We start from the raw sequence: 45,988 nt of genomic DNA, 5'->3' as shown, positions 1-45,988 counted from the left end.
GCCACCTCGGACAGCAGCGTCACCTGCGCCACCCCCAGCCGCTCGGCGACCAGCGCCGGCACGATCCCGGCCGTGCCGTCGGTGGAGGCCATACCGGAGACNACCAGGTCGAAACCGGCCTTCTCGATCGCCTTCGCCAGCACCAGCGAGGTCCCGATCGCGTCCGTGCCGTGCAGATCGTCGTCCTCGACATGGATCGCCTTGTCCGCACCCATCGACAACGCCTTGCGCAGCGCGTCCTTCGCGTCCTCGGGACCCACCGTCAACACGGTGATCTCCACGTCGTCATCGGAGTTCTCCGAGATCTGCAGCGCCTGCTCCACCGCATACTCATCCAGCTCCGACAGCAGCCCGTCCACATCATCACGATCGACGGTCAGGTCATCGGCGAAGCGCCGGTCGCCGGTCGCATCCGGCACATACTTCACGGTGACAACGATCCTCAAGCTCACGCCGGCTCTCCTACTGCAATCGTCTTTTACTGGGCAGCCTTGCTTCTGCGGCTGAAAACGCCTTGTTGCAGGCAGCATAGGCGCCTGAAGCGGACTCTTCCGGTCGGGGCGGCCCGCGCTCCGAACGAAATATTACTCGTCAGTACACCCAGATCCTGCCCACTAAGCAAGCGCTTTGAACTGTGACCTTGCCAACGCTCCGTAATCGCCCGGAGCTGGGAACTCTCAGTCGCGCAACGCGTTGAAGCGCCCCTGGTGGTAGAGGAGCGGACGCCCGGCTCCGGCCGGGTCCCCGCACACCGCCTCGGCGAGCACGATCCGGTGGTCCCCCGCGGGTACGCGTGCGATCACCTTGCAGACCATCCAGGCCAGTACGCCGTCCAGGATCGGGACCCCTTCGGGCCCTTCGGACCAGCGGGTGGGCGCGCCGAAGCGGTCGGCTCCGCTGCGGGCGAACGTGGCGGCGAGGTCGGCCTGGTGGTCGCCGAGTATGTGCACGCCGACGTGCGCGGCCTCGGCGATGGTCGGCCAGCTGGACGCGCCGACGCCGACACCGAAGGAGACGACCGGAGGCTCGGCGGAGACCGAGGTGAGGGAGGTGGCGGTGAAACCGACCGGGGCGGCACCCGCCGCCGTGATCACCGCGACGCCCGCGGCATGCTGCCGGAACACCGAGCGCAGGAGGTCGGGGCCGGCGGGCAGGGCGGAGCGCAATTCGGGCGTGACCGTCATGGAGTTGTCCTTCTGCGGGAGGGGCCGAGCGGGGTCCGTGGGTGCGTCAGACGACACGACAACGGGCGCTCGAACAGCGCGCGAGGTCGACATGGACCCGCTGGTAGAGAAGGATTTCCTGCGGCATAGGGTCAGACTGACGATACGTGGCGCGTGCAGTCAAGTGCGTTCCGTCATCTGGGAGATGCGTCACCCCGACCCCTGGCGGTGACGGCATCACACGGCTTCGCCGAGGGCCGCGATGACGTCCGCCTTGCGCGGCTGGCCCGCCGCCCGGCGGACCTCGCGTCCGCGCGCGTCCAGAACGAGCACGGTCGGCGTCCTGGCGATGCCCACGGCGCGTACGAGGTCGAGTCGGGCCTCCGCGTCGATCTCGATGTGCGAGACGCCGGGGACCATCGCGGCGACCTCGTCGAGCACCCGGCGGGTGGCCCGGCAGGGTGCGCAGAACGCACTCGAGAACTGGACGAGCGTGGCCCGCTCCCCCAGGTCGTCGCCCAACTCCTCGGCCCCGAGCGTCACTTCGCCCACGGTCACCCCTGTCCTCCTTTGTCCCTCGCCCGTTCGTCGTCTCCGGTACAGCGCTCAAACGTCTCTGCACATTCCGGCCAACGTGACCAGGATCTCGCGCGCCACCGGAACCAGGACTGGCCACCCGGCCGTTCTTGGGGCACGATCTGCGCAAGCCGCAATACCTACGGCTCCGTAACTTACCGCCGGGAAAGCTCCCACCCACAGCATTCCCCAGGCACTTCAGAAGGGTCCTCCCTCTCCATGGCAGAGCTCGTCTACCGTCCGGTCATCGGCGCCGCCCTCACGTTGTTCAAGGCGCTCGACCTGAAGATCGACTGCAAGGGCTCGGAGAACATTCCGCGCTCGGGCGGTGCCGTCCTGGTCAGCAACCACATCAGCTACCTGGACTTCATCTTCGACGGCCTCGCCGCGCTGCCGCAGAAGCGCCTGGTCCGCTTCATGGCCAAGGAGTCGGTGTTCCGTCACAAGGTCTCCGGGCCGCTCATGCGCAGCATGAAGCACATCCCGGTGGACCGCGCCCAGGGTGAGCACGCGTACCAGCACGCCCTGCAGTCGCTGCGCGCGGGCGAGATCGTCGGGGTCTTCCCGGAGGCGACGATCTCGGAGTCGTTCACGCTGAAGAGCTTCAAGACGGGTGCCGTGCGTCTCGCGCAGGAGGCGGGGGTGCCGATCGTCCCGATGGCGCTCTGGGGCACGCAGCGGCTGTGGACGAAGGGGCGTCCGCGCAACTTCAAGCGGGACCACATCCCGGTCACGATCCGGGTGGGCGAGGCGATGGAGGCCGCGTCCGACCAGTACGCCGGTGCGATCACGCGCCGACTGCGCGGGCGCGTCCAGGAGTTGCTCGAGGCGGCCCAGCGCGCCTACCCCGTGCGCCCCAAGGGTGCGAACGACACCTGGTGGATGCCGGCCCACCTCGGCGGCACGGCCCCGACCCCCGAAGAGGTCAAGGCCTCCGAGGCCCGCTGAGACCGCGGGCCGCGCGACAGCGGCGCGAGCCGGTCAGACCGCCGCGTGCAGGGTGATCCGGGCGCCGGGGCTGAACTTCTCCAGGAGTTCGGCCAGTTCGGCGCCCGCCGCCTCCAGTCCGGCGTGCTCGCCCATGCCCTCCAGGAGGAACAGGGCGTTGGTCGAGGTGTCGGTGAGGCGGGTGCGGGTGCCCTGGCGCCAGTTCCAGCGGCGGCAGGTGACGCCTTCGTCGTCGCACCAGACGACCTCCCCCGCGTCCGGGTGCTCGACCGTCGGCTCGCCCGCCGCGACGGTCACGAAGTCCTCCGCGCCCGTGGCCCTGATGAGCCGCATCCCGCCCTTGATGTGATCGAGGTCCTCGCCGCCGACCGGGATCAGATGGGCGACGCTGATCGCGTTGTAGACGTCGACGAGGGTGTTGATCCGCGGCAGCCCGCCGTCCGCGAGAGCCCTCTTGGCGAGCGCCTCCGCGGAGTTGCGGGTGCGGTTGGGCTTCGCCCCGAAGGCGGTGTAGGCCGCGCGCCAGTCCGTCATGTGCGGGTCCTCGTGCGGCGCGCGCCCGTCGAGGCGTGCGGCCAGTCGGCGCGCGGCGTCGTCGAGCAGGGCCGACGTCCCGTCCGTGCTGGGCGTGTTGACGAGGTCGTACGCCTCGACGGCGATGTGGTGGAACGCGGGCGCGAGCGCGCGGACGTCGTCGGCGACGGTGAGCTGGAGGGCCATGACCTGCCTTAAACAGTGAGCGAGTCGGGGAGGTTCTCCCAGAGGTACGGGCGGTCCGGCGCGCTGCGCAGCACATCGAGCACCGCCGGATCCGGTACATCAAAGAGTACCGGATAGTCCAGCTCACTGGACTGAGGGTCGGGCACCCAGGCCAGCCGCTCCCCTTCCAGGGAGAACTGCGCGTCGACCCCCGGCTTGTTCCCCCGCACATCTTGCCGATGCCATGCGCCGTGGAACCGTACGGCGATCAGGCCGTGCAGGCACCAGCCCGTCCCGGCGTCGTGCGTCAGCCGCTGATAACAGATGGCCGCGGGGATGTCCTCGGCGCGCAACAACGCCACCAGGGCGTGCGCCTTCGCGTGACAGATGCCGGTTCCCTGCTCCAGAACGTCCGAGGCGCGCCAGGTGACCCGCATGTCGCCGCTGTCCGCGGAGTGCGGAATGGTGTCCCGCACGTACTCGTAGGCGGCCCTGGCGTATGCACATGAGTCGGCGGAGTCCTCGGCGAGCCGCCCCGCCACCTCCCGGACGAGCGGATGGCGATGATCGATGACGTCATCGGCCGCCAAGTAGGCGGACAGATCAGGGTTTTGCTGGATCAGCTGCATGGCACGCGAGCATAGGGATGCGGCCGACCGCCAGTCAATGACTTTACGGTCGACCGCATATCTATGCACACGCTAGCGTGCCATCTCCTCCTTGAGGGCCGCGACGAATCCGTCGACGTCCTCCTCACGCGTGTCGAAGGCGCACATCCAGCGGACGTCACCGGCCGCCTCGTCCCAGAAGTAGAAGCGGTAGTGCTTCATCAGGCGTTCGGAGACGTCGTGCGGGAGGCGGGCGAAGACGCCGTTGGCCTGGACGGGGTGGAGGATCTCGACGCCGTCGACGGCCCGCACGCCTTCGGCCAGGCGCTGCGCCATCTCGTTGGCGTGCCGGGCGTTGCGCAACCACAGGTCCTTGGCGAACAGCGCCTCCAGCTGCACCGACACGAACCGCATCTTGGACGCGAGCTGCATGGACAGCTTGCGCAGGTGCTTCATGTGGCGCACGGCGTCCTGGTTGATGACGACGACGGCCTCACCGAACAGCGCGCCGTTCTTGGTGCCGCCGAGCGAGAGGATGTCGACGCCGGCCGCGTTCGTGAACGTACGCATCGGCACGTCGAGGGAGGCCGCCGCGTTGGATATCCGGGAGCCGTCGAGGTGCACGACCATGTTCCGCTCGTGGGCGTGGTCGCAGATCGCGCGGATCTCGTCGGGCGTGTAGAGCGTGCCCAGCTCGGTGGACTGGGTGATCGAGACGACCTGCGGCATCGCGCGGTGCTCGTCGTCCCAGCCGAACGCCTGCCGGTCGATCAGCTCGGGGGTGAGCTTGCCGTCGGGCGTGGGCACGGTGAGCAGCTTGAGGCCGCCCATCCGCTCCGGTGCGCCGCCCTCGTCCACGTTGATGTGCGCGGACTCGGCGCAGATCACCGCGCCCCAGCGGTCGGTGACCGCCTGGAGCGCGACGACGTTGGCGCCCGTGCCGTTGAAGACCGGGAACGCCTCGGCGGTCGGGCCGAAGTGGCTGCGGATGATCTGCTGGAGATGGGCCGTGTAGTCGTCCTCGCCGTACGCGACCTGGTGCCCGCCGTTGGCGAGGGCGAGGGCCGCCATCACCTCGGAATGGGCGCCCGCGTAGTTGTCGCTCGCGAAGCCCCGGGTGGCGGGGTCGTGACGCCTACGGGCATCGGTTTTCGGAGGATTCACGGCTTCTCGGTCAGCCACAGGCGGGTCCCGTTCACTTCGGCGGCGGGCTTGTCCCAGACACCGACGATGGCCTCGGCCAGCTCCTTGACGTCCGTGAAGCCCGCGAACTTCGCGTTGGGGCGCTCCGCGCGCATCGCGTCGTGCACCAGCGCCTTCACCACCAGGATCGCAGCCGCCTGCCGCGGCCCCGCCTCGCCCCCCGCCTTGCGGAAGGCGTCGCCGAGCGCGAGCGTCCACGCCTCGGCGGCGGCCTTGGAGGCGGCGTACGCGGCGTTGCCCGCGGTGGGCTTGGAGGCTCCCGCCGCGCTGATCAACAGGTAGCGGCCCCGGTCGGAGCGGCCGAGCCCCTCCTGGAAGGCGAGCGAGGTGTGCTGAACGGTACGGATCAGGAGCTTTTCCAGCAGGTCCCAGTCGGCGAGGTCGGTCTCGGCGAAGGAGGCGCTGCCGCGCCAGCCGCCGACGAGGTGGACGACGCCGTCGACGCGGCCGAAGTCCTTCTCGACGCGGCCGGCCCAGTCACGGGTCGCGTGCAGATCGAGGAGGTCGACGGTGTCGCCGATGACGGTGGAGCCGCCGTGCGCGTAGCGCGCCTCGTCGACGGCCTCCGCGAGCCGCTCCGGGTCCGCGTCGGCCCCGACGACGGTGGCACCGGCCTCCGCGAGCCGCTTGAGCGTGGCACGCCCGGCGGGGCCCGCCGCTCCGGCGACCGCGATCACGGCACCGCTCAGCGTGTCCCTGGCTTCGTTGGTGTCGGTCATGGCAGTCGCCTCCTGCTCGCTGTGGCTCACGCGGCGACCTGCTCGGTGCCCGCCGCGGTGATGCCCTTCGTCGAGGCGATCACGTTCTTCAGCTTCTTCGAGAGGGCCTCATAAAACATGCTCAGCGGAAACTCGTCCGGAAGCACCTCGTCGACGAGCTTGCGGGGCGGCAGGCTCGTGTCGAGGGCGTCCGGACCCTTGGCCCAGCGCGAGCCCGGGTGCGGCGCGAGATACGTCGAGACCAGGTCGTAGGCGGCGAACCAGTGCACGAGCTTCGGGCGGTCGATGCCGTCGCGGTACAGCTGCTCGATGTCGCCGCACAGCTGGTTCGTGACCTCGGGGGCGCGCTGCCAGTCGATGTGCAGCTTGTTGTCGGTCCAGCGGACGACGTCGTGCTTGTGCAGGTACGCGAAGAGGAGCTGACCGCCGAGACCGTCGTAGTTGCGCACCCGCTCGCCGGTGACCGGGAAACGGAACATGCGGTCGAAGAGCACGGCGTACTGGACGTCGCGGCCCTGCGGGACGCCGTCCGCCTCCAGTTTCACGGCCTCCTTGAAGGCGGTGAGGTCGCAGCGCAGTTCCTCCAGGCCGTACATCCAGAACGGCTGGCGCTGCTTGATCATGAACGGGTCGAAGGGCAGGTCGCCGTGGCTGTGGGTGCGGTCGTGGACCATGTCCCAGAGCACGAACGCCTGCTGGCAGCGGTCCTGGTCGCCGACCATGTCCTGGATGTCGTCGGGCAGCGCGAGGCCGAGGACGTCGACGGCGGCCTCGGTGACGCGGCGGAAGCGGGCCGCCTCGCGGTCACAGAAGATGCCACCCCAGGAGAATCGTTCCGGCGCCTCGCGCACGGCGATGGTCTCGGGGAAGAGGACGGCCGAGTTCGTGTCGTAGCCGGAGGTGAAGTCCTCGAAGGTGATGCCGCAGAAGAGGGGGTTGTCGTAACGGGTGGCCTCCAGCTCGGCGAGCCAGTCGGGCCACACCATCTTGAGCACGACGGCTTCCAGGTTCCGGTCCGGGTTGCCGTTCTGCGTGTACATCGGGAAGACCACCAGGTGCTGGAGGCCGTCCCGGCGGTGGGCGGCGGGCTGGAACGCGAGGAGGGAGTCGAGGAAGTCGGGCACCCGGAAGCCCTCGTCGGCCCAGCGGCGCACGTCGCGCACGAGCGCGTCGAGGTACGCGGCGTCCTGCGGCAGCAGCGGCGCGAGCTGTTCCACGGCGGACACGACGCGGTCCACGGCGAGCTCGGCGTCGGACTTCGCGGGGGCGTTCTCGGCGTCGAAGTCGATGGACCCGTCCGCCTCCTGCCAGGTCCTGATCTCCTCCACGGCATCCTTGAGCACGGGCCAGGCCGGGTGCTCCACGACCCTGTCGCCCACCACTCGGACCGAAGGAATATTTCCCTCCGCGCCAGCCTGCACAAGAATTTCCGTCATGTCTCTTCCTCCACGGGAGAACCTCGCGTAAGGACACCGTATGCGTGCGAGGTTCTCCGCCACAAGGGGAGACTCCGGAAATTATCCTGCGCGAACCCCCGTTTCGCCGTCGTTTTTCCTGTCTCGCCCACTCGAAACGATGACCTGGACCACATCGGCCACGGCCCTGCGAGCGTCGTCCAGGAGCTCGGGGAAGCCGAAGAAGCCGTGGAACATGTCCGGGAAGTGGCTCTCGGTGACGGTGCCGCCGGCGTCCCTCAGCGCCTTCGCGTACGCGCGGCCCTCGTCGCACAGGGGGTCGCAGCCGGCGGTGACGACGTGGGCGGGCGGAAGGCCGGCCAGATCGTCGGCGAGGAGCGGTGACACACGGACATGGGCCGGGTCGCCCTCGGGGCCGAGGTACTGCTCGCGGAACCAGGCACAGTGAGCTGCGGTGAGGAAGTATCCGGCGGCGTTGGTGTCGAACGAGCCGGTCTTCCGGCGGGCGTCGGTCGCGGGGTAGACGAGGATCTGGCGGGCGACGGCGGGCCCGCCCTCGTCGCGTGCGATCTGGGCCACGACGGCGGCGAGGTTCCCGCCCGCACTGTCCCCCGCGACGCTCAACGCCCGCGCGTCCGCGCCGAGTTCGGGCGCGTGCGCCGCGACCCAGCACAGTGCGGCGTACGCGTCGTCGACCGCGGCGGGGAAACGGTGCTCGGGGGCGAGCCGGTAGTCCACGGACACGACGACGGCGCCCGCGTCGCGGCACAGGGCGCGGGCGGTGTGGTCATGACTGTCGAGGTCGCAGATGACCCAGCCGCCGCCGTGGAAGAAGACGACCACAGGGCACGGGCCGGGCGCCGCTTCCGGCCGGTAGATCCGTACGGGGATCGCGGGCGCCCCGGCCGGCCCCGGTATCTCCCGGTCCTCGACCGCGCCCACCACGGGCGCGGGGAACGGCGACGCCGGCGCGGCCGCGAGGATCCGGCGGGCTTCGGCTGCGTCGGTGACGGTGCCGCCGAGGTCGGGGAAGACGGCGGACATGGCGTCCACCAGGGGACGGGCCTGCGGGGCGAGACGGTCCGGGGTGGCCATGGCGACTCCTTCAGCGTGTGTGTCGACTGACGGTGGGCGGGGGGGCTGGTCGTCAGCCCGCAGAGCGACCGCGCTCTCCTACTCCTGCCGTCGAAAGTGCGGGATCACCGTCTCGCCCCACTGCCGCAAGGTCTCCAGGCAAGCCGCTTGCGGCACCGTGCCCATCTGGATCAGGCACATGATCTCGTCGGCGCCGGCGTCCCGGAGGCGTTCGACGTAGGCGATGGCGTCCGCGGCAGTGCCGTACGCGTGGTCCGCGTTGAAGGTGGCGGTGGCGTTCGGGCGGACCGGGATCTGTTGCTCGTGCAGGCGGGCCACGACCTGTTCCGCGGCCTTGCGCATCTCGGCCGCCTCGTCGGTCCCGTCGACGACCGCCTCGTCGGGGATGCCCGCGCCGCCGTACCAGTGGCCGATGGACTGGGCGAAGAAGCGCTGGCCGCGGATGCCGATGGCACGGGCCGTCTCGCGGTCGTCCAGGACGATCGTGGGGCACAGCACCGAGAAGTGGTCGTTGACCACGGAGGAGACGAGGCGTTCCGGGGTACGGTCCGCGATCGCGGTGTCGTAGACGCGGCGCATGTCGGCGATCGCGTCCGGGCCCGCGAAGCCCATCACCAGTGCGCCGACGCCGAGTTCGGCCGCCTGGCGGAGTGTCTCGGTGCGGCTGCACGCCAGGAAGAGCGGCGGGTGCGGGGTCTGGGCCGGGCGCGGCAGGATCGGGTGCGGGTCGATGTCGAGGAGCGGGCCGTGGTGCTCCAACTCCTCCTTCTCCCACGCCTTCCCGATGATCCGCAGCGCCTCCTCGACCTCCTGGGTCGTCCGGTCCTTGTCGACGCCGCACAGGGACGTCTCCTGCAGCGTGCCGCCCCGCCCGGCCCCGAGGTCGAGCCGTCCGCCCGACAACAGGTCGAGCGTGGCGGCGCGTTCGGCGACGCGGGCGGGGTGGTTGAAGCGGAACGGCATGCAGACGACGCCGTGCCCGACACGGATGCGGGAGGTGCGGGCCGCGACCCAGGTCAGGAAGATCTCCGGCGCGGACATGTGCGCGTACCACTTGAGGGAGTGGTGCTCCACCGCCCAGATCCGGTCGAACCCCATCTCCTCGGCGAGGACGGCCTGTTCGACGCAGTCGCGGAAGAGCTGGTGCTCACGGTCGACGGTGGGGTCGGCCAGTTGCGCCTCGAAGATGACGGAGAACTTCACGTTCCCTCCCGGGAGTTGAGCCTGGGTGGTGGAGCATCGCCTCCATATGCCTAATAGGTATATGACGAGTCGTCAGAGATAGGAAGAGGAAGGGGTGCGGGAGTTCAGCCGGCCGCGAGCAGGTCCAGCGTGTCGACGACCCGGTTCGAGAAGCCCCACTCGTTGTCGTACCAGGCGACGACCTTGACGTGACGGCCGTCCACGCGGGTCAGGGCCGAGTCGAAGATCGACGATGCGGGGTTGCCGACGATGTCGGAGGAGACCAGGGCGTCCTCGCTGTACTCCAGGACACCGGCGAGCGGGCCGGCCGCCGCGGTGCGGTAGGCCGCCAGGACCTCGTCGCGGGTCACGTCGCGGGCGACCGTCGTGTTCAGTTCGACGATCGAGCCGACCGGGACGGGGACGCGGATCGAGTCGCCCGAGAGCTTGCCGTCGAGGTTCGGCAGGACGAGGCCGATCGCCTTGGCGGCGCCGGTCGTCGTCGGCGTGATGTTGACGGCGGCGGCGCGGGCGCGGCGGGCGTCGCGGTGCGGGCCGTCCTGGAGGTTCTGCTCCTGCGTGTAGGCGTGCACCGTGGTCATGAAGCCGTGCTCGATGCCGGCGAGTCCGTCGAGGACCGCCGCGAGCGGGGCGAGGGCGTTCGTGGTGCAGGACGCGTTCGACACGATCGTGTGGACGGCCGGGTCGTACAGGTCCGAGTTGACCCCGTAGGCCAGGGTGATGTCGGCGCCGTCCGACGGGGCGCTGACCAGGACCTTCCTGGCGCCCGCGTCGAGGTGGGCGCGGGCCGCCTTCGCCGAGGTGAAGCGGCCGGTGGACTCCAGGACGATGTCGACGTCGAGCGCGGCCCACGGCAGGTTCGCGGGTTCACGCTCGGCCAGGACCTTGATGCGGCGGCCGTCGACGACGAGCGTGTCCCCCTCGGCGGACACCGGGCGGCCGAGGCGGCCTGCCGTCGAGTCGAAGGCGAGCAGGCGGGCAAGAGCGGCGGGCTCGGTGAGGTCGTTGACGGCGACGACCTCCAGGGAGCTGTCGCGCTCCAGCAGGGCGCGCAGCACGTTGCGGCCGATGCGGCCGAATCCGTTGATGGCGATGCGGGTCATGTGCGGGTTCTCCCGTCGGTACGGAGTGTCCGAGGTGCCCGGGGTGTTCCGGACTCCTTCAGACTCGCCCGCCGCGGGCGCCGCCGACAGCGGCGGGATCGCCATGGTTCGCAAGGATCCCGCCAGCCCCTTGCGGGGCGCGCTACTCGCCGCGGGCGAAGGTGCGCCGGTACTCGGTCGGGGTGGTGCCGAGGATCCGCTGGAAGTGCAGTCGCAGGTTCGCGCCCGTGCCGAGCCCGACGTCGGCGGCGATCTGCTCGACGGCGAGCTGCGAGCGTTCGAGGAGTTCGCGGGCGAGGTCGACGCGGGCCCGCATCACCCACTGCATCGGCGTGTACCCGGTGTCCTCGACGAAGCGGCGCGAGAACGTGCGCGGCGACACGGCCGCGTGCTCGGCGAGCGCCTCCAGGGTGAGGGGTTCGCCGAGCCGGCGCAGCGCCCATTCGCGGGTGGCGGCGAACCGTTCGCCGAGCGGTTCCGGGACGCTGCGGGGCACGTACTGCGCCTGGCCGCCGCTGCGGTAGGGGGCCGCGACCAGGCGCCGGGCCGCGTGGTTGGCGGCCGCCACGCCGAGGTCGCCGCGCAGGATGTGCAGGCACAGGTCGATGCCGGACGCGGCGCCCGCCGAGGTCAGGACGGTGCCCTCGTCGACGAAGAGGACGTTCTCGTCGACCCGGACGTGCGGGTACTGCTCGGCGAGGGCCTGGGTGTAGTGCCAGTGGGTGGTGGCGCGTCTGCCGTCGAGCAGGCCGGTCGCGGCGAGGGCGAAGGCACCCGTGGAGATCGCGGCGAGCCGTGCGCCCCGCGTGTGCGCGCCGATCAGCGCGTCGACGACCGTGCGCGGCGGGGCCTCCCGGTCCGGGTGCCGGTAGCCGGGCACGAAGACGATGTCGGCCCACTCCAGCGCTTCGAGGCCGTGGGCGACGGCGTAGGAGAGGCCGTCGCCGCCGGTGACGAGGCCGGGTGCCGCCCCGCACACCCGGACCTCGTACGGCATGCTGGCGCGCTTCGTGAACACCTGCGCCGGGATGCCGACGTCCAGGGGCTTTGCCCCTTCGAGGACGAGGACGGCCACGCGGTGCGGTCGGGGGGAGGCTGGCACGGGCACGAGGGTACGGGCCCGCCGTCCCACCTGCGCGGGAGGACGCCGCCGGGCCCTCTAGGCTGGCCCCGCCCCTCCCCCAGAACCGAGCCCAGGAGTTCCCCGTGTTCGACGCCGCGCCGCCCGCCTACCCGTACAGCGACGACCCGCAGGAGACCCACCCGCTGCTCGCGCCCGTGCTCGGTCTGCTCGGCACCTGGCGCGGTCGCGGTCAGGGCGAGTACCCCACCCTCGACAGCGACTTCAGGTACGCGCAGGAGGTCACCTTCAGCCACGACGGCCGGCCCTTCCTGCGCTACGAGGCCCGGGCCTGGCTGCTCGGCGCCGACGACGCGCCGCTGCGGCCCGCGGCGCGGGAGAGCGGCTGGTGGCGGCTGCAGCCCGACGGCCGGGTGGAGGCGCTGATCACGCAGCCCACCGGGATCGCGGAGATCGCGGTCGGCACGGCGGACGGCACCGTGATCGACCTGGCGACCGAGGACGTGGCGCTGACGCCGACCGCCAAGCAGGTGGAGGCGACCCGGCGCCGGTACACCCTCGCCGATGCCGACACGCTCGACTTCGTCCACGAACTCGCCGCGGTGGGGCAGCCGTTGCAGCACCACCTGACGGCGCGACTGCGGCGCACGAAGTAAGCGCCGCGCGTCAACCTCGCGCCGGGCGCGCCCACGCCCGGGTGACATGGCCGGATACGGAGGCCGCCGGACGGTAGGACGGTCCGCGTCCCCGTCCCGCCCATCTGGGAGCGCCACGCCAATGAGCACTCGCGCCGTCCTTGTCGCCGCCCTCGTCACCGGTCTGCTCCTCGGGGTGGTGGGTACCCGGGCGGACGACTCCGGCCACCCGCGCCGCCATGGCTCCGTCGCGGAAGCGGGCCGTTAGGCTGCGAGGCGTGTGACGTGGGTACGTAAGCGCGTGACAGCAGAGCCGCCGTCGACGGAAGCGAGACCGCCTTGAACTTCCTCACCATCGGGCATCGCGGAGCCATGGGTGTCGAACCCGAGAACACCCTTCGATCCTTCGTCGCCGCCGAGCGGGCGGGACTCGACCTCATCGAGCTCGACCTGCACCTGAGCAAGGACGGCGCCCTCGTCGTCATGCACGACGCCGACGTGGACCGCACCACGGACGGCACCGGCCCGATCGCCGAGCAGACCCTCGCCGAGCTGCGCACGCTGGACGCGGGGCGCGGCGAGCGGATCCCCGTCTTCGAGGAGGTCCTGGACGCGGTGGCCGCACCGCTCCAGGCGGAGATCAAGACCGTCGCGGCGGCCCAGGCCCTCGCCGAGGTGATGCTGCGCCGCGATCTGGTGCACCGCGTCGAGGTGATCTCGTTCCACGACGAGGCGGTCGCCGAGATCGCGCGCCTGGTGCCGGGGGTGCGGACGGCGCTGGTCGCGAGCCGCTACGGCACCGATGTCGTGCAGCGGGCCGTGGCCGTGGGTGCCACGACCCTCGTCCTGAACATCCGCCGCCTCACCCAGGAGATCGTCGAGCACGCCCGCAAGGCGGACCTCAGGATCATCGGCTGGGTCGTGAACACCCAGGACGACCTGCGGCTCGTCCGCGCCCTCGGCCTGGACGGCGCGACCACGGACTACCCGGAGATCAAGCGGACGGGCCGGTTCACCGCCTAGCTCAGGCCAGCGCCTTGACCAGCAGCTCGAACCGCAGGTCGGCGCGCTGCGGGATGCCGAAGCGCTCGTCGCCGTACGGGAAGGGGGTCATCTCTCCCGTACGGCGGTAGCCGCGGCGCTCGTACCAGGCGATGAGCTCGTCCCGTACGGAGATCACCGTCATGTGCATCTCGCGCACACCCCACGTCGCGCGTGCCCGGCGCTCGGCCTCCGCGATGATCTCCTTGCCGAGTCCCGCGCCCTGGAGGGCCGGGCTGACCGCGAACATCCCGAAGTAGGCGGCCTCGCCGCGGTGCTCCAGTTGGCAGCAGGCGACGAGCGCGCCGTCGCGCTCGACGGTCAGCAGGCGGCTGTCGGGGTCCTTGATGACGGTGAGCACACCCTCCGGGTCGGTGCGCTGCCCCTGGAGGATGTCCGCCTCCGTGGTCCAGCCGGCGCGGCTGGAGTCTCCGCGGTAGGCCGACTCGATGAGCGCCACGAGTGCGTCGGCGTCCGCCGGGGCGGCGTCACGGTAGGTCAGGGCGGCGGTCATGGAGGACTCTCCGATCTCGTGCGGGTGAGGGCCTGTCGGCGCCGTCGAGGTTAACGCGGCGGCACTACTGTGCGTCGGCATGGTTCACGTACTGAGCAGCAGGGTTCTGATCCGTCCCGTCGATCCCGAGCGGTCGCGGACGTTCTACGGCGACGCGCTGGGGCTCGCCGTCTACCGCGAGTTCGGCACCGGGCCCGAGCGGGGCACCGTGTACTTCCTCGGCGGCGGCTTCCTGGAGGTGGCGGGCCGGGCCGAGGAGCCGCCCGTCCCCCATCTGAAGCTGTGGCTGCAGGTCGCGGACGTGGCGGGGGCCCACGAGGAACTGGTGGCGCGGGGCGTGGACGTGCTGCGCGAGCCGGTGCGGGAGCCGTGGGGGCTCGTCGAGATGTGGATCACCGATCCGGACGGGCACGAGATCGTGCTCGTGGAGGTGCCGGAGGACCATCCGATCCGATACCGGCCGGGGATCTGACCTGTCTCGACTCTCTCCGAGGGACGGAGGCACTTCCTCACTGGTGACCGGCGCGCCTGGCTGAGGGATCTTCCTCCCGTTCGACCCCCGCTGACGTGCGGCGACCCGCAGGAAGCCGGAGGATGGCGCTGATCCGGGGATTCGGCGGCGCCGATCCGGATATACGCAAGACCGGCACTGGCCCTTCGCAGTCCAGCTCAGGAGAGATCCGAGATGACCGCTCCCCGGAACACGAACGCACCCCGCACCTCGAAGGTGCCGCGGATCCTGATCGTCGGCGGCGGATTCGCCGGGATGGAGTGCGCGCACAAGCTGGAGAAGGAGTTGAAGCCCGGCGAGGCCGTCCTCAAGCTCATCAGTCCGATGGACCATCAGCTGTATCTGCCGTTGCTGCCCCATGTGGCGTCCGGTGTGCTGACCCCGCAGTCGGTGGCCGTTCCGCTGCGCCGGATGCTGCGGCGCACCGCGATCGTGCCGGGCGGCGCGGTCGGCGTCGACCCGAAGGCCAAGGCCGTCGTCGTGCGGAAGATCAGCGGTGAGGAGATCGTCGAGCGCTACGACCATCTCGTCCTGACCCCGGGCAGTGTGACCCGCCAGTTCGACATCCCGGGCGTCGACGAGCACGCGGTCGGCGTGAAGACCCTCGCCGAGGCGGCCTGGATCCGCGACCACGTCATCGCGCAGCTGGACCTCGCGGCGGCGACCTCGGACCCTGCCGAGCGGGAGTCGCGGCTGCAGTTCGTCGTCGTGGGCGGCGGGTACGCGGGCACCGAGACGGCCGCGTACCTGCAGCGGCTGACGACGTCCGCCGTGAAGCGCTACCCGGGGCTCGATCCGGCGGGCATCAAGTGGCATCTGGTGGATGTGGCACCGAAGTTGATGCCGGAGCTGGGCGACCGGCTCGGCGACAAGGCCATGGCGATCCTGGAGAAGCGGGGGCTGCACGTGTCCCTCGGGGTGTCGGTCGCCAAGGCCACCGAGACCACCGTGACGCTCACCGACGGCCGTGAACTGCCCTGCCGTACGTTGATCTGGACGGCCGGTGTCGCGCCGAGTCCGCTGGTCGCGACCCTGGACGCGGAGACGAACCGCGGGCGGCTCGTCGTCACGCCGCAGCTGACCGTGCCCGGCCTCGACGGGGTGTTCGCGCTCGGTGACGCGGCGGCCGTGCCCGACGTGGTCAAGGGCGGCGACGCGATCTGCCCGCCGACGGCGCAGCACGCGATGCGGCAGGGCTGGGCGGCGGCCCGCAATGTGCTCGCCGCGGTCCGGGGCAACCCGCTGACGCCCTACCGGCACAAGGACCTCGGGCTCGTCGTCGACCTCGGCGGCATCCAGGCCGTGTCGAAGCCGATGGGGGTGCAGCTGACCGGGCTGCCCGCGCAAGTGGTCGCGCGCGGCTATCACTTGGGGGCGCTGCGGACCCTGACGGCCCGTTTCCGGACAGCGGCGAACTGGGGGCTCAACGCGGTCGCGGGCGACGACTTCGTACGCACCGGATTCCAGCGGCACCGGCCCGCGACGCTCAAGGACTTCGAGATGACGGACGCGTATCTGTCGCCTGAGCAGATCCATGCGGCGGTCAGCGCGCAGGTCGCGGGGCGTGCGATGACGCCGCAGCGGCCGGACCTGCCGATCGCCCAGCTTCCGGAGTAGCCGCGGGCGCCGGCGGCATTGCGGCGCGGGTCGGTGAGTTGGCGTGGTCGAGGTGGGCCGCCCGGGAGGAGAGAGACTCGGCGTCGGGGGCAGGGGTTCAGTCCTCCCCCGTGCCCTCCTTGTCGCCCCGGTCGTCGTCGACTCGGTGGTCGCGCGGCCGACCGGGGTCGTCCTCGCGCCGCTCGTCGCCCCCGCGCCGGCGCCGTACGCGCTCGGTCATCCCGCCTGCGATCCTGCCCGTCACCGATCTGGCGCGGTCGAAGGTCTCGTTGCCGAGGCGTCTGGCGGCGTGGACGCCGTCCGCTCCGGTGCCGAGCGCCTTGTCCCTCGCCTGTGCGACCGCGTCCGCCCACCGCCTGGCGTCCGCGGACTGTCGGTCGCGCTCGATCCCGAGGCGTCCGTGGAAGTCGACGACATCGACCGCGATCCGGTTGCTCGACCGCACCACGGCCGGGGACGCGGTCGGATGCAGCAGCACCTTCGTGTTGGCCGTGCCGACCGCCGCGTCCATACGGATCATCAGACGCTCGGTGCTGCGCGAGATGAGTTCCATCCGGTTCTGCCGAGCGGCCCGCAGTCCGAGTCGGTGCTGGTCCAGCTCCTGCGGAGACGCGTCGAGCACGCGGTCGAGCTCGAGCACGGCGATCGCGTCGTGGAGCTGGAGGCAGCGCGCCAGAACGGCGAGCCACTCCCGAACGGCGAGCTCGGCCTCCTTGGCCGCCTTGGCGAGGTCGGCGACTTTGGTCTTCTGCTCCAACTTGTCCGCCAGACCTTCGAGTTGACGCATCGCGTAGGCCTGGGTCCGCGCGATCGTCGTGGCCGTGTTCTGCACCTTCGACCACGTGACCTCGGAGACCCGCCCCACCTGCTCGCGGACGGTCAGGGCCTCCTCGATGACGAGGCCCGCTCCGATCATGTCCGCCAGCACCGCGTCCTTCTGCGCGCTGAGGATGTCGTCGACCTTCTCGTCGATCGCCGCGAGGTAGTCGGTGATCTCGTCCATGGTCTGCTGCATCGCGAGCTGCGCCATGAGCCCCGCTGCGCCGGCCAGGACGGCCGGGTTGGTCAGGAACGACCTGGGCGTCCGCACCACTTCGAGCAGCCCTTTGATCTTGCCGTTCTCCGTCAGCACGGCACGGCCGGCGCCCTCGTGCGACCCCTTCATCAGCGAGTGCTTCTTCATCGCTTGCGCGGACTGTTCGGTCAGCTTCACCCAGCGCCCCGAGGCGGCCGCGACCTCGGCCCCTGTCCGGGTGGCCGTGGCCCCGGCGCCGAGAGCGGATCCGAGCCTCGCCAGCCCGAGGTCCTTCGAGGGGAGCCCTTCGGAGACGAGGAAGCGCTCGACCGCCGCGTGGCTTCCGATGACCGCCAGGCCGTCGCCGTCGCTGATCAGCTGAATGTCGTCATCCATCGTCGGCTCCTGGAGCGGTTCTTCGCAGGTGAGGGCGGGGGGCCTGCCCGACGCTACCTTCGCCGGTTCCGGCCCGACTCCGTTCCGCGAAAAGCGAAGACACCTCCCGAGAGGGGCGCGGAGCCGCGCGGCCTGCCCGCCTCTACCCCCGGGCCCCGCCCAAGCGCCCTTCCAACTGCAACAACAGCTCCCCCAACAGCCCGGCGAGTTCACCGCCCCGGCCACCGTCGAGCCCCGCCAGCACGGACGCCTCGTACGCGAGCTGCCGGGGCAACAGCTCGTCGACGAGCACCCGCCCCTCTTCCGTGAGGCTCAGGTGCGAGACGCGCCGGTCCCGGGTGTCCCCGCGTCGCGCCACGAGGCCCCGCTCCTGCAACTGCTTGAGCCGCTTGGTCACCGCGGCCCCGGACGCGAACGTCTCCCGTGCCAGGTCCCCGGGCGTCAGCTCCCGCCCGGTGCGCCGCAGCGTGCCCAGCAGATCGAACTCCGGCCGGGTGAGGCCCGCGTGCCGCAACGGCGCGTCCTCGGCCTGCTGCAGCAGCGCGGCACACCGGTTGATGCGCCCGATGATCTCCATCGGGCCCGTGTCGACGTCGGGGCGCACGGCCTGCCACTGCCGTACGACCGCCGACACGGTGTCGGCCACCGTGTACGGCTCCGCGTCCGCGCCCTGCTCCGTGCTCATACCTGCCCGACCGGCCCTTTCTCCCTGCCCCGCCTACCCGAGGCGGGCCCCGCACGTGTCGCCGGGACCGTCCGTCCCGGCACCCTCAGTCTCGCCGACGGAACCGGACTCCTGCCTGCGCACCGTCGCCGCGAGCGTACGGTGCCCGGCCCGCTCGGCCGCGAGCACCCGCTCCTCGGGGAGGGCGCGCTGCCACCATTCGCCGGCGGCGGTGTCCACGGCGGCCCGCAGTTCCACCAGGGACGCGGCGAGGCGGCGGCGTGCCCCCTCCAGCGTCCCGGCGCCGTGCGCGAGCACCCGCTCGGCCGCCTCCTGTGCCGCCTCGCTCTCGGCGAGGGCCCGCTCCAGATGGTCGCCCGCGCGCCGGTTCGTGACGACGACGGCGGCGAGGACTCCGAGCGCCGCTCCGACCAGCGTGTCCACGACCCGGTCCGTGATCAGTTCGCCCGCCTCCTGGAACCGGGCGAACTCGGTGACGAGAAGCGCCATCGGCGTCACGCACAGGCTGCCGAGCCAGTAGTTGCGGGTGATGAGCGCCTCGGCGCCGAAGCTGAAGGCGAGGCAGAACAGGACGAGGGCGGCCTGGCTGCCGTGCGCGACCGGCGCGATGGCGGCGAAGACGAGCACGCCCGCCAGGTTTCCGACGACGCGCTGCACGCCGCGGCTCCAGGTCAGCGTGACGTTGGCCTGGTAGAGCGAGGCGGCGGTGACGAGCGCCCAGTAGGGACGTCCTATCCCGAGCGCGAGCGACGCGTATCCGGCGAGGGCGCACCCCACGAACGTCCGCAGCGCGACCGGCAGCACCGGCGAGCCGGGCCCGATCCGCCGCCACAGGGACGGCTTCGCCTCCGCGGCGGCCGCGAACTCGGCGTCGATGCCGAGCAGTTCGTCCTCGCCCTCGGCGACGGGCCTGGGCCGCGGTACCGCGCCCGCGCCGCGCAGCCCGGCCGCCCAGCCGCGCAACTGCGCCGCGTCGGCGTCCCCGGGTGCGGCGATGGCCACCTCGGCGCGCACCACGAGCCGGGCGAGGGCCCGGCGGGCGGCGTCGCCCCGTCCTCCCGTGCGCTCTCCCGTGCGCTCCCTCGCGAGGTCCTTCGTGAGGTCCTTCGTGAGCTCGCCCGTGGCGAGCAGTGACTGCCAGGCGGCGTGCACGGCTGCCGCCGCTCCTCCGCGGGCGGCCGCGTGATCGGGCCGCTCCGCGCAGGCCGCGGCCGCGTTCAGGGCCCGGGCGACGGCCCGCCGCTCCGGCCCGTGGGGGCGTACGAGCACGGGCGCCATGCCCACGATCCAGGCGACGGCACCCGCGCCCGCGGTGAGGGCGAGATGGCCCGGCACATCGCCGAGCCGCTGCGGGGCGAAAAGGGAGGCCGAGCTGATGAACGTAAAGATCAGATGCCCGGGCGGCCCGATCCGTGTCGCGTCGCACACCGCTTTCTGCGTGGCGGCGAGCACGGCCCCGACCGCGACGAGCACCGCGACGGACGTGGTCAGCGAGGCGGTGACCAGCGCGATCCCGACGCTCGCGAACATCCCGGCGACGACCCAGGCCAGAGCCCGGGCGCGGGCGGCGTACGGAAGGTTGTGCGCATACAGGGCGCAGAACGAACCGGCCATCGTGTACATCACGAGGTCGAGCCGGCCGAGGACGAGCAGCGTCACGTTCGGCACCGCGGCGGCCACGACCACGCTGGTGGCGGGCTTGAACCAGATGTCGGACGGCTTGTTGGGACGCAGCACCCCGGCCAGCGGAAGGCGTCGCGCGAACGCGGAACGGTCGGACGCGGTACGGGACGGGCTCGGGGTCGGACCAGGGGGCACGCTACTCATACAGAAACATTAACAGGTGTTTTACTCGTAAAACACCAAGCGTGCTTCCCTGCGCCTCCTTAAGCCCCCGCCCGCCCGGGCATCTCCTCGGCGAAGGCCCACTCAGGCAAGGGGGACCAGGGTGCACGGACCACTGTCGGCCGCTTGGCTGCTCGTCGCGCTGTGCGCGGCGACCGGCGCGTACTGCCTGCTGCGCATGCGCAGCGGCGTGGAGGAACAGCGGCACACGGCGGGCGGCGAGGCCCTGATGGGCTTCGGCATGGCCCTCATGGCGGTCCCCGCCGCGGTTCTCACCCCGCCCCGCTGGGCCTGGATCCTCTACGCGGTCGTGTTCGGCGCGGCGGCCCTGCGCGCCCTCTGGGCGTCCCGCACCGGGCCCGCACACCACCTGCACCACCTTGTGGGCGCGTTCGCGATGGCGTACATGGCCCTGGCGATGGCCGCCCGTCCCGCGGCCCACGCCCACCACGGAGGCGGCATGGGCGCCCCTGTCCTGACCGGCCTCCTGCTCGTCTACTTCACGGCCTACGTCCTGTGGTCGGGCACCCGCCTGGTCCCGGTGACCGCCACCGCGGGCGCCCCCGCGTCCGGCGGCTGGGGCGACCGCCCGGAGCTGGCGCGGGCGTGCCGGCTCTCGATGGGGATCGGGATGCTGGCGATGCTGCTGGCCATGTGAGGGTGCCGCCGATGCCCCGTTTCACGGGTGAACGAAACCGTGTCGTACGTCACTTGGCGCGTCGGGGCATACCCCCGGGTAGCGCGGGCTCATAGGGTGACGGTCATGACGGTCCCCGTAGCGCTGTTGCTGCTCGGCGCTCTCGCCGCTGTCGTCGCCCCGCGTCTCCTCGCGCGCGCCGACTGGCCCGAGCGGGAGCCGATCGTCGCGCTGTGGGTGTGGCAGTGCGTGGTGGCGGGTGTGTTGTTGTGCTGCGCCCTGTCCATGACGCTGAGCGCGGCCGCCGCCTGGCAGGCCGTGCGCGGCCACGTGTTCGCCCCGGCGCCGCACTCGGTGGTGGACGCGTACGGGCTCGGCGCCACCGAGCCCTGGGCCGCCGCCGTCGCCGTGACACTGGCGCTCGGCGGGGCGTGGACGGCCGCGATGCTGGTGCGCGAGGTGCATCGGGCGCGGGCGCGACGCCGCCGGCGCAGGGCCGAACTCCTGGTGCGCGCACCGCTGTTGCCGGGCGAGGAGCCGGGCTCGGACCGGCTCGTGGTCCTGGAGGGCGAGCGGCCCGACGCCTGGTGGCTGCCCGGGCAGACGCCTCAACTAGTCATCACCACAGCGGCGTTGCGTCGCCTGAAGGGGCGTCAGCTCGATGCGGTGCTCGCACACGAGATGGGGCACGCGCGGTGGCGGCACGACTGGCTGCTGCACTGCTCCGGTGCCCTGGCGTCCGGCTTCCCGCAGGTTCCGGTGTTCGCCGCGTTCCGCGACGAGATGCACCACCTCGTCGAACTGGCCGCGGACGACGTCGCGTCGCGCCGCTTCGGCCGGCTGACGATCGCGCTCGCCCTGGTCGAGCTCAACGAGGACCGCGGTGTCTTCTCCGGCCCCTGCCCCACGCCGCAGGCCCACGTCCCGCAGCGGGTCCACCGGCTGCTGGCGCCTCCGTCCCGGCTCACTCCGGCCCGGCGCCTGCGTCTGACTGCGGCGGCGGCGCTCGTCCCCCTCGTGCCGCTCCTCGTGACGTTCGTGCCCGGACTGCGCGCCCTGGGTTAGCCGGATCCGGTGCTGGCCCGGCCCCCGTCCCATGAGCGAGGATCCCCCTATGCACTCGGCACGGCCCGCTTCCTCGTCCAGCACCCGCACCGGCCGTCGCGGCCCGCTCGCGATCCCCCTGCTCATCGTCCCCCTCACCCTCCTCGCCGCCCTGTTCCTCCTGCTCCTGGCGCTCGTCGCGGCCCGTTGGAGCCCGCTGATGACGCTGGACACGGACATCGTCCGCTCCCTGCACACCGAGGCCGTCGACGCGCCCGACGTCACCCACGTCCATCGCGTCCTCTCGGACTGGGTGTGGGACCCGTGGACCATGCGCCTCGTGTGCGCGGCGGTCGTCGCCGTCCTGGCATGGCGGCTGCGGGACCGGGTGCTCGCGGCCTGGGTGGCCGCGACCTGTCTGGTCGGCACGCTCCTGCAGCAGGCCCTGAAGGCGGCGGTCGACCGGCCGCGCCCGGTGTGGCCCGACCCGGTGGACTCGGCGCACTACGCGGCGTTCCCCTCCGGGCACGCGATGACGGCGGCCGTCGTCTGCGGCCTCGTCCTGTGGCTGCTGCGTCGGCACGGCGCCGGGCGCGCCCTGTGGCGCACGGCGCTGGCCGTGTCCGTCGTCTCGGTGCTGGGCGTCGGGCTGACCCGGCTGTGGCTCGGGGTGCACTGGCCGTCGGACGTCGTGGGCGGCTGGCTGCTCGGCGCGCTGACCGTCGTGGCGTCCGCGACCGCGTACGAGAAGTGGTGGGCCTCCCCCAGTCGCCCTTGACCAGCGACTTCCGCCGCGCGGAGGATCGGGCGCATGACGATCAAAGCCGTGCTCTTCGATTTCTCCGGAACCCTGTTCCGCATCGAGTCCACCGAGTCGTGGCTGCGCGCCGCGCTCGCCGCCACCGAACTGACCCTGCCGGACGACGAGTTCGGGCGCGCGGCCGCACGTCTCGACGAGGTCGGCGCCCTGCCCGGCGGCGCGCCCCACCACATCGAGGCCCCCGCCCATCTGGCCGAGCTGATGGCGGTGCGCGACGTGGACGCGGAGCGGCATCGCGCGGCGTACACCGGCCTCGCCCGCGAGGTGCCGCTCCCCGACGAGCGCCTCTACGACGCCCTGTACGAGCGCCACATGACTCCGGCCGCCTGGCGCCCGTACCCCGACGCCCTCGACGTCCTGTCCGCGCTGGGCGAGCGCGGCGTCCCGGTGGGCATCGTCAGCAACATCGGCTGGGACCTGCGCCCCGTCTTCGTCGAGCACGGGCTCGACCCGTACGTCGACACGTACGTCATGTCGTACCGCCATGGGGTCCAGAAACCGGACGCCCGCCTGTTCACCGCCGCGTGCGAGGCGCTCGGGGTGGCGCCGGGCGACACCTTGATGGTCGGTGACGACCGGCGCGCGGACGCGGGGGCGGCGGCGGTCGGCTGCGCGCTGCACTTCGTGGACCACCTGCCGGTCACCCAACGCCCGGACGGACTAAGGCCGTTGCTCGACCTGATCTGACCCGGCGCACGCACCCGCCGCCCGCGCCGCTCCCCTCACCCTGCACGGAGGGGCCGTTCACCGCCACGCGGGCCGCGGAACTCACCGGCAAGTCCGTGGCCAGCTGCTCGTACCACCTGCGGATGCTCGCCAAGTACGGGCTGGTGGAGGAGGCGGAGGGCGGCGCGGGCCGGCAGAAACCGTGGCGGGCGACAGCCCGCTACACCGACTGGCGGGACGTCGACAGCGACGCCGCCGAAGCCCTCAGCGTCACGATGGCCGAGCGGTACTTCGAGCGGATGACGGAGGCCCTCGAAACCCGTCGGCGACTGCCGCGCGAGTGGCGCGAGGCGGAGCAGTTCGGCGACGACGTCGTCCATCTGACCCCGGCCGAACTCGCCGACGTGACACGGCAGTTCTCATCGCTCCTGGAGTCCTACGACCATCGGTCGGACGACCCGTCCCAGCGCCCGGAGGGTGCGGAACCGGTGACCGTGCTCCGCGTCGCCTTCCGTAACCGCAGAGAGGAGGACCCGTCATGAATCACCCGGACATCCACGGCTACGTCCATGCCGCCCGCACCGCCGAACTGCGCGCGCAGGCCCGCGCCCACCGGTTGCGCCGGACCGCACGCGCCGATCGCCCGGCCCACCCCACCACCTCGGTCCGCAACCGCCTCGGCTGGCTCCTGATCGAAACGGGCCTGCGCTTCCTGCGGCCACCGACGGTGCCGCGCCCGGTGGAGCACTGAGGAGCCCAGGTCAACCGGCCAGCCTCTCCAGCCAGGGGTGTCCGGGGTGCGCCAACCCCAGCCATTCGCCGAGGACTTCACGGCGCGTCGCGTCCAGCAGGGGGAGCACGCCCTCGAAGTCCGCCCGATCCTTGGGACGTGCCGCCTTCGCCTTGAACAGCAGCACGATCTCGGGGATCAGGTACGGCACGCCGTCCGGCGTCCGCTCGACGATCGCGTCGTAGGGCAGCCGCAGCCGCACGTCGCGGCGGCAGATCCAGGTCCCGCCGTCGTGCGGCTCCCGGAAGACGTCGAACAGGAACTGCCCGCTCGCCGGATCCCGCGCCCAGGTCTGGTGCGTGGCCGCCAGCACGTCGGCCCCCGCCCTCGGCCAGACCAGCCCGGACCCCACCGCGTCGAACGCGTACTCGGCAAAGCGGTCCCGCACCTCCGGAAATCCCGCCGTGGGCACCGCGATCTCCAGGTCACCGTGGGGCCGCGACCGCTCCCCGCGGAACAGGTCCAGCGCCCACCCCGCCGCGACACACCACGGCACCCCGACCCCGTCCAGCCGCTCGGCGACCTGCTCCGGCCGCCAGGCGTGCGCCCACCGGGCCACGAGCTCTTCGTCCCCGATCCAGGTACCGCCGGGCGGGAGGGGTTCGGTCATCGGCACAACGTACGCCGTGGTCGTCGCGGATTCCCCAGGATTTCGGCTGCACGCGCCACTGTCGGCCCTGTCGATTCCCCTGCTCGCACGGCGATCGCGCGCCGCTCCGGATGCGATCCCCGCGGGCCCTTCGTAGCGTGGCAGCACCCCACCACGAAGGAGTGACCATGGGCGAGAACGCGATGGACAAGGCCAAGGGCAAGGCCAAGGAGATGCTCGGCAAGGCCAGCGGCAACGAGCGGATGAAGACGGAAGGCAAGGTCGACCAGGCCAAGGCCGACGCCGAGAAGATGCGCGACAAAGCCAAGGACAAGGTCGAAGGCGTCCGCGACTCACTGACCGACCGGGACTGACGCTCCTCGCACACAGGGCAGACCCCCACAGCGTCAGCTGACGCCGGGCAGGAGAGTCTCCTGTCCCCCAGGGAGTCCCCGGGCGGCGCCGACTCCGCCCGGGGACAGGTCTGCGTAGGTGGCCGTATTCGGACGATCCCCCGCGTCGCCCGAATACGGCCGCCCCGCGCGCATCGATCCCCTCAGGGCCGATGGCCGGGACGCGCTGAGTATAGTTGGCTGGGAGCCAGTCAACGCAGGAGATAAGAATGTCCCCCCGCAGCGCATCGGTCAATGAGGAGTTGCGCCGACGTTCCCGCGAGCGGCTCCTGCAGGCGACATTGGAGCTTGTCGGGGAGCGCGGGTACGACGCGACGACCCTGGGCGACATCGCGGACCGGGCCGGTTCCGCCCGCGGTCTGGTCTCGTACTACTTCCCCGGCAAGCGGCAGTTGCTGCAGTCCGCCGTGCACCGGCTGATGCACCGGACGCTGCAGGAGGCTCTCGAGCGGGAGCCGCGGCCCACCGCGGACGACGGGGACGAGCGGCTGGCGCGTGCCATCGACGCGATCCTCGGGCTCGCCCGCGATCAGCCCGTCCTGATGCGCACCCACATGGCCGGGATCCTGCAGGCCGAGGGATTCGTGCAGTGCCCCGAGCAGCAGCGACTCGCGTCACTGCTGCGCGACACCGTCGTACGGCACGGGACCCTGGACGTCGACCGGGACTATCCGCTGCTGCGGGCCCTGCTGATGGGTGCCGTCTTCGCCGTGCTCGTGCCGGGGGTTCCGATGCCCGTGGTGACGCTGCGCGCCGAGCTCTTCCAGCGCTACGGGCTCGCACGGGAGCTGGGCTACCCGCCGGACGACCGTGCTGACGATCTGTCGTCCGGCGAGAGTCCCGTACATGGCCGAGTGGCCGATTTCTCACGCTACTTCGAACCGCTGCGGCCGGCGGCCGCCGACGAGGATCAGTCGAAGTAGTCCGGCTGCGTCTGGACGTTGAGCTCGTCCATGTGGATCCGCTTGGCCGGATCCGTGCGCCGGTCGCTCAGCTTCAGGACGTCGAAGCCCTTCGCGATGTCGTTGGAGAAGATGTAGCCGTTGTAGTAGTACGCCGACCAGGATCCGCCGACCTGCAGTGCGTCGGTGGTCAGCGGGCCACGCTCGAAGTAGCCGATCTCCTTGGGCTTCGAGGAGTCCGTGAAGTCCCAGACGGAGACGCCGCCCTGGTACCAGGCCTGGACCATGAGGTCCTTGCCCTTGACCGGGATCAGCGAGCCGTTGTGCGCGACACAGTTCTCGGTGTCGGCCTGGTGGCGCGGGATCTTGAAGTAGCTGCGGAAGACGAGCTTGCGCTTGTCGCCCTTGCCGACGATGTCGTAGATGCCGTCGGCACCGCGGTCCGGGCCGATCGCGGCGTTGCAGGTGGCCGCTCCGCCGCCGCCCAGCTCGTCGGTGAACACGACCTTGTTCGCCTTCTGGTTGAAGGTCGCCGAGTGCCAGAACGCGAAGTTCACGTTGTCCTGGACCTGGTCGATGACCTTCGGGTTCTCCGGGTCCTTGATGGAGAACAGGATGCCGTCGCCCATGCAGGCGCCGGCCGCCAGGTCCTCGGAGGGCAGGACCGTGATGTCGTGGCAGCCGGTGGTCTTGGAGACGCCCGGGTTGGTGGGCGCGCCCGGGTTGCCGCCGCCGTCCGCACCCTCACCGGGGAACAGGACGGGGAAGTTGACCAGGGCCGCGTCCTGCGGGGCCTTGCGCGGCACCTTGATGACGGAGATGCCGTCGTGCGGCGGCTGGCAGTCGGGGAACGTGGCGCTCGGCGAGTACGAGGAGACGTACACGTAGACGTTCTTCTTCTCCGGCACCAGGGTGTGCGTGTGCGAGCCGCATGCGGTCTCGACGGCGGCGACGTACTTCGGGTTCCGCTTGTCGCTGATGTCGAAGACCTTCATGCCCTCCCACGACGACTTCTCGGTCGCGGGCTGGGTGGTGGAGGCACAGGAGTTGTCGCTGCGCGAGCTGTCCGTGGACAGGAACAGCAGGTTCCCGGAGACCGAGATGTCGTTCTGGGAACCGGGGCACAGGACCTGCGCGACGGTCTTCGGCGCCTTCGGGTTGCTGATGTCGAAGACGCGGAAACCGTCGTAGTTCCCGGCGAAGGCGTACTTGCCCTGGAAGGCGAGGTCCGAATTGGTTCCGGGCAGCGCGTCCTTGGGGATGTTCGTGAGGTGCTCGATGTTGTCCGAGTGGACGATCTCGTCCTGGCCGGGTATCTCACCCGCGGCTATCGCCGCCTCGGCCTCGGCCTCCGTGCTCTTCGAAACGCTCTTGGGCGCCGCGGACCTGTCGCCCGGATCGGGCGTCGCGGCCGCGGGCCCCGCGGCGAGCAGGGCTGCCAGGAGTCCGGCCGCGGCCGTGGCAACTCCCAGGCGTCTGAGGCGTGTTCGGGCAGAGTTGTGCAACAGGGTCACTGTTGTCTCCCTCGTCTCCCTGATTGACGTCGGCGTCGTACATTCGTGAACGGTTCACGGATCCCCCGAGTATCGTCTTCATCATGCACAGATCAACAGATGGCAACGTACTCGTAATGAAAGTTGCTGTTCCCGCGCTGGTCGCGGCACTCGCGCTGGGGTTGACCGGGTGCGACTCGGGGAGCGACGCGGACGGGAAGGCCAACTCCGCGGTGTCCGGCGGGCCTTCGGTGATCGCGCCCGGGAAACCGGGAGAGGCCGCGGAGACCCTGTCCGCGCAGGACGCGCAGGAGCGCAAGGCCGACGACAAGCCCAACTCGGCCGATGTCGCGTACGCGCAGATGATGATCCTGCACCACGAGCAGGCACTGAAGATGACCGAACTGGCCCCGAAGCAGGCCGAGTCGGGGCAGGTGAAGCGGCTCGCCGAGCGGATCGCCGCCGCGCAGGGGCCCGAGGTCGACGTCATGCGGGCGTGGTTGAAGAAGTACGGGAAGCCCGAGGCCGCCTCGGGTCACTCGGCGCACGGTTCGATGCCGGGGATGGCCAGTGCGGGGCAGCTCAAGAGTCTGCGGGGAGCACGGGGGCCCGCGTTCGACGAGCTGTTCCTGAAGCTGATGATCACGCATCACCAGGGGGCCGTGACCATGGCCACGGAAGTGAAGAGCGACGGGAACGACGTGGTGGTCGAGGAGATGGCGGACGACGTGATCGCGCAGCAGACCACCGAGATCGAGCGGATGCGCGACATGTCGTGACGTGGGGCCCTCGGCTTTCGGGCGGGAGACAAAAGCGCGAAGCCGGGGCCCAGGGCCTGTCTTCAGGCTCCCGTCCGCCTCCCTCCGGGCGACGACGGGAGCTTGAGGACAGGCCCTAGCGGCGATGGTGGCGCGGGGACAGGAAGCCCGCGTCGCGCGCCGCCGCGATCAGGCGCAGGGACTTGCGGCGGCTGCGGCCGGTCACGTACATGACCGCGAGCACCGGGTCGCGACCCTCGTCCTGCGCGGCGCGGTAGGCCTCGGCGACGGTGCGCCGGCCCTCGGCGCCGCGGGGCCTGGAGGGTCGGGCGCGGTGGGCGGCCGGCCCTCCCGGTTCCGGGCGGCCCGGAAGGTCCAACTGGTCCAACTGGTCCAGGTGGAGCGGGTGATCCGGCCGCCCCGGGAGGTCAGGCCGGTCCGGGTGGTCCGACGAGGCGCCGTCGCGCTGCTCGGCGACGGCCCGGCGCGCGTCCTCCAGCGGGCCCTGGATCCACTCGGCGAGGGACCCGAACTCGTCCAGGGAGAGAGGTGGTTGGGCGCGCATGTCCTCGATGGAGGCACGGCCCTCCGACACGACGGCGACCACGTCGACGTGGCTGCCGCTGTCGAAGGCGAGCCGGAGGTGGAACCACTGCGGCGGCACGTCCCGCGAAGCGCCGTCCCAGGAGCCGCCCGCAACCGCTCCATGCCCCTGGACCTCCCCGTGCGGCGGCCACACAGAAACGTCACTGTTCGGTCGAACGTGATCAGTGATGTCAAAAAATGAACTCTCCAGCACCTACGAACGGTAACCCCGTGATCACATTTGGTCAGCAAGGGCGCGCAGAGGGCTCTCGGGTATCCCCCGCACACCCGCCGCACTCCGCCCTCTCCCCCGGCGCGGCGCGCGGTGCCATGCTGAGGAACATCAGCGCAGCACCAGCGGAAGGAGCCGCCCGTGCCGCACATCGCCGTCGTCGGATCGGGGCCGAGCGGGGTCTACGCCGCGCAGAGCCTCGTGCAGCAGCTCCGCGTCCCGGACCTCCGGGTCGATGTGCTGGACCGGCTGCCCTGCCCGTACGGCCTGGTGCGCTACGGGGTGGCGCCCGACCACGAGAAGATCAAGTCGCTCCAGGGAAACCTGCGCAAGGTGCTCGAGGACGAACGGGTCAGGTTCCTCGGCGGGGTGGAGGTCGGGCCCGCGCTGCCGCCCGCGAAGCTCCTGGAGCTGTACCACGCGGTGGTGTACTGCGTCGGCGCCGCGGCCGACCGGCGGCTCGGGGTGCCGGGTGAGGACCTGCCGGGCAGTTGGTCGGCGACCGACTTCGTGGCCTGGTACAGCGCCCATCCGGACGCGCGGGACGACGGGTTCGTCCGCGAGGTGCGCTCAGCCGTCGCCATCGGCGTGGGCAATGTCGCCGTCGACGTGACGCGGATGCTGGCCCGCGGCGCCGCCGAGCTCGCGCCGACCGACATCCCGCAGGCGGCGCTCGCCACACTGGGCGCGAGCGAGGTGCGGGACGTGTACATGGTGGGGCGGCGCGGCCCTTCGCAGGCCCGCTTCACCACCAAGGAGCTGCGCGAGCTGGGCTCCCTGCCGGACACCGAAATCGTCCTGGACGAAGCCGAGTTGGCGCTCGATCCGGGCTACGCGGAACCGTCGTCGCTGCCCGCGGCGAACCGGCGGAACGTGGACGTGCTGCGCGGCTGGGCCGCCCTGCCCCGCGAGGACCGGCGGCGCCGCATCCATCTGCGCTTCTTCCTGCGGCCCGTCGAGGTCGTCGGGCGCGACGGGCGGGTCGCCGCGGTGCGGTTCGAGCGGACCCGGCCCGACGGGCGCGGCGGGGTGACCGGCACCGGGGTGTACGAGGAGATCGGCGCGGAGCTGGTGCTGCGGTCGGTGGGGTATCGCGGGGTGCCGCTGGAGGGGCTGCCGTTCGACGCGGAGCTCGGGACGGTGCCGCATGTCTCCGGGCGCGTGCTGCGCGAGGGGCGGGTGTCGCCCGGGGAGTACGTCGCGGGGTGGATCAAGCGCGGGCCGACCGGTGTCATCGGCACCAACCGGCCGTGCGCCAAGGAGACGGTGACGTCACTGCTCGACGACGCCCCCGACCTCGTACGCACGGAGCGCGCGCGGGATCCGCTGGACGGGCTCGTCGCGGCCGGGGTGCGGCCCGTGGAGTGGGCGGGGTGGCTGGGGATCGAGCGGGCCGAGGCGGAGTTGGGGCGCTCGCTCGGCCGCGGGCCGGTCAAGATCCCCGACTGGGAGGGGTTGTTGGGCGCGGCGGCCGCCGGGTCGTAGGCGATCTCCGCCGGCTCCCGGGGTGCGACACATCCCGGCAACACCCGCGCAATCAACAAAACGTTTAAGCCGATTACGGTCTCGTGCTGCCGCCCCCTCCCGTTGTCCCCCGGGACTCCCTGGCCTTGGAGCACGTATGGCACAGACGCCACGTATGACTCATCCCGTCGATGAGGTCCCGCCCGTACGCCAGTTGGCGGCGTTCGGTCTGCAGCACGTCCTCGCCATGTACGCGGGCGCGGTCGCCGTTCCCCTGATCGTGGGCGGCGCGATGAAGCTGTCCGCCGCGGATCTCGCGTATCTGATCACCGCCGATCTGCTGGTGTGCGGCATCGCGACGCTGATCCAGTGCGTCGGTGTGTGGCGGTTCGGCATCCGGCTGCCCATCGTGCAGGGGTGCACGTTCGCGGCCGTGTCGCCGATGGTGCTGATCGGCACGACCGGGGGCGGACTGCCCGCGATCTACGGTGCGGTGATCGTCGCGGGGCTCGCGATGATGCTGCTCGCACCGGTCTTCGGGCGGCTGCTCCGGTTCTTCCCGCCGCTGGTGACGGGCACGGTGATCCTGATCATCGGGCTCTCGCTGCTGCCGACCGCGGGCACGTGGGCGGCCGGTGGAGCCGGGGCGACGGACTTCGGGGCGCCGAAGAACATCGGGCTCGCCGCGTTCGTGCTGGTGCTCGTGCTCGGGGTGCAGCGGTTCGCGCCGCCCGCGCTGAGCCGGGTCGCGGTGCTGGTCGGCATCGTGGTCGGCACGGCGGTGGCGATACCCACCGGGTTCACGGACTTCGGCGCGGTCGGTGACGCGAACTGGGTGGGGATCAGCACGCCGTTCCACTTCGGGGCGCCGGAGTTCCACGGCGCGGCGATCGTCAGCATGCTGATCGTGGCCCTGGTCACCATGACCGAGACGACCGGCGACTTCATCGCGGTCGGCGAGATGACCGACCGCCCGGTGGACCGGCGCGCGCTCGCCGACGGGCTGCGCGCCGACGGGTTCTCGACCGTCCTCGGCGGTGTCTTCAACACCTTCCCGTACACGGCGTTCGCGCAGAACGTCGGTCTGGTCGGCATGACGAAGGTGCGCAGCCGCTGGGTCGTGGCCGTCGCGGGCGGCATCCTCGTGGTGCTCGGTCTGCTGCCGAAGCTGGGCGCGGTGATCGCCGCGATCCCGTCGCCGGTGCTCGGCGGCGCCGGGCTCGTGATGTTCGGGACGGTCGCGGCGAGCGGTCTGAAGACCCTGTCCAAGGTGGAGTTCGAGGGCAACAGCAACCTGACCGTGGTCGCGGTGTCGGTCGCGCTCGGTGTGCTCCCGGTCGGCGTGCCGACGCTCTACGAGAAGTTCCCCGACTGGTTCCAGACGGTGATGGACAGCGGGATCAGCGCGGGCTGCATCACGGCGATCGCGCTCAACCTGCTCTTCAACCACCTTCCCGGGAAGGGCGGTTCGGCTGCGGAACCCGACGCCGAGCCGGCCGAGAAGGCCCCGGCACCGCTCGTCCCCGCTCCGGCGGCGCGCGTTGCGGATGTGCCGCTGCCCGACTGAGCGGAAACCGTTCGATCGACCGCCGTTCGATCAGCTGTCGCTGCCGTCGCCGAGGCGGTCCGCCTGCCGGTCGGCGGCGGCCAGCACGCTGTCGAGCAGACCGGGGAACAGCGCGTCCAGGTCGTCCCTGCGCAGCCCGTTCAGCTTGGTGGTGCCTCGGTAGACCTGCTCGATCACCCCGCTCTCGCGCAGCACCCGGAAGTGGTGCGTGGAGGTGGACTTGGTGACGGGCAGGTCGAAGTGCGAACAGGACAGTTCGGCGCTCCGCGCGGCGGCCATCTCCCTTACGACCGCGAGCCGCATCGGATCGGCCAGCGCGTGCAGCACGGCTTCCAGACGGATCTCCTCACGGGCCGGGTGCGCGAGCGTGCGGCCTGCGGCGGTCTGCGTCTGCGGTGCTGCGGTCGACATGGCGGCTTCCCCTTTGTGTACGACCAGCGCTCGCGTACAAGCAGCGCTCCAGTGGTCCGTCCCGAGGTCATTGTACGAGAACTCTCGTAGTTTGACAGGTGCCGTACTACGATGCCTATCGTACGAAGGAAGCAGTCGAGTCCGTACGAATGGAGTCCACCGTGAGCGCGCTGTTCGAGCCCTACACCCTGCGGTCGCTGACCGTCCCGAACCGGGTCTGGATGCCGCCGATGTGCCAGTACAGCGCCGCTCCCGAGGGCCCGCTGACCGGCGCCCCCACGGACTGGCACCTCCAGCACTACGGCGCCCGCGCGGCCGGTGGCACGGGCCTGATCATCGTCGAGGCCACGGGCGTCAGCCCCGAGGGCCGGATCTCCCCGTACGACCTCGGCATCTGGAACGACGCGCAGGTCACGGGCCTGCGCCGGATCACGGACTTCATGAAGAGCCAGGGCACCGTCGCCGGCATCCAGATCGGTCACGCGGGCCGCAAGGCCAGCACCGACCGCCCCTGGAAGGGCGGCGCCCCGCTCGGTCCCGAGGAGCACGGCTGGGCGGCGGTGGCGCCGAGCGCGATCGCCTTCGACGACCGGCACGCGGTGCCGGCCGAGCTGACGGCCGACGGCATCAAGGAGATCGTGGGCCAGTTCGCGGACGCGGCGCGGCGGGCGCTGGACGCCGGGTTCGAGGTCGTCGAGCTCCACGGGGCGCACGGCTACCTCATCGCGCAGTTCCTCTCCCCGCACAGCAACAAGCGCACCGACGAGTACGGCGGCTCGTACCAGAACCGCACCCGGTTCGCCCTGGAGGTCGTGGACGCCGTGCGCGCCGTGTGGCCCGACGAACTGCCGCTGTTCTTCCGTATCTCCGCGACCGACTGGCTGGACGGGCAGGAGGGCTGGACCGCCGACGAGACCGTCCGGTTCGCCGCCGAGCTGAAGGCCCACGGAGTCGACCTGATCGACGTCTCCACGGGTGGCAACGCGTCCGGCGTGCGCATCCCGGTCGGCCCGGGCTACCAGGTGCCGTTCGCGGCGCGCGTCCGCAACGAGGCCGGTGTCCCGGCCGCCGCCGTCGGTCTGATCACGGAGACGCAGCAGGCCGAGAAGATCATCGTGGACGGCGAGGCGGACGCCGTGCTGCTCGGCCGTGAGCTGCTGCGCGACCCGTCGTTCGCCCGGCACGCGGCCCGCGAACTGGGCGCCGACGTGCACGTGCCGGACCAGTACCACCGCTCGGTCTGAGCCGGGAGACGCACACCGGGGCGGAGGCGAACATCGCCTCCGCCCCGGTGCGTTCGCGCGGGGTGGGCCCACGCCTCCTTCCGGGGGTGCCGGGGAGAGCGACGGAGACCCCACGACGGGCCTACGCGGCAGCGAGCGGGTCCTCGTTGTCCCCTGGCGGTGGCGCTGCCGGCTTGTCGTAGCTCATGGTCGGTCCCGCCCGTCCGCTTGTCGGCATACCGCCAGCGAACTGCGCGGATGGGTGCTTGACGGAGATCCTTCCTGTAGCCCTCCCTGTCATCCACAATGGAGTCATGGCAGGCGGGGAGCGCATCGGGCTCATGATTCGAAGGCTGCGCGAAGAGCGTGGCCTTTCGCAGGCTGACCTGGCGCGCAAGCTCGACGTGGACGCCGAAGCCCTCGAACGCGCCACCGCCGCGGGCAAGCCGGGCTGGTCGCGGTGGGACCACGACCGGCCCGTCATGACGTTCGCCGCCGACGGCGGGCGCGTCGTCCATGCTCCTCGCGAGGAGGAGTGGCGCCTTGGAGGTGACTGCGGTGCCGCGGAGGGCATTTCACCGCTCACCCGTAAGGGCACGTTCCTCCGTTCCCGGGCGCCGCGACGGACGACTTCCGGTGGTGGGTGCATCCGACACGGCCCGCCGGACTGAACGTTCGGTGACACGGGTTCCCCGTTCCGCGGCTCCGCCGTGCCTCGCAAGCCAATGCCGTCAGAGGTGACCGATGCCAGCCGCTTCCCAGACCCGTCATCCTTCGCCCGGGGATCTCGCGCTCATCGCCGTCGACGGTGACGCGCCGCCGCCGGCGGAGGAGCACCTGCGGGTCTGCGCACCGTGCCGGACGATGCTCGACTCGTTCCTGCGCGTCCTGGAGGCAGGACGCGCGGGAACGGCGGATCCGGTGCGGCCGCCCGACGACGTCTGGGACACGATCCGCGACCAGTTGTAGCCGCCTCACCGTCGGCTCAGGCGCCCCGGCCACCAGGCTTTCGGCCCGATGTCCCGCACCAGGGCGGGCACGAGCAGCGAGCGGACGACCAGGGTGTCGAGGAGCACGCCGAACGCGACGATGAAGGCGATCTGCACGAGGAAGGCGAGCGGGATGACGCCGAGCGCGGCGAAGGTGGCGGCCAGCACGACGCCCGCCGAGGTGATCACCCCGCCGGTGGCGACGAGCGCCTTGAGGATGCCCTCGCGCACGCCGTGTTCCAGTGATTCCTCCCGGGCCCGGGACATCAGGAAGATGTTGTAGTCCACGCCCAGGGCGACGAGGAACACGAATCCGTAGAGCGGCACGGAGGCGTCGGTGCCGGAGAAGCCGAGGACGTGCTGGAACACCAGAGAGGAAATGCCCAGCGTGGCCGCGAAGTTGAGCGCCACGGTCGCGACCAGGATCAGCGGCATGAGCACGGACCGCAGCAGTCCGACGAGGATGACCAGGATGATGGCCAGGACCACGGGGACGATCAGTACGCGGTCGCGTTCCGCGGTCTTCTGGGTGTCGTACTGCTGGGCGGTGTAGCCGCCGACCAGGGCGTCGGCGCCGTCGATCCCGTGCAGGGCGGTGCGCAGCCGGGCCACGGTGGCCTTGGCGGCGTCGCTGTCCGCGGCGTCCTCCAGGGTGACGTCCACCCGGATCCTGCCGTCCACGACCCGGGTGTCACCGGCGCCGGGGCGTCCCTGGCCGGTCAGCGGCGTCGCGTCGGCCACGCCGGTGGTCGCCTCGGCCCGCTCGACGATCTGCTTCTCGTGACCGGCGTCGGCGATCACGACGGCCGGGTTGCCGGAGCCGCCGGGGAAGTGCTCGGCGAGGGTGGCCTGCGCGGCGACGGACGGCGCGTCGTTGACGAAGATCTCGTCGAGCGGCACGCCCTTGGAGTTCAGGGTGGGGGCGAAGGCGGCGCACGCCAGGAGGCCGACGAGCGCGACGGCCCAGATCCGGCGCGGTGCCCGCGCGACGGCGCCCGCGATGCGGCGCCACACTCCGTGGCCGCCGCCCGCCGCTTCCGCGGGGCGCGGACGGGCGGGCCAGTAGGCGGCGTTGCCCAGCAGCACGAGGGCCGCCGGCAGGAAGGTGAGGGTGCTCAGCACGGCGCAGACGATGCCGATGGCGCCGACCGGACCGAGGGCCCGGTTGTTGGTGAGGTCGCTCAGCAGCAGGGCGAGCAGCCCGAGCGCGACCGTGGCGGCACTGGCCACGACGGCCCCGGTGGAACGGCGCAGGGCCGCCCGCATGGCGGCGAACCGGTCGTCGCCCGCGGCGAGTTCCTCGCGGTATCGGGCGGTGAGGAGGAGGGCGTAGTCGGTGGCCGCGCCGATCACCAGGATCGACAGGATGCCCTGCACCTGGCCGTCGACCCGGACGATGTCGTGGTCCGCGAGGACGTAGACGACGGCGCACGCGACCCCCAGGGCGAACACCGCGCTGATGATGATCACGAAGGGGAGCAGGACGCTGCGGTAGACCAGCAGGAGGATCACCAGGACCGTGATCAGGGCGACCCCGAGCAGCAGTCCGTCGATCCCGGCGAAGGCGTCGGACAGGTCGGCCTGGCTCGCGGCGGGTCCGGCGAGGGCCGCCGTGGCCCCGGTGACGGTGCCCGCGCGGCCGGAGATCCGGTCGAGCGTGCCGGACAGGTCGTCGCCGAGGTCGGGCCGCAGTTGGACCACGCCTTCCAGCGCCTTCCGGTCGCGCGAGGGGATCGCGGGCGACACCTCGCCCACCACTCCGGGCGTGCCCTTGAGCGAGGCCAGGGCGCGCGTGGCGGCACCGCGCTGCTCGGTGTCGAGCGCACCGTCGTCGTCGGCCGTCCACACCACGATCACGGGCAGGGTCTCGTCCTGCCGGAAGGCGCGCTGCGCCTCGATCACGCGGGTCGACTCCGCGCTGCGCGGCAGGAACGCGGCCTGGTCGTTGGTCGCGACCTCACCGAGTTTGCCCGCGAAGGGCCCCAGCGCGCCTCCCACGGCGAGCCAGACGACGAGCAGGACGAGGGGCACGAGCCAACGGGTGCCTCGTGTGGTGCGGGACATGGTGCTCCCAGAGCGAAGACGGCAGGATGAAGCTCAACGCCAAAGTATCTTAATGATTGAGATAGATGGATGCTCGGGCGGTTCGCGTTCACCATTCGCCCCGGGCCGGACGATCGGATGCAGCAGATGCGTGGCGCGTGCGCCGGCTAGGTGCGGGCGCCGCTCCTGGTCTCGGCGAGTTCCTCGTTGAGGGTGTTCAAGAACCGCAGCACGACGGCCAGTTCGTCGTCGTCGAAGCGGCGGCGGGCCCGGTCCGCGGCCTCGGCCAGCGGGGCGAAGTGCCGCTTCGCCTTCACCTGCGCGCCGGGAACGTAGTGCAGGTGGACGACCCGCCGGTCGGCGCTCTCCCGGACCCGCTTGACGTGTCCCGCGCGTTCCAGACGGTCCACGCAGGCGCTGACCGCGCCGGAGGTGAGCCCCAGCCGCTGACGCAGCAGGCTGGGGGTGAGCGGGGTCGCGGAGTCGAGGATGGCGGCGAGCGCCTGGACATCCGTGGGGTGCAGGTCCTGCCCGGCAGCGAACGCGTGCACGAGCCGGTTCAGTTCGCCGTTGAGGCGGCGCAGCTCGACGGCGAGGGCGAACAGGTCCGGGTGCGGGGCCCCGGACGCGGGGGCCTTGTCGGGTTCACGGTTGTCCACCTGCCCACCCTACCGACGCCCGCCCGAGGGTCCGGATCGCCGCAGGTCGACGGCGCCGCGCCACGCGCCGGGCCGCGGACCCTCGCCAAACGATGCATATTCGGTGCGAGTGGAAGCCCCTGGCGCGCCTCCCCAAAAGTAGCCACCACACGGCCGGCGACGGAGGGGCACGGGCCAATGGGCACTCGGACGATCACGCGGACTCCGCACAGCGGCTTGTGGGCGCCGGTGGAGGAGTCACTCGCCGACGAGGAACTCGCGGCAGGTCTGCGGCGTGGTCACGAAGCCTGTCTCGAGGCCGCCTACCACCGCTGGGGCACGCTCGTTCACACCCTGGCCAGCCGGTCGTTGGGGGACGCGCGGGAGGCCGAGGACGTCACCCAGCAGGTGTTCCTCGCCGTGTGGCACGGGCGCGACGGCTACGCGCCGGAGCGCGGCGCCCTGGCCGGGTGGATCGTCGGGATCACCCGGCGCAAGATCGCCGACGCCCTGCGCGCGCGGACCCGCCGGGCCGTGCTCGCCTCCGCCGTGCAGGCGGCGCTCGACATGACGGCTTCGGGCGTCGACGACAGCCCTCGGCACACGCTGGACCGGGTGGTGGTGAGCCACGAACTCGGGCTGCTGCCCGAGGCGCAGCGGCGCGTGCTGGAGCTCGCCTTCTTCGCCGACCTCACCCACACCCAGATCGCCGAGGTGACGGGATGGCCGCTGGGCACAGTGAAGAGCCATTCCCGGCGGGGCCTGAACCGGCTGCGCCTACGGCTCGCCGACAGCGATCCCGCCTGACCCCTTCGCCTCCGCGGCGAGGCGTTCCGCCGCCTTGGTGATGTTGTACGTCATGCCGCCGAAGACCACGGCGTGGAAGGGCGCCACGCTCCACCAGTAGGCGTGTCCCCCCAGTCCGTGCGGATGGAACAGAGCGCGCTGCAGCAGCACGGTCCGACCCTGACGGTCGTGGCCGATCCGGAACTCCAGCCAGGCCAGACCCGGCAGCAGCATCTCGGCGCGCAGCCGCAGGACCTTGCCGCGTTCGATCTGCTCGACCCGCCAGAAGTCGACCACGTCACCCAGGCGCAGCCGCGTGGCGTCCCGTCGGCCGCGGCGCAGCCCCACGCCGCCCACCAGCCGGTCGATCCAGCCCCTGACGGACCAGCCGAGCCCGAACGAGTACCAGCCGTGCTCGCCTCCGATCCCCTCGATGACGGCCCACAGGTACTCCGGGTCCGCCGTGGTGCGCCGGGCACGCCGGTCGCGGTAGAGGCTGCCGCCCGCCCAGTCGGGGTCCGTGGGCAGCGGATCGCTGGGCACCCCGGGCACGGCCGCGGCCGACCAGTGCGTACTCACCTGCGCCTCCTTCACCTGGCGCAGGGCGAGCCGGAGCGCTTCGTCGAAGTCGATCGGCGTGCCGGCGGGATCGGGGACGTAGCGCGCGATGTCGTGCTCAACGCAGACGACCTCGTGGCGCAGTGACTCGGCGAGCGGGCGGGCGATGCCCCGCGGGACCGGCGTGATCAGACCGATCCAGTGGCTGGACAGGCCGGGCGTCATCATGGGGACGGAGACGATCATGCGGTGGGGCAGATCGGCGACCCGTGCGTAGCGCTGCATCATGTCGCGGTAGTTCATGACATCGGGCCCGCCGATGTCGAACGAGCGGGACACCTCCGGGGGCAGGTCCGCGCAGCCGACGAGATAGCGCAGCACGTCCGCGACGGCGATCGGCTGGATGCGGGTGCGGACCCAGCGGGGCGTGACCATGACGGGCAGGCGTTCGGTGAGGTAGCGCAGCATCTCGAACGAGGTGGAGCCGGAGCCGATGATGACGGCCGCGCGCAGGACGGCGGTGGGCACCCCGGAGTCCAGGAGGATGCGGCCGACTTCGCTGCGCGAGCGCAGGTGCGGCGAGAGCTCCGACTCGGGGACGTCGGCGGGGGTCAGACCGCCCAGGTAGACGATCCGGTCCACGCCCGTCTCCGCCGCGGCGCGAGCGAAGGTGTGCGCGGCGCGGCGGTCGGTCTCCTCGAAGTCGTCGCCGCTTCCCATGCCGTGGACCAGGTAGTACGCGACGTCGATCCCGTCCAGGGCAGCGGTGACGGAGTCCGCGTCGAGCACGTCGCCGCGGACGATCTCGACCCGGTCCGCCCATTCGAAGTCGCGCAGTTTCTCCGGTGTGCGCGCCAGGCAGCGGACGCGATGGCCCCGCGCCAGCAGTTCGGGGACGAGTCTGCCGCCCACGTAGCCGCTCGCTCCCGTCACCAGGCAGTGCCGGCCGCCGTCCGTGGGAGAGGCCTCGGGAGTGACATCGGGGGACACATCGGGCGCTGGCCTTCGGCCGGGAGAGGAACTCATGATCCGACACCTACCCCGTGCGGCGGCGGGCACAGGCCGCTATCCGTGTACCGCCTCGTTCCGCGTCCGCTTCCGGCCGGTTCCCGGGCCTGCTGCCAGACTGGAGGGATGACGACCATGGACCAGCTGCGCAAGGCCGCGCTCGCCCTCCCGGAGACCGAGGAGGGCACCCACTTCGGCATGGCCGCCTTCTCCGTGCGGGGCAAGGGTTTCGCGTCGGTGACCAAGGACGGGGACGTCCAGCTCCACCTGCCCGCGGACGAGGCTCGGGCGGCGCTCGCCGCGCACCCCGGCGCGGAGCCGGTGGCGCGTGGCGAGACGCTGATCGGGCTGCGGATCCCGCCGGCCGACGTGGATGGCAAGGAGCTCAACTCGCTGGTGCGGGCCGCCTGGTCGAGCCGCGCGCCCAAGCGGCTGGCGGCGTCCCTGGCGGCCGGCGACGCCGCCGACTCCGTTCCCGGTCTCCCGGCCGGTATCGGCCGACCCGCCACCCGCGCCCTGCTCGGCGCGGGCATCGACAGCCTCGACCTGGTCGCGGGGCGCAGCGAGGCGGAACTCCTCGCGCTGCACGGCGTGGGCCCGAAGGCCGTACGGGTGCTGAAGGAGGAGCTGGCCGGCCGGGGGCTGTCCCTGCGGGCGTGAGCGCGGCCCGGCGCGCCCGTGCCCGCTCCACACCGCCGCCCCGCGCCGCGCATCACGCTCCCCCGCCGCCGCTCCCCCCTGGTACGCAAGGGGTGGGCGGGGGCGCACCCGCCACGGCGACGAGGGGTGACGGCATGGACTGGCACGCGTGGCACACGGCGTACGACGATCCGCGGTCCCGGCTGGCGCGGCGCCTGGTCGCGGTGCGGGAGCGGATCCGGGAGGCGCTCGACGACTGTCCGCCCGGGCCGGTGCGGGCGCTGAGCATCTGTGCCGGGCAGGGGGTCGACCTGCTCGGTGTGCTCGCGGAGCATCCGCGGCGCGGTGATGTCACCGCCCGGCTCGTGGAACTCGACCCGCGCAACGCGGACGCGGCGCGGGCGGCCGCGGCGGCCGCGGACCTCAAGGGGGTCGAGGTCGTGACGGGCGACGCCGCGCTCCCGGCCCGGTACGTCGGGGCGGCGCCGGCCGAACTCGTTCTCGCCTGCGGCGTGTTCGGCAACATCACGGCCGAGGACATCGCCCGCACGCTCGACCACTGCACGCATCTCGTGGCCTCGGGCGGCACTCTCGTCTGGACGCGCGGCCGTGTCGAACCGGACCTGTTCCCGACCGTGCGCCGCTGGTTGGCCGAGCGCGGTTTCGAGGAGCTGTGGGTCTCGGCGCCCGACGCGGATTTCGGCGTCGGCGCGCACCGCTTCGCCGGACGGCCGCTGCCGCTGGCGGATCCGGCGGCGCCGATGTTCACGTTCGTCGGGTACGACCGCCTGCGGCGACGGGCCGGATAATCCGCTTCGGTCGAACACACGGTCGTGCGGCTCGTATGATCACGCCACGTCGACCTGGGGGTGGGGACATGGAGATCGGCCGGACACAGCGCCGGACGCGGATCGTCGCGGTGACGGGCGTCTGCGTGCTGGTGCTCGTCGGATGCGGTTCGGAGCGCGGTGGCGCCGAGGCGGCGGCCGGCGCCTCGGCCTCCCCCTCGCCGTCGTTCTCGGGCCGGCCCTCGTGCGCCGAGGCACCGGCCGATCCCGCGCCATCGGCATCACCCACGGCGTCGATGTCCGTGTCGCCGGTCCCGGACGACGGCGGCGCCGCTCCGGAGAACCCGCACTACGACGAGAACCACGCCTACCGCATGTCGGGGCAGCTCACCGCCGACAACCGGGCCGCCGGTGAGGCGACCGTCCGCCTGATCCGTCCCGCTCTGGAGAAGCTGCGCAAGGCCAAGCGGTTCGGTGAGAAGGATGTACGCGACGCGCTGTCCAGGTGGGGCTGCGGCGACGACAACGGACTCGCGGTCGCCTCCGACGCGCCGCAGTACGAGAGGGTCTGGTTCTCCTTCCACAACGGGAAGTCGTGCGTCTCCGCCGAGATCACACCGGAGCGCGTCACGACCGAGGTCTACGGCGCCTACGCCGAACCCGATCCGGCCGGGCCCTGCGTGGAGAACCGCGGCGGACACTGACGCGGGCCGCGGCGTCGGCCGGTCGTCTCACCCGATGCTGAGCGCGAGGCAGAAGTCGACGCGGTCGCGCAGGGTCGCCAGGCTGTGCCCGGTGAGCTGTTCGACGCGCCGCAGCCGGTACCTCAACGTGTTGACGTGCACGTGGAGTTGCTCGGCGCAGCGCTGCCAGGACCCCGACGCGTCGAGGAACGCGCTGAGCGTGGCGACGAGTTCGCTGCCGTGCTCGGTGTCGTAGCGCTCCAGGACGCCGATGAGCCGGTCGCGGTAGAGGCGGCGGACGTCGTCGGGGACGGCGGCGATCAGCAGCAGGTGCGAGGAGAGTTCGTCGCTGCCCGCGGTGCGCACGGTGCCGGTGCCGAGGGCGGCGACCCGGTGCGCGTGCCGGGCCTCGTCGACGGAGCGGCGCAGCGCGGCGGCTCCGGTGGCCGGGCTGCCGGTGCCGAGGGCGGCGCGGCCGTGCCCGATGAGGGGCGCGAGCCGTTCGGCGGCCTCGGCCACGCCGTCGGTCCCTTCCGGTACGAGCAACAGATACGCCCCGTCGTCGACGGGGATCGCCGCCGAGCAGCCCGGTACCCGGTCGGCGACGTCCTCCAGGACGGTGGCGGCGAGTTCGGCCCCGTACGGACTGCCGGTCGTGCTCAGGTACAGGGCGCCGAGCGCGCTGTCGCCCAGGCCGAGGCCGCGCAGCCGGGCCTCGGCGGCCGTCTCCTGTCCGGCGGCGAGCAGGTCGACGGCCTCGCGCAGGAAGCGGGCCTCGATGCGGCGGCGTTCCTGGACGGCGGTCTTGTCGAGGGCGAGCAGGGCGCACACCTCCCAGGCGGCGTCGGAGACGCCGGGCGCCCAGTCGCGGTGGTCGCCGGACGCGGCGAGATACCCGGCGGGCGGGCGGTGCGCGACGGGTGACTGGACGGGGAACAGGGTGAGTTCGCCGCCGCCGCTCAGGGCTCGTACGGCCGGGAATCCGCCCGCCGCGAGGGCGTCCCGGTGGGCCCGCGCGAGCTGCTGTCCGGTCACCTCGGGGACGCCGCCCGCGATCGGCCGCCCGGTCGCGGACAGCACGGCGCACCACACGCCGGTGGCCCGCGCGAACACGTCCACGAGGCCTTCCGCGCCCGCGCCGGAGGCCATGCTGGCGACGAGGCCGCGGTGCAGCCCGGCCGACGGGGCGCGCCGCTCGGCCCCGTCGAGGGCGGCGAGCACGGTCTCGGTGAGCGCGGCGAACGACACCTCGTCCTCGACGGCGAGCAGCGTGAGCCGGTGCCGTGCGCAGGCGTCGCGCAGCGCGTCCGGGAGCACGCCGACCCCGGCGGTGCCCGCGACGAGCGCGGCGACCCCGGCGCCGGACAGCGCGGCGACGAACACGTCGGCGTCGCGCGGCTCGTGGTACCAGGTGGTGCTGGTCAGGACGAGTTCGCCGCCGTCGAGATAGCGGCCGGGGTCGGGCAGGTCGGTGGTGTAGACACCGCGGATCCGCGGGGCGTCGGCGGTGACGACGGGGCTCAGCCCGAGCCGTGGCATGGCGAGCAGTCGGTCGAGCTGCACCGGACGGCCTCCTCGTGCCCGCCCCGTGGCAGGGCGGCGATTGTTACGGGCATGCACGCCGCTGTGCACGGGATTTGGAGAATAGTACGGGCCGCTCCCGCGAAATCGCGGTGCCGTCTGGAGACGCGTGCAGTCCCGGTGGGGCGGCGTCGACGGTTCACTGAGGGTCATCCGCTCCCGGGGCGCCCCGGGGCCGGTCCGAGCCGCATGCCCCTCCCCCCTTCCCTGTCCCAGCCTGCCGTCGTCTCCCGTGCGAGGAGTCCCCATGCGCGCCCTCCGTGAACGTCCGACACCCATCGAACAGTTGGGGGCCGAGCCGGTGCCCCTCGACCGCCGGCACGGCCGTCCCTGGTCCCTGTTCACGCTGTGGTTCGGCGCGAACGTGCAGTTCGCGACGTTGAGCGTCGGCGCCCTGTCCACGTCGGTCTTCGGCCTGGACTTCGTGCCCGCGGTGCTCGCCGTCGTCACGGGTACGTTGCTGAGCTCGGCGCTCGTCGGACTGTTCTCCACGCGGGGGCCGCTGACCGGCGTCCTCCAACTCGTCCAGTCCCGCGTCCCGTTCGGCCGCCTGGGCAATCTCCCGTCGGCGGCGTTCACCGTCGTCAACGGGGTCGGCTGGTGTGTCGTCGACTCGCTCCTCGGCATCTTCATCCTGCGCGATCTGACGGGGATGGGCTTCGGCCCGGCGCTGGCCGTGATGGCGGTGGCGCAGATGGGCGTGGCCGTGGTCGGCTACCGGCTGATCCACTCCGTGGAACGCGCGCTCGCCGTCCTGCTGGTGGTCGTGTTCGCGGTCATGTCGGTGTACGGCTTCGGCGAAGTGTCGGCCCAGTCGCCCACCGAGCCCGCCAACGGTTCGGCCGCCGCGTTCCTGCTGGTCGTCGCGGTCACGGCGGCGCGGGTCCTCGGCTGGTCGGCGTACGCGTCCGACTACAGCCGCTATCTGCCCGCGACGGCGAAGCCGCGCCGGGTCTTCCTCGCGGCGGGCGGCGGCAGCGCGGTGGCCGGGGTGTGGATCGGTTCGCTGGGCGCGGCCCTCGGCACGGCGGGCGCGCTCGACGACCCGAGCGGCATGGTGAGCGACCTCCTCCCGCACGCGCTCGGGAGCCTGGTCCTGCTCTCCCTCCTCCTGTCCACGCTCGCGTCGACGGTCATCGACCTGTACTCGGGCGCGATGGCGGCGCTCGTCGCCGGTTTCACGATCCCGCGCTGGGTGTCGGTGCTCGCCGTCGGCGGCCTCGGCACGGCGCTCGCCTGGTACGCGGGGCACGGCGACTTCGCGGCGCAGCTCAACGACTTCCTGCTGATGACCGGGTACTGGCTGGCGCCGTGGGCGGCGGTGACGATCGCGGCGTTCTGGATCCGCGGCCGCCGTCGGCCGCTCGCGGACCCGTACGACCGGGCGCACCGCTTCGGCCCGGGTCTGCCCTGCGTCCTGCTGGCCCTCGCGGTCGAGGTCCCGTTCATGAACCAGTCCCTGTACACCGGCCCGCTGGCGGCGGCGCATCCGGCGCTCGGCCCGTTCGGCCTGTTCATCGGATTCGCGGTGGCGGGCGCGGCGTACCTGCTCGCGACGGCCTTCCGCTCCCCCGCACCTCACGACCTCACCTCTCACCCGCACCCGCACGCGACCCACGAAGGAGCAGCACATGACCACGCTCACCCCTGAGGACGAGAAGTTCCTGCGCACGGCGATCGATCTGGCCGCGGCCTCCCGCGCGGGTGGCAACCACCCCTTCGGCGCGCTCCTCGTCCTCGACGGCGAGGCGGTCCTGGAAGCCGGCAACACGGTGGTCACGGAACGGGACGCCACCGGCCACGCCGAGACGAATCTGGTCCGCCTGGCCACGCGTGCCTACTCCCCCGACGACCTGTCCCGGGCCACGCTCTACACGTCGACGGAGCCCTGCGCGATGTGCACGGGAGCCGTGTACTGGAGCGGCATCGGCCGCGTCGCGTACGCCCTCGGTGAGGACGAACTCCTCGCCCTCACCGGCGCGGACCCGGAGAACCCGACGATGTCCCTCCCGTGCCGCGAGGTCCTCGCGAGGGGCCAGCGCCCGGTGGGGGTGACGGGCCCGTGCCTGCACGAGGAGGCGGCGGCGGTCCACGCCGGTTTCTGGGCCTCGTGAGGGGCGCGGGGAACGGCGCGAGCAACCACGACAGACCGTCACACGAGAAGGCGCGGCGGGGGCCACCTCCGACATCCCAGCCCCCACCCACCCGCACGCACACATTCCACGGAGTCGCACCATGCAGCGCACCCTGATCCACAACGGCATCGTCATCCCCTGCGACGGCACCCGCACCACCCTCGACCCCGGTTCGGTCCTCATCGAGGGCGACCGCATCACGGCGATCGACCACCCGTCCGCCTTCGCCACCACTGACGCCCACGTCATCGACGCCTCGGGCCACGCGGTGATCCCGGGCCTGCACAACACCCATCTCCACTCGGGCCTGCTGCGCGGAACAGCGGAGTCGAAGTCGCTGTGGGACTGGCTCCGTGACTACGTGGACCCGGCGCACAAGGCGCTCACCCCCGAGATCGCCCAGGCCGCGTCGCTGCTCTGCTACACGGAGTCCCTGCGGGCGGGCACCACCTCGGTCATGGACATGTGGCGCCA

51 protein-coding genes (1 of these 51 cut by a window edge) are annotated in these 45,988 nt (G+C 71.9%); 27 read left to right on the top strand and 24 right to left on the bottom strand.

Annotated elements, in window-relative coordinates; all coding sequences use genetic code 11:
• The 3 genes from B072_RS0135400 to B072_RS0135390 form a co-directional block, all read right to left on the bottom strand.
• Positions 1-452 (bottom strand): hypothetical protein (locus tag B072_RS0135400; RefSeq protein WP_018534722.1); only part of this gene is annotated, 452 nt, incomplete at its 3' end.
• Between the two features lie 225 nt (positions 453-677).
• A complete protein-coding gene (locus B072_RS0135395; protein WP_018534721.1) occupies positions 678-1,184 on the bottom strand; it encodes a flavin reductase family protein in 507 nt (168 codons plus the stop codon).
• A 216-nt stretch (positions 1,185-1,400) separates the two neighbouring features.
• Complete coding sequence (locus B072_RS0135390) at positions 1,401-1,721, bottom strand: TlpA family protein disulfide reductase (protein WP_018534720.1); 321 nt, start codon at positions 1,719-1,721, stop codon at positions 1,401-1,403.
• Positions 1,722-1,958: 237 nt separating this feature from the next.
• Between B072_RS0135390 and B072_RS0135385 the strand changes: the two genes are divergently transcribed.
• Positions 1,959-2,687: a lysophospholipid acyltransferase family protein gene (locus B072_RS0135385; protein ID WP_018534719.1), complete on the top strand. Its 729-nt coding sequence runs from the start codon at positions 1,959-1,961 to the stop codon at positions 2,685-2,687.
• Positions 2,688-2,720: 33 nt separating this feature from the next.
• Here B072_RS0135385 and B072_RS0135380 read toward each other — a convergent pair whose 3' ends face one another.
• The 9 genes from B072_RS0135380 to B072_RS0135340 form a co-directional block, all read right to left on the bottom strand.
• Positions 2,721-3,407 carry a B3/4 domain-containing protein gene (locus B072_RS0135380; protein WP_018534718.1) on the bottom strand — a complete coding sequence of 229 codons (687 nt, stop codon included), beginning with the start codon at positions 3,405-3,407 and terminating at the stop codon, positions 2,721-2,723.
• Between the two features lie 8 nt (positions 3,408-3,415).
• The gene (locus B072_RS0135375) at positions 3,416-4,015 is read right to left on the bottom strand and encodes a transglutaminase-like domain-containing protein (RefSeq protein ID WP_018534717.1); all 600 of its coding nucleotides are present in this window, start codon (positions 4,013-4,015) and stop codon (positions 3,416-3,418) included.
• 72 nt (positions 4,016-4,087) lie between these two features.
• The gene (locus B072_RS0135370; protein ID WP_026246633.1) at positions 4,088-5,158 is read right to left on the bottom strand and encodes a threonine aldolase family protein; all 1,071 of its coding nucleotides are present in this window, start codon (positions 5,156-5,158) and stop codon (positions 4,088-4,090) included.
• Entirely contained in the window at positions 5,155-5,916 is a 762-nt protein-coding gene (locus tag B072_RS0135365; RefSeq protein ID WP_018534715.1) for an SDR family NAD(P)-dependent oxidoreductase, read from the bottom strand. The genes B072_RS0135370 and B072_RS0135365 overlap by 4 nt, the downstream gene beginning before the upstream one ends.
• A 26-nt stretch (positions 5,917-5,942) precedes the next feature.
• Complete coding sequence (locus tag B072_RS0135360; RefSeq protein ID WP_026246632.1) at positions 5,943-7,352, bottom strand: DUF6421 family protein; 1,410 nt, start codon at positions 7,350-7,352, stop codon at positions 5,943-5,945.
• An 81-nt stretch (positions 7,353-7,433) separates the two neighbouring features.
• Complete coding sequence (locus B072_RS0135355) at positions 7,434-8,426, bottom strand: alpha/beta hydrolase (protein WP_018534713.1); 993 nt, start codon at positions 8,424-8,426, stop codon at positions 7,434-7,436.
• 78 nt (positions 8,427-8,504) lie between these two features.
• Positions 8,505-9,629, bottom strand: coding sequence for an LLM class flavin-dependent oxidoreductase (locus B072_RS0135350; RefSeq protein WP_018534712.1), 1,125 nt, complete (start codon positions 9,627-9,629; stop codon positions 8,505-8,507).
• A gap of 104 nt (positions 9,630-9,733) precedes the next feature.
• Entirely contained in the window at positions 9,734-10,732 is a 999-nt protein-coding gene (gene gap, locus B072_RS0135345) for a type I glyceraldehyde-3-phosphate dehydrogenase (RefSeq protein WP_026246631.1), read from the bottom strand.
• A 142-nt stretch (positions 10,733-10,874) separates the two neighbouring features.
• On the bottom strand, positions 10,875-11,834 hold the full coding sequence (locus B072_RS0135340) for a GlxA family transcriptional regulator (protein ID WP_420707606.1): 960 nt from the start codon (positions 11,832-11,834) through the stop codon (positions 10,875-10,877).
• A gap of 104 nt (positions 11,835-11,938) precedes the next feature.
• On the opposite strand from B072_RS0135340, the gene B072_RS0135335 reads away from it, so the two are divergent.
• The 3 genes from B072_RS0135335 (at position 11,939) to B072_RS0135330 (ending at position 13,471) form a co-directional block, all read left to right on the top strand.
• Complete coding sequence (locus B072_RS0135335; RefSeq protein WP_018534709.1) at positions 11,939-12,469, top strand: FABP family protein; 531 nt, start codon at positions 11,939-11,941, stop codon at positions 12,467-12,469.
• Between the two features lie 121 nt (positions 12,470-12,590).
• Positions 12,591-12,716, top strand: a complete 126-nt coding sequence (locus B072_RS49720) for a hypothetical protein (protein ID WP_267880644.1) — start codon at positions 12,591-12,593, stop codon at positions 12,714-12,716.
• Positions 12,717-12,787: 71 nt separating this feature from the next.
• Positions 12,788-13,471: a glycerophosphodiester phosphodiesterase gene (locus B072_RS0135330; RefSeq protein ID WP_018534708.1), complete on the top strand. Its 684-nt coding sequence runs from the start codon at positions 12,788-12,790 to the stop codon at positions 13,469-13,471.
• Position 13,472: 1 nt separating this feature from the next.
• Here B072_RS0135330 and B072_RS0135325 read toward each other — a convergent pair whose 3' ends face one another.
• The gene (locus B072_RS0135325) at positions 13,473-14,003 is read right to left on the bottom strand and encodes a GNAT family N-acetyltransferase (protein WP_018534707.1); all 531 of its coding nucleotides are present in this window, start codon (positions 14,001-14,003) and stop codon (positions 13,473-13,475) included.
• A gap of 79 nt (positions 14,004-14,082) precedes the next feature.
• Between B072_RS0135325 and B072_RS0135320 the strand changes: the two genes are divergently transcribed.
• Complete coding sequence (locus B072_RS0135320) at positions 14,083-14,475, top strand: VOC family protein (RefSeq protein WP_018534706.1); 393 nt, start codon at positions 14,083-14,085, stop codon at positions 14,473-14,475.
• Between the two features lie 213 nt (positions 14,476-14,688).
• The gene (locus B072_RS0135315; RefSeq protein WP_018534705.1) at positions 14,689-16,131 is read left to right on the top strand and encodes an NAD(P)/FAD-dependent oxidoreductase; all 1,443 of its coding nucleotides are present in this window, start codon (positions 14,689-14,691) and stop codon (positions 16,129-16,131) included.
• Between the two features lie 97 nt (positions 16,132-16,228).
• Here B072_RS0135315 and B072_RS0135310 read toward each other — a convergent pair whose 3' ends face one another.
• The 3 genes from B072_RS0135310 to B072_RS44840 form a co-directional block, all read right to left on the bottom strand.
• On the bottom strand, positions 16,229-17,542 hold the full coding sequence (locus B072_RS0135310; protein WP_018534704.1) for a hypothetical protein: 1,314 nt from the start codon (positions 17,540-17,542) through the stop codon (positions 16,229-16,231).
• 142 nt (positions 17,543-17,684) lie between these two features.
• The gene (locus B072_RS0135305) at positions 17,685-18,227 is read right to left on the bottom strand and encodes a MarR family winged helix-turn-helix transcriptional regulator (protein ID WP_018534703.1); all 543 of its coding nucleotides are present in this window, start codon (positions 18,225-18,227) and stop codon (positions 17,685-17,687) included.
• A gap of 33 nt (positions 18,228-18,260) precedes the next feature.
• Positions 18,261-20,054, bottom strand: a complete 1,794-nt coding sequence (locus tag B072_RS44840) for an FUSC family protein (RefSeq protein ID WP_078506685.1) — start codon at positions 20,052-20,054, stop codon at positions 18,261-18,263.
• 121 nt (positions 20,055-20,175) lie between these two features.
• Between B072_RS44840 and B072_RS0135295 the strand changes: the two genes are divergently transcribed.
• The 6 genes from B072_RS0135295 to B072_RS0135270 all read left to right on the top strand — a co-directional run bounded on the left by B072_RS0135295 (position 20,176) and on the right by B072_RS0135270 (position 23,990).
• Positions 20,176-20,730, top strand: coding sequence for a DUF5134 domain-containing protein (locus B072_RS0135295; protein WP_018534701.1), 555 nt, complete (start codon positions 20,176-20,178; stop codon positions 20,728-20,730).
• Between the two features lie 105 nt (positions 20,731-20,835).
• Positions 20,836-21,774 (top strand): M56 family metallopeptidase, encoded by a 939-nt coding sequence (locus B072_RS0135290; RefSeq protein ID WP_018534700.1) that lies wholly within the window; start codon positions 20,836-20,838, stop codon positions 21,772-21,774.
• A gap of 49 nt (positions 21,775-21,823) precedes the next feature.
• Complete coding sequence (locus B072_RS44835) at positions 21,824-22,531, top strand: phosphatase PAP2 family protein (protein WP_043245277.1); 708 nt, start codon at positions 21,824-21,826, stop codon at positions 22,529-22,531.
• Positions 22,532-22,564: 33 nt separating this feature from the next.
• Positions 22,565-23,260, top strand: coding sequence for an HAD family hydrolase (locus tag B072_RS0135280; RefSeq protein WP_018534699.1), 696 nt, complete (start codon positions 22,565-22,567; stop codon positions 23,258-23,260).
• On the top strand, positions 23,182-23,781 hold the full coding sequence (locus B072_RS44830) for a winged helix-turn-helix domain-containing protein (protein ID WP_324603842.1): 600 nt from the start codon (positions 23,182-23,184) through the stop codon (positions 23,779-23,781). Before B072_RS0135280 ends, B072_RS44830 begins: the two co-directional genes overlap by 79 nt.
• Positions 23,778-23,990 (top strand): hypothetical protein, encoded by a 213-nt coding sequence (locus tag B072_RS0135270; protein ID WP_018534697.1) that lies wholly within the window; start codon positions 23,778-23,780, stop codon positions 23,988-23,990. Before B072_RS44830 ends, B072_RS0135270 begins: the two co-directional genes overlap by 4 nt.
• Positions 23,991-24,000: 10 nt before the next feature.
• Here B072_RS0135270 and B072_RS0135265 read toward each other — a convergent pair whose 3' ends face one another.
• The gene (locus tag B072_RS0135265) at positions 24,001-24,639 is read right to left on the bottom strand and encodes a nucleotidyltransferase domain-containing protein (protein ID WP_018534696.1); all 639 of its coding nucleotides are present in this window, start codon (positions 24,637-24,639) and stop codon (positions 24,001-24,003) included.
• Positions 24,640-24,806: 167 nt separating this feature from the next.
• Between B072_RS0135265 and B072_RS0135260 the strand changes: the two genes are divergently transcribed.
• Both B072_RS0135260 and B072_RS0135255 read left to right on the top strand, forming a co-directional pair.
• Positions 24,807-24,992 carry a CsbD family protein gene (locus B072_RS0135260; RefSeq protein ID WP_018534695.1) on the top strand — a complete coding sequence of 62 codons (186 nt, stop codon included), beginning with the start codon at positions 24,807-24,809 and terminating at the stop codon, positions 24,990-24,992.
• A gap of 248 nt (positions 24,993-25,240) precedes the next feature.
• A complete protein-coding gene (locus B072_RS0135255) occupies positions 25,241-25,954 on the top strand; it encodes a TetR/AcrR family transcriptional regulator (protein ID WP_018534694.1) in 714 nt (237 codons plus the stop codon).
• On the opposite strand, the gene B072_RS0135250 is transcribed toward B072_RS0135255, so the two are convergent.
• Positions 25,942-27,447, bottom strand: a complete 1,506-nt coding sequence (locus B072_RS0135250) for an LVIVD repeat-containing protein (RefSeq protein WP_018534693.1) — start codon at positions 27,445-27,447, stop codon at positions 25,942-25,944. The genes B072_RS0135255 and B072_RS0135250 overlap by 13 nt on opposite strands.
• A gap of 116 nt (positions 27,448-27,563) precedes the next feature.
• Here B072_RS0135250 and B072_RS0135245 point away from each other — a divergent pair, with 116 nt between their 5' ends.
• Positions 27,564-28,205: a DUF305 domain-containing protein gene (locus tag B072_RS0135245; RefSeq protein ID WP_026246627.1), complete on the top strand. Its 642-nt coding sequence runs from the start codon at positions 27,564-27,566 to the stop codon at positions 28,203-28,205.
• Positions 28,206-28,320: 115 nt separating this feature from the next.
• On the opposite strand, the gene B072_RS44825 is transcribed toward B072_RS0135245, so the two are convergent.
• Positions 28,321-28,848 (bottom strand): DUF6214 family protein, encoded by a 528-nt coding sequence (locus tag B072_RS44825; protein WP_018534691.1) that lies wholly within the window; start codon positions 28,846-28,848, stop codon positions 28,321-28,323.
• 294 nt (positions 28,849-29,142) lie between these two features.
• On the opposite strand from B072_RS44825, the gene B072_RS0135235 reads away from it, so the two are divergent.
• Together B072_RS0135235 and B072_RS0135230 are read left to right on the top strand one after the other, a co-directional pair.
• Complete coding sequence (locus B072_RS0135235; RefSeq protein ID WP_018534690.1) at positions 29,143-30,486, top strand: NADP oxidoreductase; 1,344 nt, start codon at positions 29,143-29,145, stop codon at positions 30,484-30,486.
• Positions 30,487-30,622: 136 nt separating this feature from the next.
• Positions 30,623-32,032 (top strand): nucleobase:cation symporter-2 family protein, encoded by a 1,410-nt coding sequence (locus tag B072_RS0135230; RefSeq protein WP_051127355.1) that lies wholly within the window; start codon positions 30,623-30,625, stop codon positions 32,030-32,032.
• A 30-nt stretch (positions 32,033-32,062) separates the two neighbouring features.
• Here the strand turns inward: B072_RS0135230 and B072_RS0135225 are convergent, their stop codons facing one another.
• Positions 32,063-32,443: an ArsR/SmtB family transcription factor gene (locus B072_RS0135225; RefSeq protein WP_018534688.1), complete on the bottom strand. Its 381-nt coding sequence runs from the start codon at positions 32,441-32,443 to the stop codon at positions 32,063-32,065.
• Positions 32,444-32,604: 161 nt separating this feature from the next.
• Between B072_RS0135225 and B072_RS0135220 the strand changes: the two genes are divergently transcribed.
• From B072_RS0135220 to B072_RS0135210, 3 genes are all read left to right on the top strand, one after another.
• A complete protein-coding gene (locus B072_RS0135220; RefSeq protein WP_026246625.1) occupies positions 32,605-33,687 on the top strand; it encodes an NADH:flavin oxidoreductase/NADH oxidase in 1,083 nt (360 codons plus the stop codon).
• A gap of 293 nt (positions 33,688-33,980) precedes the next feature.
• Positions 33,981-34,337 (top strand): helix-turn-helix domain-containing protein, encoded by a 357-nt coding sequence (locus B072_RS0135215; RefSeq protein ID WP_018534686.1) that lies wholly within the window; start codon positions 33,981-33,983, stop codon positions 34,335-34,337.
• 73 nt (positions 34,338-34,410) lie between these two features.
• Positions 34,411-34,635: a hypothetical protein gene (locus tag B072_RS0135210; protein ID WP_018534685.1), complete on the top strand. Its 225-nt coding sequence runs from the start codon at positions 34,411-34,413 to the stop codon at positions 34,633-34,635.
• Between the two features lie 5 nt (positions 34,636-34,640).
• Here the strand turns inward: B072_RS0135210 and B072_RS0135205 are convergent, their stop codons facing one another.
• Together B072_RS0135205 and B072_RS0135195 are read right to left on the bottom strand one after the other, a co-directional pair.
• Positions 34,641-36,719, bottom strand: a complete 2,079-nt coding sequence (locus tag B072_RS0135205; RefSeq protein WP_026246624.1) for an MMPL family transporter — start codon at positions 36,717-36,719, stop codon at positions 34,641-34,643.
• 146 nt (positions 36,720-36,865) lie between these two features.
• On the bottom strand, positions 36,866-37,357 hold the full coding sequence (locus tag B072_RS0135195) for a MarR family winged helix-turn-helix transcriptional regulator (protein WP_018534683.1): 492 nt from the start codon (positions 37,355-37,357) through the stop codon (positions 36,866-36,868).
• Positions 37,358-37,534: 177 nt separating this feature from the next.
• On the opposite strand from B072_RS0135195, the gene B072_RS0135190 reads away from it, so the two are divergent.
• Positions 37,535-38,143 carry a sigma-70 family RNA polymerase sigma factor gene (locus B072_RS0135190; RefSeq protein ID WP_018534682.1) on the top strand — a complete coding sequence of 203 codons (609 nt, stop codon included), beginning with the start codon at positions 37,535-37,537 and terminating at the stop codon, positions 38,141-38,143.
• Here the strand turns inward: B072_RS0135190 and B072_RS0135185 are convergent.
• Positions 38,114-39,706: an SDR family oxidoreductase gene (locus B072_RS0135185; protein WP_078506682.1), complete on the bottom strand. Its 1,593-nt coding sequence runs from the start codon at positions 39,704-39,706 to the stop codon at positions 38,114-38,116. The genes B072_RS0135190 and B072_RS0135185 overlap by 30 nt on opposite strands.
• A 108-nt stretch (positions 39,707-39,814) precedes the next feature.
• Between B072_RS0135185 and B072_RS0135180 the strand changes: the two genes are divergently transcribed.
• The 3 genes from B072_RS0135180 (at position 39,815) to B072_RS0135170 (ending at position 41,819) form a co-directional block, all read left to right on the top strand.
• Positions 39,815-40,348: an MmcQ/YjbR family DNA-binding protein gene (locus tag B072_RS0135180; RefSeq protein ID WP_018534680.1), complete on the top strand. Its 534-nt coding sequence runs from the start codon at positions 39,815-39,817 to the stop codon at positions 40,346-40,348.
• A gap of 134 nt (positions 40,349-40,482) precedes the next feature.
• Entirely contained in the window at positions 40,483-41,136 is a 654-nt protein-coding gene (locus B072_RS0135175) for a class I SAM-dependent methyltransferase family protein (RefSeq protein ID WP_018534679.1), read from the top strand.
• A gap of 68 nt (positions 41,137-41,204) precedes the next feature.
• Positions 41,205-41,819, top strand: coding sequence for a hypothetical protein (locus B072_RS0135170; protein ID WP_018534678.1), 615 nt, complete (start codon positions 41,205-41,207; stop codon positions 41,817-41,819).
• Positions 41,820-41,846: 27 nt separating this feature from the next.
• Here the strand turns inward: B072_RS0135170 and B072_RS48450 are convergent, their stop codons facing one another.
• Complete coding sequence (locus B072_RS48450; protein WP_018534677.1) at positions 41,847-43,361, bottom strand: PucR family transcriptional regulator; 1,515 nt, start codon at positions 43,359-43,361, stop codon at positions 41,847-41,849.
• 265 nt (positions 43,362-43,626) lie between these two features.
• Between B072_RS48450 and B072_RS0135160 the strand changes: the two genes are divergently transcribed.
• From B072_RS0135160 to B072_RS44820, 3 genes are all read left to right on the top strand, one after another.
• A complete protein-coding gene (locus B072_RS0135160; RefSeq protein WP_018534676.1) occupies positions 43,627-45,030 on the top strand; it encodes a purine-cytosine permease family protein in 1,404 nt (467 codons plus the stop codon).
• Positions 45,011-45,493, top strand: a complete 483-nt coding sequence (locus B072_RS0135155) for a nucleoside deaminase (protein ID WP_018534675.1) — start codon at positions 45,011-45,013, stop codon at positions 45,491-45,493. The genes B072_RS0135160 and B072_RS0135155 overlap by 20 nt, the downstream gene beginning before the upstream one ends.
• A 121-nt stretch (positions 45,494-45,614) precedes the next feature.
• On the top strand, positions 45,615-45,988 hold the 5' portion of the coding sequence (locus B072_RS44820) for an amidohydrolase family protein (RefSeq protein ID WP_018534674.1). The gene runs 952 nt beyond the window's last position; the window shows 374 of its 1,326 coding nt (coding positions 1-374); its start codon is at positions 45,615-45,617; its stop codon lies beyond the right edge, outside the window.

The sequence above is a fragment of the Streptomyces sp. HmicA12 genome, assembly GCF_000373565.1.
Classification (GTDB): domain Bacteria; phylum Actinomycetota; class Actinomycetes; order Streptomycetales; family Streptomycetaceae; genus Streptomyces.
This window is presented reverse-complemented; position numbering and strand designations above follow the sequence as displayed.

Bases quoted from the DNA above. Each gene is read 5' to 3' on its own strand.
- B072_RS0135395 (WP_018534721.1), bottom strand. From the start codon at position 1,184: ATGACGGTCACGCCCGAATTGCGCTCCGCCCTGCCCGCCGGCCCCGAC.
- B072_RS0135385 (WP_018534719.1), top strand. From the start codon at position 1,959: ATGGCAGAGCTCGTCTACCGTCCGGTCATCGGCGCCGCCCTCACGTTG.
- B072_RS0135380 (WP_018534718.1), bottom strand. From the start codon at position 3,407: ATGGCCCTCCAGCTCACCGTCGCCGACGACGTCCGCGCGCTCGCGCCC.
- B072_RS0135375 (WP_018534717.1), bottom strand. From the start codon at position 4,015: ATGCAGCTGATCCAGCAAAACCCTGATCTGTCCGCCTACTTGGCGGCC.
- B072_RS0135365 (WP_018534715.1), bottom strand. From the start codon at position 5,916: ATGACCGACACCAACGAAGCCAGGGACACGCTGAGCGGTGCCGTGATC.
- B072_RS0135360 (WP_026246632.1), bottom strand. From the start codon at position 7,352: ATGACGGAAATTCTTGTGCAGGCTGGCGCGGAGGGAAATATTCCTTCG.
- B072_RS0135355 (WP_018534713.1), bottom strand. From the start codon at position 8,426: ATGGCCACCCCGGACCGTCTCGCCCCGCAGGCCCGTCCCCTGGTGGAC.
- gap (WP_026246631.1), bottom strand. From the start codon at position 10,732: ATGACCCGCATCGCCATCAACGGATTCGGCCGCATCGGCCGCAACGTG.
- B072_RS49720 (WP_267880644.1), top strand. From the start codon at position 12,591: ATGAGCACTCGCGCCGTCCTTGTCGCCGCCCTCGTCACCGGTCTGCTC.
- B072_RS0135325 (WP_018534707.1), bottom strand. From the start codon at position 14,003: ATGACCGCCGCCCTGACCTACCGTGACGCCGCCCCGGCGGACGCCGAC.
- B072_RS0135320 (WP_018534706.1), top strand. From the start codon at position 14,083: ATGGTTCACGTACTGAGCAGCAGGGTTCTGATCCGTCCCGTCGATCCC.
- B072_RS0135315 (WP_018534705.1), top strand. From the start codon at position 14,689: ATGACCGCTCCCCGGAACACGAACGCACCCCGCACCTCGAAGGTGCCG.
- B072_RS0135310 (WP_018534704.1), bottom strand. From the start codon at position 17,542: ATGGATGACGACATTCAGCTGATCAGCGACGGCGACGGCCTGGCGGTC.
- B072_RS0135305 (WP_018534703.1), bottom strand. From the start codon at position 18,227: ATGAGCACGGAGCAGGGCGCGGACGCGGAGCCGTACACGGTGGCCGAC.
- B072_RS44840 (WP_078506685.1), bottom strand. From the start codon at position 20,054: ATGAGTAGCGTGCCCCCTGGTCCGACCCCGAGCCCGTCCCGTACCGCG.
- B072_RS0135290 (WP_018534700.1), top strand. From the start codon at position 20,836: ATGACGGTCCCCGTAGCGCTGTTGCTGCTCGGCGCTCTCGCCGCTGTC.
- B072_RS44835 (WP_043245277.1), top strand. From the start codon at position 21,824: ATGCACTCGGCACGGCCCGCTTCCTCGTCCAGCACCCGCACCGGCCGT.
- B072_RS0135280 (WP_018534699.1), top strand. From the start codon at position 22,565: ATGACGATCAAAGCCGTGCTCTTCGATTTCTCCGGAACCCTGTTCCGC.
- B072_RS0135270 (WP_018534697.1), top strand. From the start codon at position 23,778: ATGAATCACCCGGACATCCACGGCTACGTCCATGCCGCCCGCACCGCC.
- B072_RS0135265 (WP_018534696.1), bottom strand. From the start codon at position 24,639: ATGACCGAACCCCTCCCGCCCGGCGGTACCTGGATCGGGGACGAAGAG.
- B072_RS0135260 (WP_018534695.1), top strand. From the start codon at position 24,807: ATGGGCGAGAACGCGATGGACAAGGCCAAGGGCAAGGCCAAGGAGATG.
- B072_RS0135255 (WP_018534694.1), top strand. From the start codon at position 25,241: ATGTCCCCCCGCAGCGCATCGGTCAATGAGGAGTTGCGCCGACGTTCC.
- B072_RS0135245 (WP_026246627.1), top strand. From the start codon at position 27,564: ATGAAAGTTGCTGTTCCCGCGCTGGTCGCGGCACTCGCGCTGGGGTTG.
- B072_RS0135230 (WP_051127355.1), top strand. From the start codon at position 30,623: ATGGCACAGACGCCACGTATGACTCATCCCGTCGATGAGGTCCCGCCC.
- B072_RS0135225 (WP_018534688.1), bottom strand. From the start codon at position 32,443: ATGTCGACCGCAGCACCGCAGACGCAGACCGCCGCAGGCCGCACGCTC.
- B072_RS0135215 (WP_018534686.1), top strand. From the start codon at position 33,981: ATGGCAGGCGGGGAGCGCATCGGGCTCATGATTCGAAGGCTGCGCGAA.
- B072_RS0135210 (WP_018534685.1), top strand. From the start codon at position 34,411: ATGCCAGCCGCTTCCCAGACCCGTCATCCTTCGCCCGGGGATCTCGCG.
- B072_RS0135205 (WP_026246624.1), bottom strand. From the start codon at position 36,719: ATGTCCCGCACCACACGAGGCACCCGTTGGCTCGTGCCCCTCGTCCTG.
- B072_RS0135190 (WP_018534682.1), top strand. From the start codon at position 37,535: ATGGGCACTCGGACGATCACGCGGACTCCGCACAGCGGCTTGTGGGCG.
- B072_RS0135185 (WP_078506682.1), bottom strand. From the start codon at position 39,706: ATGAGTTCCTCTCCCGGCCGAAGGCCAGCGCCCGATGTGTCCCCCGAT.
- B072_RS0135180 (WP_018534680.1), top strand. From the start codon at position 39,815: ATGACGACCATGGACCAGCTGCGCAAGGCCGCGCTCGCCCTCCCGGAG.
- B072_RS0135175 (WP_018534679.1), top strand. From the start codon at position 40,483: ATGGACTGGCACGCGTGGCACACGGCGTACGACGATCCGCGGTCCCGG.
- B072_RS0135170 (WP_018534678.1), top strand. From the start codon at position 41,205: ATGGAGATCGGCCGGACACAGCGCCGGACGCGGATCGTCGCGGTGACG.
- B072_RS0135160 (WP_018534676.1), top strand. From the start codon at position 43,627: ATGCGCGCCCTCCGTGAACGTCCGACACCCATCGAACAGTTGGGGGCC.
- B072_RS0135155 (WP_018534675.1), top strand. From the start codon at position 45,011: ATGACCACGCTCACCCCTGAGGACGAGAAGTTCCTGCGCACGGCGATC.